This is a genomic window from uncultured Nostoc sp. (assembly GCF_937863485.1).
Taxonomy (GTDB): domain Bacteria; phylum Cyanobacteriota; class Cyanobacteriia; order Cyanobacteriales; family Nostocaceae; genus Nostoc.
Map to the genome: position 1 here is coordinate 32,132 of NZ_CALMFY010000024.1, position 42,933 is coordinate 75,064.

The 42,933-nt window shown below is 41.8% G+C and carries 32 protein-coding genes, 1 tRNA gene and 2 pseudogenes; 22 read left to right on the plus strand and 13 right to left on the minus strand.

Annotation, left to right across the window (positions count from 1 at the left end):
- The first annotated feature begins 443 nt into the window (after window positions 1-443).
- The 3 genes and pseudogenes from Q0541_RS03785 to Q0541_RS03795 all read left to right on the plus strand — a co-directional run bounded on the left by Q0541_RS03785 (window position 444) and on the right by Q0541_RS03795 (window position 3,999).
- Window positions 444-2,009 (plus strand): NACHT domain-containing protein, encoded by a 1,566-nt coding sequence (locus tag Q0541_RS03785; protein ID WP_298905742.1) that lies wholly within the window; start codon window positions 444-446, stop codon window positions 2,007-2,009.
- 358 nt (window positions 2,010-2,367) lie between these two features.
- Window positions 2,368-3,576 (plus strand): annotated as a pseudogene (locus Q0541_RS03790) (WD40 repeat domain-containing protein); the annotation flags it as partial.
- Window positions 3,577-3,579: 3 nt separating this feature from the next.
- Window positions 3,580-3,999 carry a hypothetical protein gene (locus tag Q0541_RS03795; RefSeq protein ID WP_298905748.1) on the plus strand — a complete coding sequence of 140 codons (420 nt, stop codon included), beginning with the start codon at window positions 3,580-3,582 and terminating at the stop codon, window positions 3,997-3,999.
- Window positions 4,000-4,001: 2 nt separating this feature from the next.
- On the opposite strand, the gene Q0541_RS03800 is transcribed toward Q0541_RS03795, so the two are convergent.
- A complete protein-coding gene (locus Q0541_RS03800) occupies window positions 4,002-4,565 on the minus strand; it encodes a Uma2 family endonuclease (RefSeq protein WP_298905751.1) in 564 nt (187 codons plus the stop codon).
- Between the two features lie 45 nt (window positions 4,566-4,610).
- Between Q0541_RS03800 and Q0541_RS03805 the strand changes: the two genes are divergently transcribed.
- The 9 genes from Q0541_RS03805 (at window position 4,611) to Q0541_RS03845 (ending at window position 17,406) form a co-directional block, all read left to right on the plus strand.
- A complete protein-coding gene (locus tag Q0541_RS03805; protein ID WP_298905753.1) occupies window positions 4,611-5,861 on the plus strand; it encodes an ATP-binding protein in 1,251 nt (416 codons plus the stop codon).
- Between the two features lie 396 nt (window positions 5,862-6,257).
- Window positions 6,258-6,674, plus strand: coding sequence for a hypothetical protein (locus Q0541_RS03810; protein WP_298905755.1), 417 nt, complete (start codon window positions 6,258-6,260; stop codon window positions 6,672-6,674).
- A gap of 105 nt (window positions 6,675-6,779) precedes the next feature.
- Window positions 6,780-7,211 (plus strand): type I restriction endonuclease, encoded by a 432-nt coding sequence (locus Q0541_RS03815; RefSeq protein ID WP_298905758.1) that lies wholly within the window; start codon window positions 6,780-6,782, stop codon window positions 7,209-7,211.
- Window positions 7,201-9,501 carry a DEAD/DEAH box helicase family protein gene (locus Q0541_RS03820; protein WP_298905761.1) on the plus strand — a complete coding sequence of 767 codons (2,301 nt, stop codon included), beginning with the start codon at window positions 7,201-7,203 and terminating at the stop codon, window positions 9,499-9,501. The genes Q0541_RS03815 and Q0541_RS03820 overlap by 11 nt, the downstream gene beginning before the upstream one ends.
- An 87-nt stretch (window positions 9,502-9,588) precedes the next feature.
- Window positions 9,589-10,521, plus strand: coding sequence for a hypothetical protein (locus Q0541_RS03825; protein ID WP_298905763.1), 933 nt, complete (start codon window positions 9,589-9,591; stop codon window positions 10,519-10,521).
- The gene (locus Q0541_RS03830) at window positions 10,515-12,281 is read left to right on the plus strand and encodes an N-6 DNA methylase (protein WP_298905766.1); all 1,767 of its coding nucleotides are present in this window, start codon (window positions 10,515-10,517) and stop codon (window positions 12,279-12,281) included. The genes Q0541_RS03825 and Q0541_RS03830 overlap by 7 nt, the downstream gene beginning before the upstream one ends.
- A 24-nt stretch (window positions 12,282-12,305) precedes the next feature.
- Window positions 12,306-13,370 carry a restriction endonuclease subunit S gene (locus Q0541_RS03835; protein ID WP_298905768.1) on the plus strand — a complete coding sequence of 355 codons (1,065 nt, stop codon included), beginning with the start codon at window positions 12,306-12,308 and terminating at the stop codon, window positions 13,368-13,370.
- Window positions 13,371-14,194: 824 nt separating this feature from the next.
- Window positions 14,195-15,757 carry a helix-turn-helix domain-containing protein gene (locus tag Q0541_RS03840; RefSeq protein ID WP_298905771.1) on the plus strand — a complete coding sequence of 521 codons (1,563 nt, stop codon included), beginning with the start codon at window positions 14,195-14,197 and terminating at the stop codon, window positions 15,755-15,757.
- A gap of 284 nt (window positions 15,758-16,041) precedes the next feature.
- Window positions 16,042-17,406: a TniQ family protein gene (locus Q0541_RS03845; protein WP_298905774.1), complete on the plus strand. Its 1,365-nt coding sequence runs from the start codon at window positions 16,042-16,044 to the stop codon at window positions 17,404-17,406.
- A 192-nt stretch (window positions 17,407-17,598) separates the two neighbouring features.
- Here Q0541_RS03845 and Q0541_RS03850 read toward each other — a convergent pair.
- The 3 genes from Q0541_RS03850 to hisF all read right to left on the minus strand — a co-directional run bounded on the left by Q0541_RS03850 (window position 17,599) and on the right by hisF (window position 18,833).
- Window positions 17,599-17,671 (minus strand) — tRNA-Ala (locus tag Q0541_RS03850).
- Window positions 17,672-17,768: 97 nt separating this feature from the next.
- Window positions 17,769-17,960 (minus strand): hypothetical protein, encoded by a 192-nt coding sequence (locus Q0541_RS03855; RefSeq protein WP_298905777.1) that lies wholly within the window; start codon window positions 17,958-17,960, stop codon window positions 17,769-17,771.
- 99 nt (window positions 17,961-18,059) lie between these two features.
- The gene (gene hisF, locus Q0541_RS03860) at window positions 18,060-18,833 is read right to left on the minus strand and encodes an imidazole glycerol phosphate synthase subunit HisF (RefSeq protein ID WP_298905779.1); all 774 of its coding nucleotides are present in this window, start codon (window positions 18,831-18,833) and stop codon (window positions 18,060-18,062) included.
- A 199-nt stretch (window positions 18,834-19,032) separates the two neighbouring features.
- Between hisF and ruvB the strand changes: the two genes are divergently transcribed.
- The 4 genes from ruvB (at window position 19,033) to Q0541_RS03880 (ending at window position 23,281) form a co-directional block, all read left to right on the plus strand.
- Window positions 19,033-20,133, plus strand: coding sequence for a Holliday junction branch migration DNA helicase RuvB (gene ruvB, locus Q0541_RS03865; protein ID WP_298905782.1), 1,101 nt, complete (start codon window positions 19,033-19,035; stop codon window positions 20,131-20,133).
- Between the two features lie 106 nt (window positions 20,134-20,239).
- Window positions 20,240-21,043, plus strand: coding sequence for a tetratricopeptide repeat protein (locus Q0541_RS03870; RefSeq protein WP_298905785.1), 804 nt, complete (start codon window positions 20,240-20,242; stop codon window positions 21,041-21,043).
- A gap of 89 nt (window positions 21,044-21,132) precedes the next feature.
- Entirely contained in the window at window positions 21,133-22,413 is a 1,281-nt protein-coding gene (locus Q0541_RS03875; RefSeq protein ID WP_298905787.1) for a glycosyltransferase, read from the plus strand.
- Window positions 22,414-22,459: 46 nt separating this feature from the next.
- On the plus strand, window positions 22,460-23,281 hold the full coding sequence (locus tag Q0541_RS03880) for an FkbM family methyltransferase (RefSeq protein ID WP_298905789.1): 822 nt from the start codon (window positions 22,460-22,462) through the stop codon (window positions 23,279-23,281).
- 137 nt (window positions 23,282-23,418) lie between these two features.
- Here Q0541_RS03880 and Q0541_RS03885 read toward each other — a convergent pair whose 3' ends face one another.
- Together Q0541_RS03885 and Q0541_RS03890 are read right to left on the minus strand one after the other, a co-directional pair.
- Complete coding sequence (locus tag Q0541_RS03885; protein WP_298905792.1) at window positions 23,419-24,813, minus strand: cytochrome P450; 1,395 nt, start codon at window positions 24,811-24,813, stop codon at window positions 23,419-23,421.
- A gap of 379 nt (window positions 24,814-25,192) precedes the next feature.
- Window positions 25,193-25,996: a TIGR01548 family HAD-type hydrolase gene (locus tag Q0541_RS03890; RefSeq protein WP_298905794.1), complete on the minus strand. Its 804-nt coding sequence runs from the start codon at window positions 25,994-25,996 to the stop codon at window positions 25,193-25,195.
- A gap of 428 nt (window positions 25,997-26,424) precedes the next feature.
- On the opposite strand from Q0541_RS03890, the gene Q0541_RS03895 reads away from it, so the two are divergent.
- Window positions 26,425-26,724 (plus strand): 30S ribosomal protein PSRP-3, encoded by a 300-nt coding sequence (locus Q0541_RS03895; protein ID WP_273765874.1) that lies wholly within the window; start codon window positions 26,425-26,427, stop codon window positions 26,722-26,724.
- Window positions 26,725-26,734: 10 nt separating this feature from the next.
- On the opposite strand, the gene Q0541_RS03900 is transcribed toward Q0541_RS03895, so the two are convergent.
- The 4 genes from Q0541_RS03900 to atpD form a co-directional block, all read right to left on the minus strand.
- The gene (locus Q0541_RS03900) at window positions 26,735-28,471 is read right to left on the minus strand and encodes a serine/threonine-protein kinase (RefSeq protein WP_298905829.1); all 1,737 of its coding nucleotides are present in this window, start codon (window positions 28,469-28,471) and stop codon (window positions 26,735-26,737) included.
- A 348-nt stretch (window positions 28,472-28,819) separates the two neighbouring features.
- Window positions 28,820-30,925, minus strand: a complete 2,106-nt coding sequence (locus Q0541_RS03905) for an SPFH domain-containing protein (protein ID WP_298905804.1) — start codon at window positions 30,923-30,925, stop codon at window positions 28,820-28,822.
- 153 nt (window positions 30,926-31,078) lie between these two features.
- A complete protein-coding gene (atpC, locus tag Q0541_RS03910; RefSeq protein ID WP_298905807.1) occupies window positions 31,079-31,492 on the minus strand; it encodes an ATP synthase F1 subunit epsilon in 414 nt (137 codons plus the stop codon).
- A gap of 107 nt (window positions 31,493-31,599) precedes the next feature.
- Window positions 31,600-33,048, minus strand: coding sequence for a F0F1 ATP synthase subunit beta (gene atpD, locus Q0541_RS03915; protein ID WP_298905808.1), 1,449 nt, complete (start codon window positions 33,046-33,048; stop codon window positions 31,600-31,602).
- Window positions 33,049-33,226: 178 nt separating this feature from the next.
- On the opposite strand from atpD, the gene Q0541_RS03920 reads away from it, so the two are divergent.
- Entirely contained in the window at window positions 33,227-33,358 is a 132-nt protein-coding gene (locus Q0541_RS03920; RefSeq protein ID WP_298905811.1) for a hypothetical protein, read from the plus strand.
- 449 nt (window positions 33,359-33,807) lie between these two features.
- On the opposite strand, the gene Q0541_RS03925 is transcribed toward Q0541_RS03920, so the two are convergent.
- The gene (locus tag Q0541_RS03925; RefSeq protein WP_298905814.1) at window positions 33,808-34,488 is read right to left on the minus strand and encodes a PEP-CTERM sorting domain-containing protein; all 681 of its coding nucleotides are present in this window, start codon (window positions 34,486-34,488) and stop codon (window positions 33,808-33,810) included.
- Between the two features lie 495 nt (window positions 34,489-34,983).
- Between Q0541_RS03925 and Q0541_RS03930 the strand changes: the two genes are divergently transcribed.
- On the plus strand, window positions 34,984-35,808 hold the full coding sequence (locus Q0541_RS03930) for a SirB1 family protein (protein ID WP_298905815.1): 825 nt from the start codon (window positions 34,984-34,986) through the stop codon (window positions 35,806-35,808).
- 29 nt (window positions 35,809-35,837) lie between these two features.
- On the opposite strand, the gene Q0541_RS03935 is transcribed toward Q0541_RS03930, so the two are convergent.
- Window positions 35,838-36,290, minus strand: a complete 453-nt coding sequence (locus Q0541_RS03935; RefSeq protein WP_298905817.1) for an SRPBCC family protein — start codon at window positions 36,288-36,290, stop codon at window positions 35,838-35,840.
- 200 nt (window positions 36,291-36,490) lie between these two features.
- Here Q0541_RS03935 and Q0541_RS03940 point away from each other — a divergent pair, with 200 nt between their 5' ends.
- From Q0541_RS03940 to Q0541_RS03950, 3 genes and pseudogenes are all read left to right on the plus strand, one after another.
- Complete coding sequence (locus tag Q0541_RS03940; protein WP_298905819.1) at window positions 36,491-38,143, plus strand: mechanosensitive ion channel; 1,653 nt, start codon at window positions 36,491-36,493, stop codon at window positions 38,141-38,143.
- Window positions 38,144-38,840: 697 nt separating this feature from the next.
- Window positions 38,841-39,872 carry an HNH endonuclease gene (locus tag Q0541_RS03945; RefSeq protein ID WP_298905822.1) on the plus strand — a complete coding sequence of 344 codons (1,032 nt, stop codon included), beginning with the start codon at window positions 38,841-38,843 and terminating at the stop codon, window positions 39,870-39,872.
- A 154-nt stretch (window positions 39,873-40,026) separates the two neighbouring features.
- Window positions 40,027-40,854: pseudogene (locus Q0541_RS03950) on the plus strand (DUF4351 domain-containing protein).
- 310 nt (window positions 40,855-41,164) lie between these two features.
- On the opposite strand, the gene Q0541_RS03955 reads toward Q0541_RS03950, so the two are convergent.
- Entirely contained in the window at window positions 41,165-42,646 is a 1,482-nt protein-coding gene (locus Q0541_RS03955; protein WP_298905825.1) for a GTP-binding protein, read from the minus strand.
- Window positions 42,647-42,933 lie beyond the last annotated feature (287 nt).

Here is a 42,933-nt window from a genome sequence, read left to right on the forward strand (position 1 = left end):
CTTGTTGATATGGTTGCAAAGTTAATATTGTTGCAGTTGAGCTTCTGAGGGTGAATGTTGCACCTTTTATGCTGAAAGTTGCGGTTTAAAAGCTCAACTTTGGGGTTTGGTACTGGAAACGTCTATGCAATGTCTACGACGGGCTACGCCTACGCACCATGTTTCATTTTATTTTAGGTATAAGTGAGCGCTCATACTGCGCTAAATGAGTCTAAGAATCGAACCGCAGAGGCGCAGAGGACGCCGAGGAAGACAGAAGAGGGATCGTTAGCGCAGCTTATCGTACTCCTACTCTTAAGCAAGCTATGCGTAGCGTTCCATTGGCACAGCCTCTCGTAGAGAAGGAAAGGCATCGCTATTATATAACTGTGTATTTGCTTAATTTTGGCATCAGTCGTTAGGATAAGTTACAGGTCTAAAAATTATATCTACTGCTAGCAAAGATGAATATTGACCCTGTAGTTAATGCACTTAAAAGTATTGCTAAACCTGCGGCTTCTCTAGTTATTAATCAAGCTCAACGCAATGAAACTGTAGTCAGACTCTTAAAGGAATTCAAGTTTGACCCAGTACAACCACCTAAAGATGTTGATGGTGTTTATGTTTATTCTTTAATTGAGTATGGTGTAGATCAGCAGGAAGTACTGCTGAATCTTTTTCGAGAAAGAGAAATTAAAAATGCTTTTTGGAGTGCTTATACTTCAAATAATCCCTTGGGTTTTTATAAGGAAGTAGAAAAGTTTTTGCAGGGGAAGGATTCAGAATTTGATATCCGATTGAAGAGAATTGAACTGCGATCGCAGTTAGAAGAGTTTGGGGAAATATTTATTAAGGTTGCCAAAACAACTAAATCCAAAGAATTTGAGCCTTTCCCTGAATGGAATTTAGACGAGTATCCAGCAGAATTCAAGTCATTAATTAGAGAAAAAAATCGCTCGTTTTGCGGTCGTAAGTTTGTTTTTGACGCATTTAAACAATTTTGTGACAAAAATTGCAGTGGTTACTTTACAGTAGTGGGTGATGCAGGGATGGGGAAGAGTACCATTGCTGCTAAATACGTCTGGGACAATAAATCACCATGCTATTTTAATATTCGCTCCGATGGTCGCAATCGACCGGAGCTATTTCTTGAAAGTATTCGCAAACAATTAATTAAGCGTTACCAGTTGCAGAATGCCCAGAAGGCTAATTTAGCAGATTTACTAGAACAGGTTAGCAAAAAACTGACTGCTGGCGATCGTCTTGTAATTGTAGTTGATGCTTTGGATGAAGTGGAACAAGAAGCAGGGGGGAATCTTTTAGATTTACCACCGTCGCTTCCTGAAAATGTATATTTTGTGTTAACTAGACGACCCTATACTAGAGATAAAAAACGCTTGTCTACACCAGATGTCCCGGTAGAGGAGTTAGATTTAAGGGGAAGTCAGTATGTTAATTTGAGTCGTGAAGATATTAAAGAATATATTCGGTTTTTTTTGAATGGCGATCAAGACTATAAGAATGCACTTAGACAATGGATTAAAGACCGCAATATTTCTGAGAACGATTTTGTAGAGCAGGTAACAAATAAGAGTGAAAATAATTTCATGTACCTGCGCTATGTTTTGTCAGGAATTGCTAAGGGTGATTATAATGACCTGAATTTAAAGCAATTACCTGATGGTCTTCAGGACTATTATCAAGTTCATTGGGTACAGATGGGAATGGATGAGAAACCCCAAGTAGTAAAAGTATTTATCCTGTTTATTTTAGTGGAGATTGGCACACCAATTCCCTATGAGATGATAGCGGAGATTACTGAACAAGATGAATATGATGTGCAATCGCTTTTAAATGAGTGGGTTGAGTATTTGAAGTTGCAAGATATAGAGGGAGAAAAGTGCTACAGCATCTATCACACTAGTTTTTTAGACTTCTTGAAAGCACAAAGGGTTCTAGATTCCAAACGGAAGCTATTTCAAGAGGTTAATCAACGTATTGTGGACTACCTTGAAAGGAAGGTGGCGTGAGATGGAAAAATTAGCTGACAAGTTAGCAGCACAAAGTCCTGCTTTTCAACGTGCTTACTTGGGTAGTTTAGCGCCAAACTCGATGAAGTCGGGAAATTTGCAGAAGTATTACCAAACTCTGGCTGATTTTAATTTCCTAAGCGCAAAGATTAACCATCCTGAGTTTGGAGTGCAAGCGCTAATTGAAGATTATGATTTGGTTGACGATTTAGAGGTATTAGAAAACTCCAAATACAACCTGGAGAAAGTAAAGGCACTAAAATTTATCCAAGGAACACTGCAATTATCAGCGCATATTTTAGCAACGGATGAAAGACAATTAGCGAGTCAATTGTGGGGACGTTTATCAAGCCAGAAAATGCCAGAGGAAATTCAGGCATTATTGGCACAAGCAAAGCAAGTAATAAGTTTCCCCTGGTTGTGTCCATTGACTCCTAGCTTAATTTCACCAGGAGGACGCTTGCTACGTACCCTCACTGGTCATACTTCCGGGGTAAGTGGAGTCACCGTCACTTCTAATGGCTTGCAGGTGATTTCTGCTTCAATTGACTCCACCCTCAAAATCTGGAATCTAATAACAGGAGAAGAATTATTTACCCTTAAGGGTCACAATAACTCAGTAAATGCAGTTGTTGTCACCCCTGATGGTCAGAAGGTGATTTCTGCTTCCACAGATAAGACCCTCAAAGTCTGGAATCTAATAACAGGAGAAGAACTATTGACCCTCAATGGTCATAATGGCTGGGTAAATGCCGTTGTTGTCACCCCTGATGGTCAGCAGATAATTTCTGCTTCTAGAGACAAGACCCTTAAAATCTGGAACCTGAAATCTGGAAAACAACTATTGACCCTTAATAGTCATAAGGACTCGGTAAAAGCAGTTGCCATCACCCCCAATGGCCAGCAGATAATTTCCGCCTCCAATGACAAGACCCTCAAAATCTGGAATTTGGCAACCGGAGAAGAACTATTTTACGTTAATGTTCTTAATGACACTGTAAAACCAGTCACCTTCACACCCTATGGTCAGCAGTTAATTTCCGCTTCCTATGACTTCACTCTTAAAATCTGGAATTTGTCCGCAGAAGAAAAACTATTCACACTCAATAGTCATAAATACTCGGTAAATGCCGTCGCCATCACTGCTAATAGTCAACAGGTGATTTCTGCTTCTAAAGACAATACCCTTAAAGTTTGGAATTTGGCAACAAAAGAAGAAATACTTACTCTCAATGGACATAATGACTCAATAAATGCCGTCGCCATTACCCCTAATGGTAAACAGGTGATTTCTGCTTCCAGAGATAAAACTCTTAAAGTTTGGAATCTGGCAACAGGAGAAGAAATATTTACTTTCAGTGGTCATAATGACTCAGTACGTGCAGTAGCCGTCACCCCCAATGGTAAACAAGTAATTTCTGCTTCCAAAGAAAAGACACTCAAAATTTGGAATCTCGCAAAAGGAGAAGAAATATTTACACTCAATGGTCATAAATAATCAGTAAAAGCAGTCACAATAACTCCCAAAGGACAGCAGGAGATTTCTGCTTCTACAGACAAGACCCTTAAAGTGTGGAATCTGGCAACAGGAGAAGAACTATTAACTCTCAATGGTCATAATTTATCGATACGCACAGTAGCAGTCGCCCCCAATGGTAAACAGGTGATTTCTGCTTCCGATGACAAGACCCTCAAAATTTGGAGTCTCGCGACAGGAGAAGAACTATTGACCCTGAATGGTCATAACTTTTCAGTAAAAGCAGTCACCATTACTCCCAATGGACAGCAGGCGATTTCCACTTCTGATGATAGTACCCTCAAAATCTGGAGTATCGCAACAGGAGAATTCACTGCCACTTTCACAGGGGATAGTTCCATTAATTGCTGTGCAGTTGCACCAGACGGTATGACAATTGTGGCAGGCGAACAATCAGGTAGGGTGCATTTTTTGCGTCTTCAAGGGATGAGAGAAGAATCAGGGGAGAAGTAATTTTATCTGCCAAAGATTTCATTGACGGTAATATTAACATCGGGGAAAGCTTTAATTGATAAAGTTTGACCACTAGCGAACTTTTGCATATGCTGATATCTTGCGGCTGTAGGTTGTTGATAAACTTCCACAATTTGCTCGTTAATATCTACTAACCAAACTTCAATTATGTTTGCTTCTGCATATAAAGGAATTTTCTCTTCCCGGTCATACATCACAGTCGAATCAGATACTTCAATTAGTAAAAAAATATCCTGGGGTTGGGGGTGTGCAGTGGCGTAGAAATCATCACGGGGTTTAAGTAATGCGACATCTGGCTGAGGTTCTGAGTTATTGTTCAACGCGATCGGATTTTGAGCAGCAAGTATAACGCCTTTACCCAACAGCTGCACCAACAGATTAACAAGTCGATTTACACAAGCAGCGTGTTTTGTTCCAATCGGCGACATCTCAATAATCTCTCCCCGAATCAATTCCACCCGGTCATCCTCTGTGAGAATCCCCGACTCAACCATCTTATGATATTGCTCAACTGTGAATTTCCGTCTTAGCAATTGTACAGACATCGCCACCTCCACTGTTGCCTCATCTTTTAATTATTCTCCAAAATTATGAACTCACCACCCAAACCACCCACTGCAATCAATTCCAGAGGACATCCAACGGAGTTTGAGCAAATCATTCAACAAAAAAGCCACAACTTTGTCGGTCGTGAATTTGTTTTCACCGCTATTAACAATTTTCTCCACCGCCATAACCAGGGTTACTTCACTATCATTGGCGCACCCGGTAGCGGGAAAAGTGCCATTCTCGCCAAATATCTGACAAATAATCCTCAAGTTATTTATTACAATGCCGAACTTGAGGGTAAAAATCATGCTGACAAATTTCTCATAAATATCTGCACGCAACTCATTCATCAATACTCGCTTAATTACACCTCCCTCCCTGATAACGCCACAGAGGGAAGTTGGTTTTTCTCTAGTCTTCTCCAGCAAATCAGCGATGAGTTAGAACCTGATCAAAAACTGATAATTGCCATTGATGGGTTGAATTGCATTGACCGTAACAGCCAACCACCTGGTACAAATCTGTTTTATCTCCCCCGCTATCTCCCGGATGGGGTCTATTTCCTCCTCACTCGTAGACCTTTCTTGCGGGAGAAGTCGGGTTTATTAATTGAAACGCCGTCGCAAAGTCTTGATTTAGCAGATTATCCACAACAAAATCGCCAAGATATCCAAGCATATATTCAAAATTACCTAACCCCCCTTCCCTACGAGGGAAGGGGGGAACAAGATTGCTCCCCTCCCTTACAAGGGGAGGGGTTGGGGGAGAGGTCAAATCTTAAATCTTGGCTAAGTAATTACCAGATTAATGAGCAAGAATTCTCCGTAGATGCGGAGCAGCTTGCCGTTAGGCATCGCCTCACCACTTTAAGCGAAAATAATTTCATGTATCTCAGTCAGGTAATAAGTGCGATACCTTCTCTACGAGAGGCTACGCCAACGGTAAGCTTTCCTGCGGAACGCTGCGCGAACGCTAACGCAGAAAATTTCTACCCGGAACCTTTTCAGTACAATCAACTCCCGCCTGGTTTAGAAGCATATTATCAGCAGCATTTACACAAAATGATTCCACCCGAACAAGGGGCTGAGTTTAGCATAGATGTGTTAAATGTCTTAATCCAGCAGCAAAAAGCAATATCAGTGCATGCGATCGCACAAATCATTGATACTGATGAGTATGAAGTTGAGGAAGTGCTAGAAAATTGGCTAGAGTTCTTACAGCAACAACGAATCGCCTCAGAAACCCATTACAGTCTCTATCACTCCAACTTTCGAGACTGGCTAGGTAGATAAGCATTTAAAACCCTCTAAAAAATTTCCCTAACCCTCTCCATGCGACAACAAGCACTAGTTGTCCACGGCGACAAGCAGTAGTTGTCCAAGAAGCACTCTGAAATCCTTATTCTTTCGTCAATGCGCTCACAGCAAAAATTCTCTTGACAAGCATTAGTTGACCCAATGTAGAAATACTAGGCATTAGTTGACCAAAAGTAGTAACTTAATTTCTTCTTGGCTTTTGAAAGCAGCATCCTCAGATATCCTGTCCAAAGACAGAATAGGCTTGTCATCTGAATCAGCGTGACATAACCTAAAAGCAGTTTGCACAAAATTATACTTTCTAGCATTTGGTAGTTTAGAGGTTAGAAATTTAACGCTTCCTTTAAACCTCCAAAATTACGGTTAAGAAAAATGAATACATTACTTTTTCAAGCTCAACTTATAATGCTCCATTTATCTTTATTAGCTGCCGAAAGTGAAGTCAGAGAACTTAAACTCATCGCGCCATCAATAGCAAGTATGGCAGCATTACGCGGAGTTGCATTACATAAAGAGTTCGGCGGTGGTAAACATTTGACCTTAGCTGAGGCGATCGCACACGAAAAACCTCTGACCCTCGAAGATATTAATACAATGGTGGATTTTTTTGAGAAATTCAAACCAGACATGGACGATCCAGGGTGGTACAATCCTGAGAAACCCTCTGTAGGTTGGATTCGTTGGTCTCTCATGGGAGGCCAGTCTGGTAAAAACTGGTCACTAGACACCAAAAAGATGGTTGAAGAAGGTTTGAAAGATAAATCTATCAAAATAAAGACGCCGGAATAAATATACAGCAGGATAAATACTAAAGCTTCTAGTTTTTCTAGGTTGCTTTATTTGGCGATCGCAATTGGGAATACTAATATAAGTAAAGTTTTAAAATATACTTTAATGTCCTCAAGCGAAGCCTTCACCAGAACCGAATTAATAGACCCAGCTTTAGAACTAGCAGGATGGAACCTGAAAGACCCAAACCAGGTAGGGTTTGAAATTCCAGTGGATGGCTATGATGCAGAACCTTGGAACGGCATCACTGACTATTGCTTGTATCAGGCTAATGGTGAAGTAATAGCTGTAGTTGAGGCCAAACGACAAAGCCGCGATCCACGTATTGCTCAAACACAGGTAGAACATTACGTTACAGAAATAGAGAAGCATCAAAATTTTCGCCCTTTTGCATTTATGACGAATGGGCGAGAATTTTATTTTTGGGATGTAGGTAATTCTGCTAAAAGACAAGTTGCTGGCTTCTTCTCGCCAGCAGATTTGGAAAATTTACTCTACATCCGCCAGAATAAAATTTCGTTATTTAGTGCCAATTAATACCCTAATTGCACGTAGAAGCTATCAACAAGAGGCAATTCGGCGAGTATGTGAAACATTTGATGAGGGTCAGCGCCGCGCTTTGTTGATCATGGCGACGGGGACAGGGAAGACGCGCACCACAATGGCAATTATTGACCTGTTTCTCCAGGCGAACCAAAGCCGTAAGGTATTATTTGTTGCCGACCGTGATAATTTGGTAGACCAAGCTTTGACCGATGGTTTTAAGCCACATATCCCTCATGAGCCGTGCGATCGCATTTTCACCCACAATATCGATAAAACCAAAAGGCTTTACACTGCAACGCTACAAACTTTGGCACGATGTTATCAACAATTTACCCCAGCTTTTTTTGACCTGATTATTTTTGATGAAGCCCATCGGTCAATTTTTAACCGTTTTCAGGAGGTAATGGAGTACTTTGATGGGCGGATGATAGGGCTAACAGCGACTCCAGCAAGTTTTATTGACCGTAATACTTTTAACACCTTTCATCGCTTTGATGGTACGCCAACATTTCTCTACGAATATAAAAAAGCAGTTAATGAGAAGTATTTAGTAGACTTTAGCCCATATCAAGCCCAGACCAAATTTCAAAAAGAGGGAATTAAAGGGGCAACTCTCAGTGAAGAAGACCGCAATGCTTTGATAGAACAAGGTCTTGACCCTGATGACTTAGATTATTCAGGTACAGATTTAGAGAAGACTGTCAGTAATAGAGACACTCTGCGAAAGCAGTGGGAAGAAATTCTGGATGTTTGTCATAAAGATGAGTCTGGACAACTACCAGCGAAGACAATTGTCTTTGCACTGACTCAAGATCACGCTTTGCGGCTGTGTGAGGTGTTTGAAGAAATGTATCCCCAGTATTCGGATTTGGTACGGGTAATTACTCACAAAACTGAATACAAGGGAAAGCTGACAGGCAGATTCAAACATCAGGATATGCCTCGAATTGCTATTTCTGTGGATATGTTAGACACCGGAGTAGACATACCAGAGGTAATGAATCTGGTGTTTATGAAACCTGTGCAGTCTCAGATTAAACTCTGGCAGATGATTGGACGGGGAACTCGCAGCCAAGAGGCTTGTAGACATTTAGAATGGTTGCCAAATCACGCCAAGCAAGAGTTTTTGATTATCGACTTTTGGGAAAACGAATTTGAGGCGAAGCCACAAGAAGCAGTGGCACAAACTATTCCCGTACTCCAAAAGATTTTTAACACACGCTTGGATTTACTGGAGTTGTATTTGTTTGAGCAAGTATCACCAGACTGTCAAGCAGTAATTGCCAGCTTGCGCCAACAAATTACAGAAATTCCCACAGATGCTTTTACTGTTAAAAAGCAACTGAATCAAATTGAGGAAGCTTGGACAGATTCATTCTGGAGTTACATTACTCAAAATAAATTGAAATTTCTGCGGCTAAAAGTTGCCCCATTGCTGCGGTTTGTTCCAGGGGTAGATGTAGCAGCAGCAACTTTTACTAGCAAAGTTGAGCGTTTGAAAATGGAAATTCAGACGGAAGGAGCAACACCAAATACTTTACAATCCATTGCTGAAGATGTAAGTTGCTTACCAGATTTTGTGCATCAGGACACCCAAAAGCAAGGTGTGGTGAAGTTATGTCTGTCGTCTCGCTTGAAAAATGCAACGGCGGCTGAATTGAATCAGGTGATTGCCGCTTTAGCTGAACAGATGAAGAATCGACGGCAACGCCCCAGTATCTTTTTAGAATTAGACTTGCCTGATTTTGTCGAAACCCGTGGTTTTATCACTGTCGGTGAGGGTGGTGAGCAAGTATACGTGGAGGAGTACAAAAAAAGAGTTGAGGAAAAAATCACAGTAATCATTGAGAATCATCCAACTATCGCCTCTATTCGCCAAGGTGAAGCAGTAACGGATATGCAACTGATTGAGTTAGAGCGGACTTTGCGGAAAGGTTTGGATGGTGGTAATATTCAACTTTCGGAGTCTAATATTCGTAAAGCTTATGGGTTGAAGAAGGCTAGTTTTTTGGCATTTTTGAGGTATCTGCTGGAATTAGATGCGATTCCTGATTATGAGGAAGTAGTAAAGCGTCAGTTTGATGAATTTATTGGTCTACGCCAGTACAATGCGAATCAAATTAATTTCTTGCGGGCGGTGCAGAGTGTATTTTTACAAAAACGTAGGTTAGAAGTAGCTGATTTGTATGAGGGTACTTTGGCAAGGTTTGGGAGGAATGCTGTAGATAGATTATTTTCTGATGATGAGGTGAACAAGCTACTAACTTTTACAAAAAAATAGCAGCTTAAATGTTATATATAACCTTACTCTATTTATTACTAAATAAAAACATACAATACTTAAGTTTCAAAGTTAAAATGTAAACCAATGACTTCCTTGAACAAAATTATTAAGAATCGTTCCAAAAACCTATCAAAGAGCATCGAGAGTCTGGCAGAATCTAAAATACATCAAATAGCTGCTCTTAATTTATCCAATGAGTTTATCGGTTCTTATATCAATGCTATAAATTTAGACTGGTCAAATATTCCTATAGATTTTGATGATTTTGAAAAGACTGAATTTCATATTGTCGAAATGGCAGGTTTACTTATTGATGATAAATTTATTTTGTCTGTTACTGATCTGATGCAATCTGACAGAGATTTTACAAGACGAGATTTTAATTTTATTAAAATTAAAGCCTTTATGCAGAACCAGTTGTTTATTTCAATTATGGGTGAGGTAGAAGACTTTTTCTCAAAGTTGTTGTTGCTCGTTTTACAGGCTTATCCTGAAAAGCTTGGTGAGCAAAAACTCAAATTAAATGATATAGAGTGTAAATTTAAAAACTTTTTATGGATAAAGGCTAAAGAGAGACATCTTGCCTTTAATACCTCTGAAGAGATGATGCGAGAAATTGATAAGCAAATTGAAAAGTCGATTATGGAAATGATATATAAAGGTTCTGATGAATATATAAAGAAACTCAAAATATATGTCGAATCTAATAAAAATTTAGAAAGTTTTCTTTGGTGGTTTACACCACTGTATACAGAAATGAAGGCGCGGCGAAATGCAGGACTACATAATGGTTGGTATCGCAATGAAAAATATGATGAAATAGTAAAACCAATTAAAAATAAACTCAAAGATATTGAGAAAAATAAAGGAATAAAGTATCCTGTTTCCAAATTAGATTTTTTAGGAGTGGATTCAGATTATTTTCAGCAAACTTATAAAATATCCCGTCAAGTTATAGAAGAGTTTAGCTCTCATAGTATACAAGCTTTTAAAGTAATAAAAAAATCAAAATGCTAACTGATACTAATCTAAAATCAAAAGTAGATCAACTCTGGGATAAGCTATGGACTGGTGGCTTATCCAACCCAATGGATGCTATTGAGCAATTCTCCTTTTTACTCTTCCTGAAACGCTTAGACGAAGCTGAAGATTTAAGAGAACGCCAAGCCAAGCGCCGTAAACAAGAGGATTATCAGCCAGAAATCCCCTTAGAAATGCGTTGGCGACATTGGACACAGATGAAGGCTGATAATGCTTTAAGCCATATCAAAAATAAGGTTTTTCCCTGGTTGAAAGAAATAGGTAATCCTGAAAATCAGGAAGAAACCAATGAAATGGATAATTCGGAAAATCAGGAAGAAGCCAATGAAAATAAAAGTTCCTTCAGTCAGTATATGGAAACTGCGGAATTTAAAATTAATAAATCAAGTCTATTAATTGAAGCCTGCAAAGCCATTGATGAGATTAAAATCTCGGAACAAAATCAGGATGTACAGGGGGATTTGTATGAGTATTTATTATCAAAGCTGAGTATCGCCGGTAGGAATGGACAGTTTAGAACACCCCGCCATATTATCCAGATGATGGTGGAAATGGTGGAACCTAAACCCACTGATAGAATTGGCGATTTAGCAGCGGGTACTTGTGGGTTTCCAGTAAATGCTTATCAATATATTTTGGAAAAACACACCAGTCCAGAAATATTGTATAACGACAAAGGCCAAAAGCAGTTAGTTGGGGATATGCTCTCTCCTGAAGAGGCGGAATTTTTACAAACTCAGGCTTTGACTGCATACGATAATGATTCTGGAATGACGATGTTACGCATCGGTTCCATGAATTTAATGCTGCATGGTATTGACCATCCCCGGTTCTTTTATATGGATACACTTTCTAAATCTTTTGATGATGAAAAAAGCTTGGATTTAGTATTGATGAATCCGCCTTTTAAGGGAGCAGTTGATCCGGGTGATGCTCATTCAACTCTGGCGGGTAAAAGCAAAAAATCAGAATTGCTATTTTTGCACCTAATTCTGCGCGTCTTGGATATGGGTGGCAGATGTGCAGTAATTGTCCCGGATGGGGTGCTGTTTGGTTCCAGTAAGGCACACGTTGAAATTCGCAAGAAGATTATTGAAGAAAATCGCCTGGATGGGGTGGTTTCCATGCCTAGCGGGGTGTTTAAACCTTATGCCGGTGTGTCTACGGCGGTGCTGCTGTTTACTCGTGGGGGAACGACTGACCACATTTGGTTCTACGATATGGAGCATGATGGCTTTTCTCTGGATGATAAGCGCCAACCTGTAGCTGAGAACGATATTTCTGATATCCTGAATTGTTGGCGGCATCGGTTTGATGCTGATTTTATAACTCAAAACGAGGAACGGTTAGCTGAGTTAAAGATGCAAATTGTGCCTTTGAAAGTAAAACGTTTGCAACTGCACAAGGAAATTAATCGCTTGACGTTTGAAAATGCCGTTGCACCCGCCGATGATGAGTCAACGCGCATCGCTTTGGAAGCGGATAACCAACTATTGGCACAACTGCATGAACAGATGACACCCTTGCAAGCAGAAATTAATCAATTAAATCGTCAGTTTTGGGTAGTAAAGGCGCAGGTAAAAAGCAATAAATATGATTTGTCCGCAAGTCGTTATCGTCAGGTTGAGCAGGATGAGGCATTTTATGATTCGCCACAGGTAACACTGGAGAGGTTGTTGCAATTAGAACAAATGATGGCAGTAGAAGCAGAAGAAATTAAGCGTCAATTAATTTAGATAATGGATAAATAACAATTAAGAATGTCTACTCTACCTGCTACTACTTCCAAAAAATGGGCAAAAACAACAATAGGAGAGTCATTAAAACTCAAGAGTGGAGATTTTCTTAGTGCTGCCAATATGGATAAAACTGGTAAATATCCTGTTTACGGAGGAAACGGTATTACAGGTTATCACTCATCTTATCTATTTGAAGATAGAAAAATTGTTATAGGCAGAGTTGGACTTTACTGTGGTTCTGTACATTACACCCTACCATACTCGTGGATTACGGATAATGCACTTTACGTTTTTAAAAAAGATTCTCGCTTTTTAGATGAATATTTAATCTACGCCCTTCGCTCTGCCAATCTTAATCAATATGCAAGTCAATCAGGACAACCGCTCATTTCGGAAGGCAGGCTAGAAAATGTTGAAATTATCATACCTCCGATATTAGAACAAAAGCGAATTGTAACACTTTTAGAAAAAAGCGATCGCCTGCGACGTACCCGCCGCTACGCCCTACAACTCAGCAACACCTTCCTACAATCCGTCTTTTTGCAAATATTTGGCGATCCTATTAATAATCCAATGGGTTGGAATAAAAGCTTTTTAGATGAAATCAGTGAAGTTCAGGGTGGACTTCAACTTAGTAAAAAAAGAGATAATCTACCATTAAAGTTACCATATCTAAGAGTTGCTAATATTTATAGAAATCAACTTGAACTATCGCACATAAAGACTATAGGTTTAACAGAGGAAGAATTTAAACGTATCAAACTGCAAACAAATGATATTTTGATTGTTGAAGGACATGGTAATATTGAGGAAATTGGAAGATGTGCAATCTGGGATAACTCAATAAAAGATTGTGTACATCAAAATCATTTGATTCGTGTTCGTGTAAATACGAAAATTATTAACAATATATATCTCAGTCATTATATAAATAATTCAGGCGGTAAAAAATATTTTAATACATCAAGCAATACAACAAGTGGATTAAATACTATTAGCACTGGTATTGTAAAAAAGTGTATTGTTCCCCTTCCCCCCCCTTCCGCTCCAAGAAAAATTCGCCCAAATCGTCAAGGGAATGGGTAAGCCTTTATACTGGGAATCTTTGGAAAATTTAGGCAGTAAGTATCACAACGGATGTATCAACAAACTGAATTATGAAATTCTTTTCACTAACTATATATAGTAGTTTTATCTTTATTAGCTTCCAATTAAGTTAATTTCAATGCCTTAAATCAAACTGTAAATATTAATAGGTTTTTGATAAAAGACAGGTTAAATTTAATTGATTAAACAGTATATACAGTATTAACTATACAAACAGTATGAATTATATTCACAAACTTTGTTTGTTGTACTACACAGTAAAAGCAGTTTTCATAAGCTTCTTAGATAAAACTTTTTAAAATCAGTTATTTTATAATTCAATGTATTACTAATGTTAATTTTTTTGAACTAGGAGTAATTTATAATTTTTTTTCATGTTAGCTTTTACTTATGAACAAATAGCTCATTTAGAAAAAGTAGTTTATTTTTCAATGATCTGTGCCAAATTTATCTCACAGCTTTTAGCTCTTGATTTAAGGTAAGAGTCTAAATGTAATTGGATGCACTAACAAGTGGGTCTATCACTCCTTTTATCTTTCCTAATAAGGAATACAAAAGTCTAATAAACTTTATCTTTTATTTGGATTAGCTTTTGAGGCAATTAACGGTGAGAACAAGCTTAGAGATAGTGAAAATAGGAGCAGGAACTTGCGTATCATTTTAGGTTTGGAGAAGAGCCAAACTCACAAGCAAGATAAATTGTCAACTAAGGAAAGTATCGAACAGAAAAAAAATTTTAAATCTAATAATACAAAACCATTCCAACGTAATCCTAAACGTGATCGGCTAGGAGACCAATAAGTATGAACAGCAATGAGCTTCAAGCAATTGGGTTATGTGATTTACAAGAACCAACTATTCCTCCACGCAGCCGCCTCTACAATTTAAAGCCAGTTGGTATCGGAACGCCTGAGGTAGAAAGCCTAACAGGCTACATTGTCCGATTAGCTGAAGAGCATTGTGTACCTACGGGAATATTAGTCTTGAGCGAGCTTGTACCATTGCTCAAAGAAGGATACATCTTCAATAGTAAAGATGGAGGGCTAGAGAAAAGTTTTACTAGTCAGACAAAGACTTTGAATGGAATGGGTAGCTGGGCTTTAAAATTAATTAAAACCCTTGAATCATTAACTCTACGTAATGACTTGCGTTTACTAACAATGCTCAATTGGGTGGAAATAATTCCTCCAAGGAACTTGCTCCGCTCTCTCAGGGCTTGGTGTCCAAGCTGTTACGAAAATTGGCGTGTAACTGAACAGACAGTCTATGAACCACTCCTTTGGTCACTAAAGGAAGTTACGATTTGTCTGCATCATCATCAGCGTCTCTGTACAGAGTGTCCATACTGTCACAAAGACAACAGGCTATTGGCTTGGCGCTCAAGACCAGGTTGTTGTTCAAAATGCGGAGAGTGGCTTGGAATTTCTGCAAATGTTGAATCACCAAACAGTATAAAACTGACAGAAGATGAACTAAATTGGCAAATATGGGTTACAAATAATCTTGGAGATTTAATAGCTGCTACACCATATTTATCTCCGCCACCTAAAGAAAAAATTTATGAAATGCTTTCTGGTTATGTCAATGTCCTTGCACATGGCAATATAGCTGCATTTGCAAAAAAGCTAGGGATAAATAGAACTCAAACCCATAGATGGTGTGTGGGAAAAACCTTGCCAGCAATCGACACACTTCTGCAAATTTGTTTCCAACTTGAAATATCGCTGCTCGATTTTCTTACTAAAGAAGAAATTAACGTAGATTCTAGCAAGATAATCACACAAACTCAGAATAAACCAAGTAAGGAAGGTACTTACCAATTAAACACCTCGACAGAAGTACTACACGCATTGGAAACTGCCCTCACTAAAAGCCCACCACCATCCCTAGTAGAAATTGCTGAATGGCTTGGGTATAAAAAAACTAGTGCTTTGTATTATTATTCTTCAGATTTGTGTAAAATTATAGCAACGCGACATAGTGAGTATGAAAAAGCTCAAAGGCTAGAAAAATTACAGCGTTTATTGGAAGAATTGCTTGCAGCTAACGAGTATCCACCACCATCTATGCAGGAGGTTGCCAAGCGTTTTGGTAAAAAATCTGTACATAGCCTAGATAAACATTTTCCAGACCTATGCAGTGCAATTTCAGCACGATACGCTAATTATCGCCAAGAAAGCCGAACAAAACGAGTAGAAAAATTGCGTCAGGAAGTTCGGAAAGTTGCGTTTCAGCTTCATTCGGAAGAAATAGAACCTACTGCTAGCAGAATTTCAGTTTTTTTAAAAAGTCCTGGTTCGATACTCCAAAAAGATGTTGTTGAAGCAGTATGCGAAGTACGGCGCGAACTCGGCTGGGAAAAATGAGGTAATTCTTCGGGGAATACTAGATATAGATACTGACTTTTCACGGTAAGTCCCAAAACCGAGAAACAGTATGACTTTTTCTAAGCCCTAATTCTCAATAGATTTGGGTTAATAAAAATACCTAACAGAAAAATTAGGGCTTAGGAAACCCTCCAAATGACCTTTTCTACATGCTGTGAAAAGTCAAGTATAGGGAAACTACCAACATTATAAAACTTACATGTGTTGAAACACAGTGTGGCTGAGGTGTAATTTATTCAAGGTGAAAAAGTTTAGGAGCAAATGTGCTAACTAAATACGAGTTGTGGAATTTGAAGCTACCTTTGATCCCGCCGCGTAGCCATCTGTACCACATAGAACCTGTCGGCATCGGCACACCTTTAGTAGAAAGTCTGACAGGCTATGTTTCTCGATTGGCTGAGGCACATTGCTTACCTCCGGGAGTGTTGATGGAAAGAGAACTGACCTCAGTTTTTAATAAGACATATGGAAGTAATAATTTACACAAAATATATCCTTTTACAGGAGCGCTAAATGGCACGGGCGTCATGGCTGCTGACTTGCGTCAAGCTCTTCAAATCTTGACTCTACGCAATGATCTTCAGTTTTTGACATTGCTAACTTGGTCTGAACTACTCCCGTCTAGGAATTTGCTTCGTTCTATCAAGGCTTGGTGTCCAACTTGTTACGAAGAACGACGCACAACTAATCAATTAGTTTTCGAGCATTTACTTTGGTCGCTGGATGTAGTTAAAGTTTGCCCGCATCACCAGCAAAAGTTGAGTCAAAAGTGTCCTCATTGCTGTCAGACAAATTACGTTTTGGCTTGGCGATCGCGACCAGGATACTGCTCTAAATGCTTGAAGTGGCTTGGAATGCCATTGGAAACTCAAATAAGCGATCACCAAAATTTACAAGAGCATGATTTACAGTTTGAAATATGGATCGCACGAAGTGTAGGTGAGTTGCTTGCTAAAGCCCCATATTTGACACCTTTGCCATTAAAAGACAGCATTGCTAAAGCATTGTGCAGTTACGTATCTCAAGTTGCTGAGGGAAATGTAGCTGCATTTGCTCGCCAGCTTCAGATACCCAGAAATACGGTATGGGTTTGGTGTAAAGGTGAGAATCAACCTTCAATCAAGGCACTTTTACAAATTTGTTACTGCCTGAAAATCTCTGTACTGGATTTCTTAATACAAGGAGTAAAATCTGCAAATTCTTTTCAAGCAGTGCGACTACTACCACTTCAATCAAAACCCCAGACCAGGGCAAGTGCAAAGTCTTTTGATGCTAACAAAGTACAACAAAATCTAGAAGCAGTGCTTGAAAGTAATGATTCCCCATCACCATCAATGGAAGAGGTTGCTAGGCGTTTGGAATGCGACAGAAGAACTATTTGTAGGCATTTTCCAAGTTTATGTCATGCCATCTCTGCCAAATACCTCAACGATAGAAAGGCGGTTCTTTTGAGAAATGTACAGCAGTCTTGCGATGAAGTTCGACGAATTGCCCTAAGTTTACACAATCAGGGAGCATATCCGTCTGAAGCTCGCGTTTCAGAACAGATGAGTATGCCAGGATACTTAAGATACAGAGAAGTTCGTACAGCATTGCAAGACATACAATGCCAATTAGGCAAATGCTAACTTAAATTTACTTCGAGCCATCGATCAATCATTTCTTCTAAGCTTTTCCTTGCCTTTCCTCTCCCTCTCTTTTGTGCGACAATTGACAAGCATTAGTTGTCCTTTGAGAACAACAAGCATAAAGTGACCTTTTTGGACAACTAGTGCTTGTTGTCGCATCTCCATTAACAGAGAAGATTAGGGTGTTAAGAATGGAGCTAAGCGGATTCGAACCGCTGACCCCCTCAATGCCATTGAGGTGCGCTACCAACTGCGCTATAACCCCTTAAAATTCATTATACATAATCGCTTAATTATTATTACTTTGTCAAGCTTTTTATGAAAACTAAATTTTAAATATCTCCTCTAGCACTCAGCACTTTCTACGACACCCGCAACAAATAGGTCATACAGTGCCCCATTAAAAAGTAGACTACTAACATGGCAGCAGCAGCCAGAGCAACCAATGTACCAGCCAACATCAGAGAAAATTCTTTACTTTCGTAGGCTCTTTCCATTAAGTGCAGTGACCACGCCACCAGGGCGACATCAAAAAGTAAAATAGGAAGCAACATATTTTTTAATATTTGTTAATACTTGTAAAATAATATTAACACCCTTTCACGTAAGTGTGTCTAACCTAAGATAGATGTCATTAAATGCTAAATAGTCACTTAAGAGAATGTTCTTACTGGCACGTTGCGATCGCGCAGATAATTTTTGATTTCTGCTACGCTTAAATGTCCGTAATGTAACAACGATGCCAGTAATGCTGCTTCAGCTTTGCCTTCAGTTAGGGCAGTGTAGATATGTTCACAATTACCTGCACCACCAGAAGCAATGACTGGAATTTCGACAGCATCGGCAATTGCCCGTGTGATCTCGATGTCATACCCAGCTTGGGTTCCATCGGCATCCATGCTTGTGACTAGGAGTTCTCCGGCCCCCCGTTTTTCAACTTCTTGTGCCCACAATAGGGCATCTAAGCCTGTATTTTCCCTGCCACCCCGCACATACACATCCCAACCTTGATTCTCCGGGTTGTTTCTGCGTCTGGCATCAATAGCAACAACTATGCACTGATTACCAAAGCGATCGCTTGCCCGATTAATCAAGTCTGGATCACGCACCGCCGCAGAATTAATACTAACCTTATCTGCACCTGCTCTTAATAAAGCTTTAACATTTTCTAAGGATTGAATGCCACCACCCACAGTCAATGGAATAAAGACCTGTTCAGCAGTCCGGTAGACCACATCTAAAATAGTAGCTCGGTCTTCATGAGTAGCTGTAATATCCAGAAATACTAATTCATCTGCACCAGCTTCATTGTAAACCTTGGCCAGCTCTACCGGATCGCCTGCATCTTGGAGATTGACAAAGTTAACTCCTTTTACAACCCGTCCCGCCTTCACATCTAAGCACGGTAAGATTCTTTTAGATAACATAATAACTTTTGTACTTCTGGGTAATTGACCCGAATTTAAATTTTAAATTGGCGCGGGTATTTCCAAACGAAAATTTTCACACCGCTTGTTTTAAGCACGTATTGCAAAATGGGGCATTGGGCATTGGTTATTCTTTCTCCCCCTGCCTCCCCTGCCTGCCCCACCACTCCCTCATCCCTTAAAAGTAGATAGCTGAATTATGGCGATAATCTCCTCGAAAAAACAGCCTCCAGAACCCAACGGAGAACCAAAGCAGCGTCGGGAGTCGGCGAAAGCACCATCCCCAGACAACATTTTGCAGCCTGAAGCTGCTATTGATGAACAAGATCAGCAAGAAGAAGGTATTCGACCGCACCGATTTGCCGATTACATTGGGCAAAAAGATTTAAAGGATGTGTTAGATATTGCCATCAAAGCAGCCAAGTCTCGTGGTGAGGTGCTAGATCACTTGCTGCTGTATGGGCCGCCAGGATTGGGCAAAACCACAATGGCAATGATTTTAGCATCGGAAATGGGCGTAAATTACAAAATTACTAGTGCCCCAGCCCTAGAACGTCCACGCGATATTGTCGGGCTACTGGTGAACATGAAACCAGGGGATATTTTATTTGTGGATGAAATTCATCGCCTCTCGCGGATGACGGAAGAAATTCTCTATCCGGCGATGGAAGATTATCGCTTAGATATTACTATTGGTAAGGGTTCCAGCGCTCGGATCAGAAGTTTGCCGCTGTCAAAGTTTACCCTAGTAGGGGCTACAACGCGTGTGGGTGCTTTAACTTCACCACTGCGCGATCGCTTCGGTTTAATTCAAAAACTCCGATTTTACGAAGTTGACGAACTGACTAAAATTGTACTGCGAACCGCTCAATTACTCAAAACCCCCGTTACAGAAGATGGTGCCACAGAAATTGCCCGTCGTTCACGCGGAACGCCACGGATTGCCAACAGGTTACTTAAGCGAGTCCGTGATTATGCTGAGGTAAAGTTATCGGGTGAGATTAATGAAAGCGTTGCATCAGAGGCATTGCAACTATTTCAAGTAGATCCTTGCGGTTTAGATTGGACAGACCGTCAGATGCTGAGTGTCATAATTGAACAATTTAACGGTGGGCCAGTGGGGTTGGAAACAATGGCAGCAGCGACGGGTGAAGATACCCAAACAATTGAAGAGGTGTATGAACCTTACCTCATGCAGATTGGGTATTTAACTCGGACTCATCGTGGCAGGATGGCGACAAAGGCAGCATATAAGCATTTGGGATTCACGCCGCCTAATGAACAGTTGTCATTATTGTAATTATGGGAAATTGGGCATTGGCCAAACAGGGCATTGGGGATTAATTATGCTCCTCTGCTCCCCCTGCCCCATTCCCCATGTTTAAGATAGACACAGGTAAATCCAGATGATTAAGTTAATTGGTATTTTTCTCAGTCTGTTACTTGTGTTTGGCTGGGGTACTCCAGTCATGGCACAATCTCAACCGCCCATTACTCAAGAACAATTAAAACAAGGCGATGAGTGGGCAAATCAAGCTTTTACAGCAACGAATCAAGGTGATTTTGCCACGGCTGAAACTTACTGGACAAAGATTATTGAGCAATTTCCCACTAATGCGGGGGCGTGGAGTAACCGAGGAAATTCGCGGGTGAGTCAGAACAAATTACCAGAGGCGCTGGCAGATTATAACAAAGCCATAGAATTAGCGCCAAATGTCACCGATCCATATTTGAATCGGGGTGCGGCGTTGGAAGGATTGGGAAAATGGGACGATGCGATCGCAGATTATAATCATGTCCTAAAACTCGATCCTCAGGATGCAATGGCGTACAATAATCGCGGTAATGCCACAGCAGGTTTAGGAAAATGGTCAGATGCGATCGCAGATTACAAAAAATCTAATGAGATTGCTCCGAATTTTGCCTTTGCCCGTGCTAACTACGCCCTCGCTCTTTATGAAACTGGTCAAATAGACCAAGCAATCCGGGAAATGCGGAATATTGTCCGTAAATATCCCAAGTTTGCCGATATGCGTGCCGCTCTCACAGCTGCCTACTGGGTAAATGGAGAACAAGGGGAAGCCGAAAGTAATTGGGTAGCGGCTTATGGACTGGATAGCCGTTATAAGGACATCAACTGGGTAACAAATATCCGCCGTTGGCCGCCCAGTATGGTATCAGCTTTAGATAAGTTTTTGAAAATCAAGTAGCCAAGTTTAACTCAACAAAAATTCTTTTCTTTACTGCTATGTACCTGTTTTCTGGTATACATCATTGTAAATAAACAGAAGCAAGAACTATGACTCATTTTGGGCTGATCTGTCCAGCAACAACCGGACATCTCAACACTATGCTCCCCTTGGGTAAAGAACTCCAAAAGCGGGGTCATCGGGTCACTTTATTGGGTAGACTTGATGCTAAATCCAAGACACTGGCGGCAGAGTTAGAATTCCGGGCTATTGGTGGATTTGAATATCCTACAGGAGCAATGGCAGAATCCTTAGCTGAGTTAGGGAAGTTAAGTGGACTCGCTGCATTGCAATATACCGTCAATCTGCTCAAGCAAGGGGCAGATGTTATGCTCAGGGATGCACCACCAGCAATTAAAGAAGCGGGTGTGGATGCACTTTTAGTAGATCAGATAATGCCAGAGGGCGGAACTGTTGCAGAATTTTTAGGACTTCCCTTTATTACCATTTGCAGTGCTGTAGTACTTAATCGAGAAGAGGGTGTTCCGCCGTTTATAACAAACTGGGGCTATAACCGAGCTTGGTGGGCACAACTGCGTAACAGAGTGGGTTATAGGTTGTTGGATCGCATCGGCAAACCAATTAGAGAGGTAATAGCTGACTATCGCCGAGAGTGGAACTTACCCCGACACTTCAGTGCCAATGAAAACTATTCCCCACTAGCTCAAATTAGTCAACAGCCTGCCCAATTGGAATTTCCCAGGCAATATTTGCCCCAGTGGTTCCATTTCACAGGCCCTTATCATAGTCCAACTGGTCGGGAAGTTCCTGATTTCCCGTTAGAAAAGTTAACTGGGCAACCCTTAATTTACGCTTCAATGGGGACTGTCCAAAATCGCCTATTGGGAGTTTTCAAATCTATTGCTGAAGCTTGTAATGATTTGGATGCCCAACTAGTGATTTCATTAGGTGGTTCTGCAAGTCCAGAATCTCTGGGAAGTTTACCGGGAAATCCGCTGGTTGTTGGTTATGCACCCCAATTGAAATTGCTGCAAAAAGCAACTCTCACCATTACCCACGCGGGTATGAATACTACTTTAGAGTCCCTAAATAATGGGGTACCAATGGTTGCCATTCCCGTTGCTAATGATCAACCAGGAATAGCAGCGCGTGTAGCTTGGGCTGGGGCTGGTGAAGCTGTACCCCTGAGTCGTGTGAATGTTCCGAAGCTACGAGCCGCTATCCAAAAGGTGTTGACGGAAGATTCTTATAAACAAAATGCTTTGAGACTACAAGAGGCGATTCAAAAAGCAGGGGGTGTGAGTCGAGCCATTGATATTGTCGAACAGGTCGTTGCTACAGGAAAGCCTGTGCTTTCTGATGCTAAATGATTAGCGAATTTTTTCTTTGTTTTATTAAATTGGGGATTTATTATATATGACGGCTTTAACTCCTGAAACTATACTTCCCAATGGGATGAAAATATTTTATTTGCGAGAACAAGAAGTACCGACTCTTTACGAACAAATCCAGGAATACTTCAAAAATGGGATCGAGTTACACGAAGGTGATACTGTCTTTGATGTGGGAGCCAACATTGGTTTATTTACACTCTGGGTATATCAGCTATGTAATCAAAATGTTAATGTCTATGCGTTCGAGCCTATCCCAGCTATTTTTGATGTGTTGCACGCTAATGCCCAACGTGTTGATCCAGAAAAACTCAGAGTATTTCCCTGTGGACTTTCAAAGGAGGCAAAGATGATGACCTTTGCTTACTATCCCAACGCTACACCTTTATCTAACGCATACCCAGAAGGCTTAAAGGAGGATCGAGAGCAATTAAAGAAGACTGTCCTGAAAAATCTCAAAGATGCTCCTCCATTTATTCGTTGGCTCCGTTGGCTTCCTCCATTTCTAAAGTCGTTTATTCTCGACCTGAGATTAGAAGAAGCTTTTCAAATAGAGCCAGTCAATTGCCAGTTGAGAACCATATCAGATATCGTTCGCAATCATAATATTCAGCAGATTGATTTGCTGAAAGTGGATGTGGAGAAAAGCGAGCTAGATGTACTGTTGGGCATAGAAGAACCGGATTGGCAAATAATCAAGCAAGTGGTTATTGAAGTTCATGATTTTGATAGCAGAGTTGAAAAGATTACAACTTTACTAAAAGAACACGGATTAAGCAAAATTACAATTGAGCAGGAACCTATTTTCAAGGGTTCCAAGATTTTTAATCTGTATGCCTTGCGGTAACAGCTTGATAATCATTGGCTCACCCCAATAATCCTGAAACCTGTTGAAACCTAAACATGCAAATGTGATGGGATACGATCCGTAGTTTACCGCCGCAGGCATCGCTCCAACCCTATCTCATCCCATTTTCACACTCTTCACAAGAAACTAGAGCTAGTCTCTCGAACTGCCTGATTTTGCTGGTGTCTCCCAGTCACCACCATCTGCACACCACCTGGTGGGCTAAGTAGAAAACCCTTACGCACTGGCTGCACTGGTTTGCTATCAGCCAGTTCCATCTGCCAGCGAGACAGCACTGTTGCCAAAACCACCTTCATCTCAAACAGCGCAAACGCCATTCCAATACAGCGACGATTCCCGCCACCAAAGGGCAAATACTCAGAAGAGGTAAATTGCCGTTCCAGAAAACGCTCTGGTTTAAATTGCTTCGGCTGGGGATATAAATCTTCTCGATGATGGGTCAGATAAATGCAAGGAATCACCAAATTACCAGCATTTAACTGATAACCCATGATTTCTAGGGGGGATTTTACCAAACGATTTAATGCCAACATTACCACTGGATACAGGCGCAGAGTTTCCGAACAAACAGCACTCAAATAGGGCGATCGCAAAATAGCATTTGGATCAGGGTTTTCGCCCAGGCTATCTAGTTCTTGCAGTAGTTTTTCACGCACCTGTGGCAAATGGTGAATCCAGTAGAAAGCCCATGCTAAGGAAGTCGCCGTAGTTTCGTGACCTGCCGCCAACAGGGTAATTAACTCATCGCGTAACTCTACATCAGTCATCGACTGCCCTTGTTCATCACGAGCTGCCATCATCAAAGATAGGATATCAGTCCGAGATGGGTCAGGTTGCTCTTTGCGATCGCGAATCTCAGCATATATGAGTTCATCAACTTGCTGTCGTAAATCCAGGAATATTCCCCAAGGACTCCAAGAACCTAAATCTCGTTGCAGTGATGGGAAAACAAGCATCATTCCTGTAACGAAAGGTTGCTTTGGATTCAGAATTTTCAGCAGCACTTCCTTGAGTTTTTCATAACGTGGCCCATCTGTTAGACCAAATACAGCTTTCAAAATCACCTCTAAGGAGATTGCTTGCATAGATGGCAGAACTGAAAAGGATTCCCCAACTGTCCATTGACTAATCACTTGCTCTGTGATCTCACGGGTTAACTGACCATAAGCCAGCATTCTTTCTCCATGAAAAGGGGGTGTCAACAACTTTCGTTGGCGCTGGTGAGGCTTACCTTCTAGAGCTAGTAGTGATTGTCGTCCTAATAAAGGCGATTTAATCCCTGCTGGCTCACCAGAGTCTAGCTGTTTTGGATCTATGGTGAAAATCTGCTGAATCGCTTTAGGATTACTAATGAATACTTGAGGAGTAAAAACTGGGCCAATCCGGAGAGTGAAGATATCACCATAGCGTTTAGCACAGGCTTCCATATATTCTAAGGGATTAGTAAGCCACTGATACGTCTGTACCCAAGGATGAGTTTGGGGACCGTTAGGCAGTTTAAGTGCAGACATTTTTATTAATCTCCCAATTATTCAAGCAAGATTGTTATCAGCCAGTCATTCATGCACCTGTAGCTTGATTGATCTTAATACAACATTTTATTAATTCGTAGCAAATTAAATTTGACAATACCTTGCAATGCCAATGCGTCGGCTGCATTGTTAATGCGTCCCGATACAATGCCAATGCCTCGGCTGCATATGTTAATGCATCCGGATACAATGCCGATGTGTCGGCTGCATGTGTTAATGTGTTCCAATACAATGCCAATGCGTTGGCTGCATTGTTAATGCGTTCCAATACAATGCCAATGCGTCGGCCGCAATGTTAATGCGTTCCCCTGGATTAAAAACGCCACGATTTTACGCTAAGTTGTATTTAGAACACAGATCAGGCAGATGAACTTACCAATTTCTGAATCTGCCTTGGTGTCAATTCTTGCACATTACTTAAAACTACCACTGCTCCTGCTGCTAGCAGTGTCTTACCATAAGCATCACCACGGGCTGCTGTTTCCTGTACATGGGGCGGTAAAACCCCTACACCAATCCAAATGCGAGAAGAATCTAAAGCCTGTGCTTTCTCGACAGTATACATATCTGCTACCGTATCTCCCACATACACGATCGCTAATCTTTGCTCAATTCCATTATCTAATTGACGAACTGTGGCAAAAAGTCCAGTGGGGTCAGGTTTACCTGGTGCATCTTCCATCGCAATCAACACAGGAGATTGTAAGCCCAGGCGTTTTTCTAAAATATAGTTAGCGGAAGTACGAGTCGCACCGCTAAAAAATCCCCAAGCAATCCCAGCTTGGGTAAGTTGCTCTAAATAGCTTGGTTGTAATAATAAGGGTTCATTACAGATATACCCCGTTAAATTGTTGGGGTCTGGGCCACGGTAACGGCATTGAAAAAAAGCAACGATCGCATTGTAATCTAGTTGCAGTTGCTCGCGGGTCTGTTCTTGGGTTTCAAAGTAGCGGTAAATTAATTCTTGCGATGCTTCCCAATCGTTATTCCATACACCTTCAGACTTTAGTTGGTCAATATCTAGTGGTGTTGGACGATATGCTTGGGTAGTAAAATATTCTACGGTATCTGCGATCGCTCGACGATAGGAACCGCTAACATCGCGCACAACGCCATCAATATCGAAAACAACAATCGCTTTTGCTGAGGATTTTTCAGTCATGGCAGGGATAAATTTGGGCGAGGAGCATAAAAAAGTTTAACCCCATTATGGATGCTCAGTAGTTTAATTTTTCAACCTCAGCTAAAAAATCGGGGTCGAGGGCTTGCTCTGGCGAGTCATAAGCATCTGTAGTTAGCGCCGACTACACCTTATGCTAGCCATTCTCTAATCACCAAAACAGTGCTGAATAAAAAGTAAAATGATTAAGGCTTAGGCATCAAATCAGTTCCGAGTAGTGAGTGCTAAATGGGAAGATTCATAAGTAATACTTTTTACCGAGTACTCCATTGTGTCCTTACTTCAATCCCCCGTTTCGCTCTCTTGGTAACCCAGCACTCCCGAATGTTTGGTTATTTGATAGAGTATTGCGTTAAAATAAGCGATCGCTATCCTAGTTAAGTAATGCCTGGAAATTCCCGGAGGTGTGATTGACCAAGTTTATTTTGAAAATTTTGTGGTTAGACGAAAACGTTGCTCTAGCAGTCGATCAAATTGTAGGCAAAGGCACAAGTCCTTTGACTAAGTACTTTTTTTGGCCCAGAAATGATGCCTGGGAAGAGTTAAAAAAGGAATTAGAGGCCAAACATTGGATTACTGACCTGGATCGTGTCGAGTTGCTTAATAAAGCGACAGAAGTGATTAACTACTGGCAAGAGGAAGGTAGAAACCGTCCAATGGCAGAAGCTCAGTTGAAATTTCCAGAAGTTGCCTTCACAGGTAGCGCTTGATATTACAATATTAGCGATTGTGCTGTTCTACAAACTGCCACAGTTTGATAGTTTTGTCCCTGCTACCACTTGCAATTAATTGTCTAACTTTGCTCACAGCAACAGCAGATACTGAGTCTACATGACCAGAGAGAGTAACAATCTCTTCTGCTGTGCTTACCCTCCAAAGTTTAACTGTTTTGTCGCAACTTGCACTTAGGAGCGTTTCGCCATCGGCAGTAAAAGCCACAGCCACCACAGACCAAGAATGGCCTACAAGTGTGCAAATTAGCTGACCAGTGTTTACCTCCCACAATTTAATAGTGTTATCATCACTACCCGTCGCCAAAATTTTCCCATCAGGACTAAAAGCGACTGTCAAAACCGCCCATGCATGACCCGAAAGGATGCCTAACAAGCTATAGCATGGGCGGTTTTGAAATTCTTTGTGGGAACTTTCTAATGCAGGTATCTGCCACAGACGAATTGTTCTGTCATAACTAGCGCTGGCTAAAAGCTGTCCTTGAGGACTAAATGCCACTGAATTTACTTGTAATTTATGTCCAGTCATCGTGCAAATTTCAGTGCCAGTATTTACATCCCAGAGTTTGATTGTCTTATCCCAGCTACCACTAGCGAGAATCTCGCCATTTGGACTGAAAGCAACTGATTTCACAGCGTGTGAGTGTCCCAAGAGGGTGCAGATTTCCGCTAATGTCTCAATCTGCCACAATTTGATAGTTTTATCATCGCTAGCAGTTGCCAGAATTTTCCCATCAGGACTGAAGGCAACTGATTTTACAGCTTGAGAATGTCCTGATAAGCTAGCTAGGACTTTTTTGGTATTTAAATCCCACAATTTGACGATTTTATGATCACTAGCACTGGCTAAAGTGTTACTGTCAGGACTGATGGCAAGGGCATTCAGACTACTCAATCTCCCAGAATGCTCAGTTAGGGTATGCAAGCATCGCCAAGGAGGATTTGGTAATTTAAAATTTTGAGTTTTACATTCCATACCCATTGCTTGCATAACTTCATCAGCTGATTGAAAACGACGGTTAACAGCATTTTGCAGCAGCTTGTCGAGAATTTGCGCCAGGCGATCGCTTACCTTAGTAGTAAGATATTGTTGCCAGACCCAACAATCATTTGCAATATCAAATAAATCAAAGGGCGGAATCTGGGTAAGTAAGTAAATACAAGTAATACCTAAGCTATATAAGTCACTAGCAAAAACCGCTTTTCCTCTAGCTTGTTCTGGTGCAGCATATTCTGGACTGCCAATACTGGTTTGTGATATTAGCCGATCAATTTCTGTGACGATTTTCGCAGTGCTAAAATCGACTATGACTAAATCCCCTTTCTTGGTAATTGGGGATCTACGAATGATATTGTGGGGTTTAATATCGCGGTGAATGATGTTGCGATCGCTAATAAACTGAAAAACTGGCAACACATCTTCTAAAAGTTGCCAAATCTGAGTTTCATTAAAAGCCCCTTCCTCCTCAACCACCTGAGCTAAATTAGTGCCTGCAATAAACTCCTGCACTAAATAAAAATACTCGTTCTGCTGAAAATAAGCCAGTAAAGCCGGAATTTGGGGATGCTTTCCTAATTCTTCTAGCTGTTGTGCCTTTTGCTGAAAACTTTTAGATGTTTCGGATTCTGGCGATAATTCTTGAATGACGCAAGGAACTGGAGAAAACTGACCCTCATCTACAGCGAGGAAGGTTTTACAGAATCCCCCTTTACCAATCTGCTTCATTAAACGATAACGTTCTTGTAAAAGCAAAACTTTCCTTTCAGTTAAATCGGCGGTTAGAAACCGCGTCTATAGAGGCAAAACCCACCTCCGTGGGTTTCAAACCCTTAATTTCTTCTTAGTCCGCGGAGGCGGCCTACCCTTCTCTACGAGAGGCTGCGCCAACGGGAACGCCTGCCGTAGGATGCCCGTACCACTTCCCTACGGGACGCTCCGCGAACGTGGAAGCAAGCTACGCGTAGCGTCTCCCTAAGGAAAAGGGCTGTAGGGCGAACGTTTGTATAGCCGCGAATTCTATTCGCCCTGGCTCTAAGTTGACACGTATGGACAGATGTGCTGTCCTACTGGATGTTACTTATCCGCCGGGAAATTCACAATTATAGGTGGAAGACCATTTTCTGCGGTTGGTTGGGCTTTGGTAACTACTGGTTGGGGATGCAAAGGTGTTGGTGTCAATTCACCCTTACCAGTTTGATTCCATAAAATCATCGATAGTAGCCCATCTACTAAACCATTATTGCTGCCATTACTGCCAACTAAGACATCTGGAATCAAGCGGACATTGCGATCGCCTATAATCTGCATTAGTTGCATTGCTGTATAACCTTGTGATCCTAAAGCTTCCACGCCAGCACTGTAGGTTTCAGCTTTGGCGTTACCCGTAGCCCGAATCCCTTCAGCCTCAGCAATTGTCCGGAGTTTTGTCCCCTCAGCTTCACCGTTCGCCTCTTTGATTTGGGCTTGGGCTTTTAAGTCAGCAATATGTACACTCTGCTCTGATTTCACCATTTCTTGCTGGATATCAGCGAGTGCCGTTTCCCGGACAAGTTGCTGCCGTTGGGTTTGCGCCATCTGCTGCACTTCATAAGTCTTGCGTTCTTCTTCGGCAATTTTCCGGTCTGTCTGTGTCTGCATTAATGATGCTGGTGGCAAAATATCACCAATGAGAGTATCGATCGCTTGCACGTCATAAGCCCGCAATGCTGTTTTAATATACTCAGCAGCCTCAGATTGTCGCTCACTCCGAGCAGTGAGAAAGTCTAGTACAGTATAGTCTTGGGCTGAGTTACGGAAATAATTTCCGATGGTCGGTTCCAATACATGGTCTACCAGATTTTGCATTGCACCAACGCGAGAAATTACCTTCGGGGCATCTAAAGCACCCACATGGATAATTTGTGCTACTTCCAAATCAAAGGCAAAGCCATCACGCGATCGCACAGTTAAAGAGGCTAGTTGAGCATCATAGCTGTGGCGTTCGGTGCGGTCTGACCAATTTAATACTATGTTAGTCGTTGGCACCAGTTCCATGTTCATGATCCGAGAATTAATCGGGTGCTTGCCAGGATACAGCGGTTCGACCCACACACCCTTGTGTCCAGGATTCACCAAGTTACCGTGGGTGAAAGCTGCACCGCTGACATCTTGATGTGCCTTACCCACGAAAGAAATCACCACACCTACATACCCAATAGGAATTTCTGTCATCGGCACTTGCTCAACCTGGACAAACCAAGGATTCAAGTTCCAAGAACCAGAAAGCAAAGTCTGCTCTTGTAAGCCTCGCCGCCCACCGCCATCAATAAATTTCTGACCATTTTGGAAGTTGTCGTGTCCGTCAATTATCGGCCCTGCGAGTTCACCAGCAGAAATTGGTACACCATCTAAGGTAGTGACAATGCCAACTTTGTCAGATGCCAGACTGTAAACCCGCAACTGTTCTGGAGTCATGCCATGAGTGCTGGCATTTGCTGCCATGATGACTTTAAAAAGGGCAGTATTAATCCGGTACGTACCTGCGGTGAGAAAACCCATCTGCCGCCCTTTTTCTCCACCTTCGGTGAGGAATTTTCGAGCATCTTGGAAGTTGTCACAACTGACAATTTTACCCAAAATCCGCTCTGGTGGATTGGATGCTCCATCTGCCGCCACAATCAAAGCGATTTCCCCTTGGGGAACGACAACTACTGGCTCTTTCTTTACAGAATACTGCCAAGGCCAATAGCCCCAGTGCCAACCAGGAGCTAAAGTATCTGCCTGCAAGCCAGCTTCCCCGTTGAGGGCAATCAAACTGCCGGCGGGGAGTCCGCGCCCGGAAAGGGTAAATTTCCTCACCACAATGCCGACTTCACGTTCTCCAATAACCACCAGTCCACCAAAGAACAGGGGGACGAATATGACTAAACCGCTGACAAGTAGAATGGGAACCAGTACAACAGGATTAATTCCAGCAGCTTGATATAGAGTCCTGCTAATTGGTAACTGGGCAATATTTGGTTTGGTCTGATTTAGCTGGACTGATACCGAAGTTATTTCTTTTGCAGTAGTTGTTTTTACAGAAGTAGCATTGGCAGAATGAACACTACTAGCCATCGCCAATGTTGCGACGATAGATGCTGCAAAACGAGCTATCTTATTTTGTTTACGAGTATCAAGCAAAGATGAAAAGCTTTTCATAACTTGTGCCCATTTGGGCAACTAATTAGTTAATTTAACACTTCACCAAGGCTTGCCTCGATTTCTTAAACTTGGCGTAATTTTTTTAAAATTTAATAAATATCTTGTAGGTTGAACATTGCCCAACCTACAAAGTTGAAATAGAAAGTTAAATTAGACCAAACCGCCAGCCGCTTGAAACCGAGCGCGGGCCCGTTTGAAGCCTTGAGTTGCCTGGATTTGGGCTTGGCGATCATCTGCTGACACTTGACTTAGACGCGCTTCTGCTTGGTTGTAAGCAGCACGGGCTTCCTCAAGGTTAATTTTGTCGCCACGTTCAGCGCCGTTAACCAGAATTGTCACTTCATTTTCTTCGACTTCCGCAAAGCCACCCAAAAGAGCGATCGCTTGCCAATTTTCATTTTTAGCAGCACGGACTCGCATTACACCAGTATCCAAGGCGGTCAAAAGTGGTGCATGTCCAGTGAGGATACCTAGTTGACCAGTAGTGCTAGGTAAAACAACTTCTTCAGCTGGGGCATCCCATACTGTTTTATCTGGGGAAATTACGCGAACGGTTAATGTCATTTGTCTTTTGTCCTTTGTCTTCTGTCCTCTGTCTTTTGCCACTAGTCATTAGCGATCGCACTAATGACTAATGTACAGACACGATTAATCGCGTCTGTGACTAATGACTAACCTTTGATTTTGTCAGCTTTGGCGATCGCTTCGTTAATATCGCCCACCAAGTAGAAAGCCTGTTCTGGCAGAGCATCCAACTCACCAGACAGAATCTTCTGGAAGCCTTTGATGGTATCTTCCAACTTCACGTACTTACCAGGAGAACCGGTGAATACTTCTGCCACAAAGAACGGCTGGGACAAGAAGCGCTCAACCTTCCGCGCCCGCGCCACAATCAGACGGTCTTCTTCAGACAATTCATCTAGACCGAGAATGGCGATAATGTCTTGGAGTTCTTTATAACGTTGCAGAGTTGACTGCACCGCACGCGCAGTATTGTAGTGTTCGTCACCGACAATGTTGGGCTGGAGCATGGTGGAAGTTGAACCAAGGGGGTCAACTGCGGGATAAATTCCCTTAGATGCCAAACCGCGAGACAGCACTGTTGTACCATCCAAGTGGGCGAAGGTGGTAGCAGGTGCGGGGTCTGTGAGGTCATCCGCAGGTACGTACACTGCCTGAATGGAGGTAATCGAACCCTCTGTAGTTGAGGTAATCCGCTCTTGTAGTTCACCCACGTCGGTTCCCAATGTGGGCTGATATCCTACCGCTGAGGGCATCCGACCCAGTAGTGCCGACACTTCCGAACCTGCTTGCACAAACCGGAAGATATTATCAATAAATAGCAGCACATCCTGCTTGTTCACATCCCGGAAGTACTCTGCTACTGTTAATCCCGAAAGACCAACCCGCATTCTCGCTCCGGGTGGTTCGTTCATTTGACCGTAGACTAGAGCAATTTTTGATTCGTTGAGGTTCTCGTTATTGATAACCCCAGACTCAATCATTTCGTTGTAGAGGTCATTGCCTTCACGGGTGCGCTCACCCACGCCAGCAAATACGGATACTCCACCATGCTGGGTAGCAATGTTGTTGATCAACTCCATCATGATCACGGTCTTACCAACACCAGCACCGCCGAACAGACCAATCTTACCGCCGCGTCGATAGGGAGTCAGAAGGTCAACAACTTTAATCCCAGTCTCGAACACCGAAGGTTTGGTTTCCAGGTCAGTGAATTTGGGAGCAGAGCGGTGGATGGGTAAACTTGCCTCAGCATTTACAGGGCCCCTGTTGTCCACAGGTTCGCCAAGGACGTTGAAAATCCGACCCAAAGTGGCTTTCCCAACTGGTACGTTGATGGGAGCGCCTGTATCGGTGACTTCCAAACCGCGCACTAAGCCTTCGGTGGAACTCATTGCAACAGTCCGCACCTGGTTGTCGCCCAGCAGTTGCTGTACTTCAACGGTGAGGTTGATTTCCTGTCCAGCTTCGTTGGTGCCAACAATTTTCAAAGCGTTGAAGATTTGTGGCAATTTCCCGCCGGGAAATTTAACGTCTACAACTGGACCAATGATTTGAGTAATGTAACCAATGTTTGTTTTTTCTGCGGTTGTGACCATGCTGCGCCTAATGATTGAAGCTAGATTTCAGATAAGGTCGGAGAAGACATAAAATTAAGCAATGTCACCTTTCACTGTAGCACCGCAAGGGGACACAACTCCCTTAGTAATTCCTTAAAAAGAAGGTTGACTTTTTTGGCTGCAACCCTCATCCTGACAAGCTCGCCTAGACGAGTGGATGCTTTTTCTTTATCCAGTTAACACCCTAGCTATTCACCAAGCTGATTTTTCAGATGCGATCGCCCTACAGCCCAAAGGGCATCCTACGGCAGGCGATGGCTCCGCCATCGCTTTGGTTGAAGCCGCTTAAATAGCGGCAATTTCCCCTAAAGATTGTACAACCGTTATGCGTGTCAACACAAAAAAATGCTGTGTCTGGCGATGGCATACGCGAAACTTTCAGTTAAATTGCACGTAACACCTAAATTACGACAGGTGAGGTTTCAGTCTCTCGCTGCGATCGCAGATATAAGCACTAGTGAAAATGACTCAAATTTTAAATATTGTCAGCGTATTTGCTTGTTTAATGCATATTGGGGAAGCTCAAATAAAAAATCTGCTGTTCCTGACGATCGCAGAAAGAGCAGTGGCGTACCATTTCATTCAAATAGCTAATACACATATTCTCAATACTATTTCGGAATCTAAGCAATCAATAATTACTAAGAGACCATTTATAAAGTAAATCAAAAGTTAGGGTGTGTTACGGCTTTAGCCTAACGGGCACAGCAGGTATCAAAAATGAAGGTGAGAAGAAATTTAGGCTTTCACGGCAGCTTTTTGTAGCTGTTTGCGCTTGCAAAGGGAAGTAGCGCTGAAAGCACCGAAGGCTAGGACACCGATTATGGAAGTAGGTTCAGGAACAGAGGTGGTCTTAGTCAATTTCACGTTATCCAGCAATAGTCCAATATTATCTCCACCAAGCCCATCAAAAGCCAATTTGGCGTTTGTAGCTGAGGTGACTGTAATGTTTTGAGTATAGGTTGTAAAGTTCTGGGCCGATGGCAGTGTAAATTTTTTGTTAAACAGGCTACCCAACGATACGTTCACAGAGTTGTCACCGTTATTTCTTTGGTCACCAGCCAACTGGAAAGTTAAATTGAGGATGTCACCTACGTCAAACGTGAATGCTGCTTTAGATTCAAGTTTGCCAGCCATTAATGATGAGCCATCTGTATCTACGTATAGCCCGTTGCCTGGCAAGTAGTTATAAAAATTATTACTACCAATCAGGTCAACTGTTCCATCTGTAACATTCCATTTGGCAAAATTGTTATAATTTAACACCCCGGTGCCGCCATTTTCGGTGTCAAAATTGTCTTCTAGAAGAACTACGGATGCAGCTCTAGCAGAAGCTGATGTTGCAATTCCAATTGCAGTAAAAGCTGCGATCGCTATGCTGATTTTGCTTAAACGTTTTAAAACGGTTGATGTCGTCATCCGAATCACTTTATTTACTTGTTGTGTACCTATTAAATAGCTTAATGGTTAATTTATTTGTTGAAGAGAAAATATGCGTATAAATACGTAAGCTTTAAATTATGAATTTGATTAAATAGTAGTAAAAACTGAGTTAACTTCGGGCTTAAATAGATATTTGTTAGCAAATACATAGACGAAAAATGTTAAAGTTAGGATGTTTTTTTATATCAGCTTTATACTACTCCTGTACCCATAAAGTTTGATTCAAGCGAAAAATCCAAAGCTGCGTAAGTTTGGGAAATACTACAACCAGACTTGGGGCGGCGCTCCTGATGCTACAAAATTGCGGTATGGTGTCCCCAAATGCTGATCAAAATAAAAAATTGCCGTGTCTTGCAGCGAACACGGCAGTTATAAACTTCAATCTTGGTGAATAATTTAGGCGTGAATTTCCTTAAAATAAAGGTAGACCCACTTCCGCTTCATCCTCACACTTCCACCGAGCAACAGCTTATGAATTTCTCGTCAGCACGACAATTTTTTTATCAGGAGATTCAGCAGTCTGACGAGCAGATTGACCTAGCAAAGGCAGCTTTGTATATTGCACAAGAAGAATATCCCAAGCTAGACCCAGAGGAATATCTCAACGCCCTTGATACAATGGCATGGGAACTTCAAGAACGCCTGCCTGATTCACGATATCCTTTACGGATAGTTCAAAGTATTAATCAGTATCTCTACGAGGATTTAAAGTTTTCTGGTAATAAAATTGACTATTACGACCCGCGCAACAGCTTTTTCAATGATGTAATTGACCGCCGATTGGGGATTCCCATTACCTTAGCGCTGGTTTACCTGGAGGTTGCGCGAAGGATTGATTTTCCGATGGTGGGTGTGGGGATGCCAGGACATTTCCTAATCCGCCCAGATATTCCAGATATAGAGATTTTTGTGGATGCTTTCAGTAACGGTGAAATAATATTTGCTCAAGATTGCGAAGAACGACTGTCTCAACTTTATCAGCAACCTGTGACGCTACAACCAGAATTTTTAGCTGTAGTCACTCATCGGCAATTTTTGGCCCGGATACTGACAAATTTAAAATTTATTTACCTGAAACAGCAAGAGTTAGAAAAAACACTGGCAGCAGTTGAACGAATTTTGTTGCTGTTTCCTAATTTAACTTTAGAATTGCGCGATCGCGGTTTGATCTATTATCAACTCGGTTACTATCCCCAAGCCATAGACGACTTACAAAATTATTTAGCAAAAGTTCCTGATGCCGAGGATGCATCTATGATTCGGCGGCTACTTACCGAATTGGGTAAGGATGGGTAGGGGAGTGGGGATTGACTCCTAACTCCAGACTATCGACTAATTTGCACTTCTTCTGCGACTCGTTTGAGGCGGCGCAGCTGGGATTGCATATCTTCTTTTGTCCAAGATGCAGCAAAGGTGTTAAAACCCCAACTAATTAAGGGGTTAGGGATATCGTACTCAAAGCGGTTGAGTAGAAGCGTTCCCTTTTCTGTGGGCTGACATTCCCAGCGATCGCGCCCGTGAAAAAATCCCTGAAATTCCCAGACTACCAAACCCGGTTGTCGTTCCACAACTACGCTATTCAACGTGGGTTTTAGTAGAGGAATTTGAATGATAAAACGACTTTGACTGCCGACATCGGTACTCCAAGCTTTGCCCACAGGTTCGCAACGGAGGACGGGGTTAAGCCAGCGGTGCATGAGAGCTAAATCGCTAATACAGTGCTCCACCACCGTAGCTGTTGCATTAATTTGAATCGATTGTGACAAAACTTGAGACATTCCACATCTTTGATGCTGTTGCTGCAATTAGAGTAACGCAAAATTCGCCATTGCCAGTAGATTAAATCAAATATTTGGTAACAAAGTCAAAAATTACTCTTGATATCAATGCCATAGATGTACGTTTTTACTGGTAAATTGATAGGCAAAACACTGACTCAGTGTTTGCGGCGAACATTTAAGCTTAATTCCCGAAAACCATGAATACAACTTGGCAAGGAATAACCCAGGTGATAGGAGTTGCTTTGTCCACGGGGGTGCAGCAATTTTTGGCACAATCGCCCAACCTGCAACTGGCGCAACCAGCAGTGAATCAAGGAATCGCTGATGTGCAAGGTATTGTTCAACAGTTGATTCTGTTTATACCCCGTCTGCTGGGGGCAGTGGCAATTTTGTTAGTAGGTTGGCTAATTGCAGCGATCGCAGCGGCAGTGACGCGAGGAATCCTCAATCGCACAAACATAGATAACCGCATTGCCGCAGGGATAACGGGTCGTCAAGATGTTCCCCAAGTGGAGAAATTAATCTCCAGCTTGGTCTTTTGGAGCATTATTCTGTTGACGGCAGTAGCTGTTTTACAGACATTGGATCTGGAGATAGCGTCTCGACCCCTGAATAATTTTCTGAATCAACTTATTGGCTTTTTGCCAAAGTTGGTTGGTGCGGGAATCCTTTTGGTAACCGCCTGGTTTTTGGCGACCATTGTGAAGATTATCACTGTGCGCTCATTACAGGCATTTAACCTGGATGAGCGTTTGAATCCAGAACCAGAAGACAGGGCACCCAGCCTGAATCAGGTGTCTCTGAGTCAGACGATTGGCAATGCTCTGTATTGGTTTATATTTTTACTGTTTCTCGCCCCAGTTTTAGATACTCTCGGACTACAGCAGGCTCTACAACCAGTACAAGCTCTAATTACAGAAGTTCTGCTAATTCTGCCAAACATTTTAGCGGCAATATTAATTGCTGTAGTTGGCTGGTTCATCGCTAATGTGGTGCGGCGGATTGTGACAAACTTGCTGGTGACAACTGGCATCGACCGTTTAGGTAGTCGGTTGGGATTATCTGCGACTGCCGGGGTGCAACCTTTATCGAGTATTATCGGCACAATTGTCTATGTTTTGATTTTAATTCCTGTAGCGATCGCAGCGCTGAATGCCTTGCGAATTGATGCGATATCAATACCTGCGATCGCAATGTTGCAACAGGTTCTCAACGCCCTCCCTGCCATCTTTACAGCTGTAGCAATTTTGATTGTTGCCTATTTCGTCGGGCGGTTTATTGCGGATCTGGTTACAAGTATCCTCACCAATTTAGGCTTTAATAACATTTTCACGATTTTGGGTTTGACAACACCTAGCAGACGAATCGTAGTTTCAACAGAACCAACAACCCCCCCGATTCCAAGCCGCACGCCGTCGGAAATTGCAGGCATTGTTGCCTTAGTAGGGATCATGCTGTTTGCCACGGTGGCGGCGGTGAATATCTTGAATATTCCAGCCCTGACTGCATTAGTGTCTGGGATTGTGATCATATTCGGGCGGATTTTGGCAGGATTAGTAATATTTGCCATTGGCTTATTCCTGGCAAATCTGGCTTTTAACATCATTACCAGTTCCGGCGAACGTCAAGCACAGATTTTGGGTCAAGTGGCGCGGATTGCCATCATTGCCTTAGTCTCTGCAATGGCACTGCAACAGATTGGAGTTGCCAGTGATATTGTGAATTTAGCCTTTGGACTTTTATTAGGTGCGATCGCAGTTGCTATTGCCCTAGCCTTTGGTCTTGGGGGGCGTGATATTGCACGAGAGCAAGTTCAAGAATGGCTAAACTCTTTCAAAGGTAGAAACTAAAAGCTGATGAGGGCACAATTTCGTCTGTAAAGAAAGGAAAGTGTAGCCGTAAGCATCAATAGTGGAGAAAATCATCGGCAATTTTGCCTAAAAGGTTGAAAGTTAGAAGCTCAGAAACTCGGAGTTTGAGTATAGAACTTGACATTTCGAGTTCAGAAGCTCAAGTTCCGAGTTCAAAGGTCGAAGTTCCAAGTAAAAAGGTCGAAGTGCCGAGTAAAAAGGTCGAAGTGCCGAGTATCTACAATATTTTTGTAACTTGAAAAAATTAAATTAATAAATTTTCAAAGGGGATTTTTAGTGCCGTTAACTGCGATCGCGTTGAGGAAAGTTCTATCTCACAGTAGAGTAGGTTCATGGAACGGAGCAACTTAAATAGCTTTCTTTTAGCTTACACATAAAGTCAATTTTCACAACATCAAAGTATTGAATTATTGGTATAGCTTTTTGATTAGATGTTGGTTATTAATGTTGAGTTTTGTTCTGAAATCCAACTGACAGAGAGAGCGATCGTACTTAATGAGTCAAACTAGTCGGATAGTTTAGTTTTTTAAAGTAATATACACAACCGATATAAATTGATTACTATCTCTTTAACAATTTTGGAAGTAAATTCGTCATTAATGCTGAGGTGGTTCTCAGTTTTAGAAAGAGAAACTGGAACAAACACTCCACAGCAGAAATGAAAGGTTACTAAAACATGGATTTTATCAACCAAGCACAGAAGTTAGCAGATACGGTTAGAGATAAAGCTCAAGAAGTAGCCAACAATGTCGTAAACGGGATGGATGAGGTAGTTGATGGAATCAAAAACACTACTGCTGAGATGACTACTTCAAGTGTCCATGCAGTTAATGATTTACAAAGCTTGTCAACCATAGCAGCACAGTCAGGTTTTCAAACTGTTCAGAATGTTAGTAAAACATTTGCAGAAACTGCTGTTGGAGTTGCCGCATCTAGTATGGTTATGGCTGATGCTTTGCAAAATTTACCAAAGACAGCTGCCGAATTAGCCCAAGAGATGCCAAAGATTGCAAATAGGCTGAGATATCGTGCTGGTATCCGAGTGGGAGATTTACCTCGGTCTGATGCAGATGTCATGAAGCTTTTTGAGAAAATTCCTGGCACATCAAAACTTGGAGCCAAAGAATATACAATTCGTCAATTTCTAAGAGATAAGCACGGTAGCCACATCAATCCACGTTCCCAAGGTGGATCGAATGCTGCTGATAATATCCTTTGGGAAGTAGGTGTTGACAATCTCCGTCGAGGTGCCAAAGTAATGACTGTTGGCGAGCAGTTTTATATTCGGGTTTATAATGCGGTCGATTCTATTGTCAGCAATTCTGGAACAATCGCTAGACTTGGCATTACTGCAACGGGAACAGCTATTCTCACCCAGGTTGTAGTAACGGCAATTTCCTACTCTTTGGATCTTTATCGGGGCGATATTACTGTTGAAGAGTATAAAAATCTAATTTTTGAAGCAGCAAAGGCAGCAGGTATTGCTACACCAATTGTTTTTTTAGTCTTAGTGGCTGTATTAGCTTTATTTCCAGAATTTACAGTCATTTTGTCAGCACCAGTGGTTGTCGCAGGCTTCAATGCTTTATTTAGTATTAGTATTGCTACACCGATCATTCAATCGCTAGTTCGTCATGTCGAAGCTGGAGGTTTTGGGATAGAAGCTGCTGATGCTTACAAGAGTGCGTTTGATAGTTATGCGCTCTAAAATAAGCTGTTCCACATTATAAATTGCATAATTAGGGTGGGTGTCTCGCCCACCCGTAGCCAAAAGCGGGCTTTTCAGTCTATCTGACAAGATTGGATAATTTATTTGTTATAAATCCCTAAATAATCTATAAAATCAGGTGCAATCTTTATAGATGGCAGAATATGACAACCTTTGTAAAATCCTCGCAGAAAAATATCCCCGTGATTTTACCCGTTGGTTATTAAATCAAGAACCACGAACAATTGAAATCTTAAAAACCGAATTGAGCATCGAACCGATACGTGCTGATTCTGTGACATTTCTGCAAACAGAAAATCGGATTTTACACCTGGAATTTCAAACCACAATCAAATCCCAAAAACCAATTTCTCTGCGGATGCTAGATTACTACGTCCGATTGACACGGACATATCAAGTTCCTGTTACACAGGTAGTGATTTTCTTGCAAGAGACAAGTAACGAAATCGCTTTTACTGAAGAATATGTCAGCGAAGTTACAACCCACCGTTATCGAGTTATCCGAATGTGGGAACAAGATTCAGCACTATTTCTTAGCAATCTAGCGTTATTACCTTTAGCACCGTTAACGCGAACAGATTCAGCCTAAGCGTTATTATCGCAGGTTGCTGAAGAAATTGCTAAAATTCCAGATATCGAGACAAGACAAAATACTGCTGCTTACACGGAGATTTTAGCAGGGTTGAAGTTTGAGAAAGATTTTATTCGTCAATTATTGCGGGAAGATATTATGCAAGAATCAGTGATTTATCAGGATATTTTGCAAAAGGGAGAACAAAAAGAAGCTTTTCGCTTCTTAAATCGTCAGTTAAATCGGCGATTTGGAGAAATCGATTCCTCAATATTCGAGAGAATTCGAGTCTTATCTACTGAAGAATTGGAACAATTAGGAGAAGAATTTTTAGACTTTTCAAATATATCTGATTTAGTTACTTGGCTTGAGCAGAATACAAGTAGCTAAAATAATTTATAATTTGTAATTACGAATTAGTTAAAGCCAGCTTAGTACAGCGCGGTGGAAATAAACAATCCATTCCAAATCAACGAAACGCTTACGCTGTATTCATTTTGACTTTTGACTTTTGAACGCCAGTTGCTTCTCCTGTCGGAGACGCTGCGCGAACAAGTCGGCAGAGCCGCCCAACGCACTGGCTCCTTTTGACTTCCGCCTTGCGGTACTAGTCTCAACCTGAGAAGTAAGTGGGTGGATTGGGGGGTCTTCTAGGGATGAACATGGCTAACCAAACCTTTATTAACTTCACGTCTATGCATCACTTTTTAAGTTTTACCTTGTGGCGCAATTCATCTTTAATGCGGTTGAGAATTGAAGTCTCATCCAGGTTTGCCAAAATCCGATTAATCACTGCTTTCGGCCCATCAGGCCCCCAAGTCGCGCCATTGGCTAAATAAACTTTGGTAACTTGTCCAATCCCGTAAGAAGAAACACCAGCTACTCCCGCTTGCGTGAGTGCCACCGATATATAAGGGCCTAGCGCAGCACCTGCGGTAGCTGTTGCAGAGATACCAAGTAAAGTTTTTAATCCACTCAAGCCCAAATTTGCCAACAGTTCACTCGCACCAATTCCGCCCATACTCAGGGCGATTTTTTGTAGCAATTGTACAGCCCCGGCTTCGGTCATTGAGAAGCCATAGAGTTTAGATAAACCCAAAATCAGAGCAATATCAATGACCACACTACTGAGAATATCTACCACAGTTAAAGGATTGAGTGCGATCGCTAATGCCTTAGTCATAACAGCCTTCCAAATCAACTGATTGGCATTCTGTTCCCGAATCATCAGTTTTCGCTCTATCAACTGCTCATTTACAATGTCGGCATAAAGCATAGTATTAAGAGCAACCAAAGCTTTGCCCTCACGATGCAGAATCTCCAAGATTTTCAGCTTGAGTTCCTCGACTTGGGCATTACCTGTACGCAACTGTATGCCCCTAGTACCATCAGAACGACGAATCGCCGTCTTCACCAATGGCGATGCCGCAGCCATGACAATTTCTAGAGGTGTGAGTAATTCCCGCACCCTTTCATCCCGGATTTTGTGATAAATTGCCATCCGGTCTGCTTCTGGATACTGGTCTACTTTGTTGAACACCAGAATGATCGGTTTACCTGCTTCCCGCAACTGAGAAAGGGCCATGTATTCTAGCTTTGTCATGTCGCCAGATATCACAAACAGAATCAGATCCGCAAGTTTTGCAATCTGTTCAGCTAACATGGCACGGGTTGCACCATCTACTTCATCTAACCCAGGAGTGTCAATTAATTCCACCTGCGATTGACCTACACCAGGCAGGGTGACTCGCAGAGCACGTTCAGTTTCCCCAATCGCTTCCTCACTAATACTCCAATTAACTGTTTGTGCAGTCCGGGTGACACCGTGCAGTGGCCCAGTTTCAAATACTGTTTGCCCAACCAAAGCATTGAGTAGCGAAGACTTACCACGTCCCACCATCCCAAAAGCCGCAATCTGTACCACCATGCGGTCTAACTTCCCCAGCATGGTTTCCAAATCAGCAATTTCCGTCTCCAATCCGGTTTTCTCTTGGGGGGTGAGGTCAAGATTGGCTACCAAGTTTCGCAGCGCCGTTTGTGCTTGTTTATAATTCAGTTCCGTCTGAATATCTTCAAAACTGAAAATGGCACTATTCAATTCTTCCTCCCAGCTGAGAGAATTTGCGTCAGTGTTGGCAGAATCGCTTTGATCAGGTTCAGGCAAGGGCAATGTCGAAGTCATATCAATTTGAGATTTGAATTTTAGGATTTTTAAATTAGCCCTGTCTCTTATCCTAGTTATTTTTAACAGGGGTTTGTGGAGATAAGGGAGCAGGGGGAGCAGTGGGACACAAGAGTGGAAGTCATTCGATTTTGGATTTTGGATTTTGGATTTTGGATTGACCCCATGCATTAATGCAGGCGCTTGGATGATGAAATTTTTTGATTTATCCACGACTCTTGTCGCTTGCTCTGAACCTTTTTTTAGATTCTAGATTTTAATTTAATCCAAAATCTAAAATCTAAAAT

What these genes read in the sequence shown, in the direction of transcription:
- Q0541_RS03835 (WP_298905768.1), top strand. Translation starts at nt 12,306, where the DNA reads ATGTCTACTCTACCTGCTACTACTTCCAAAAAATGGGCAAAAACAACA.
- Q0541_RS03905 (WP_298905804.1), bottom strand. Translation starts at nt 30,925, where the DNA reads ATGAAAAGCTTTTCATCTTTGCTTGATACTCGTAAACAAAATAAGATA.
- Q0541_RS03935 (WP_298905817.1), bottom strand. Translation starts at nt 36,290, where the DNA reads ATGTCTCAAGTTTTGTCACAATCGATTCAAATTAATGCAACAGCTACG.
- Q0541_RS03955 (WP_298905825.1), bottom strand. Translation starts at nt 42,646, where the DNA reads ATGACTTCGACATTGCCCTTGCCTGAACCTGATCAAAGCGATTCTGCC.
- Q0541_RS03870 (WP_298905785.1), top strand. Translation starts at nt 20,240, where the DNA reads ATGATTAAGTTAATTGGTATTTTTCTCAGTCTGTTACTTGTGTTTGGC.
- Q0541_RS03940 (WP_298905819.1), top strand. Translation starts at nt 36,491, where the DNA reads ATGAATACAACTTGGCAAGGAATAACCCAGGTGATAGGAGTTGCTTTG.
- Q0541_RS03805 (WP_298905753.1), top strand. Translation starts at nt 4,611, where the DNA reads ATGAACTCACCACCCAAACCACCCACTGCAATCAATTCCAGAGGACAT.
- atpC (WP_298905807.1), bottom strand. Translation starts at nt 31,492, where the DNA reads ATGACATTAACCGTTCGCGTAATTTCCCCAGATAAAACAGTATGGGAT.
- Q0541_RS03945 (WP_298905822.1), top strand. Translation starts at nt 38,841, where the DNA reads ATGGATTTTATCAACCAAGCACAGAAGTTAGCAGATACGGTTAGAGAT.
- Q0541_RS03885 (WP_298905792.1), bottom strand. Translation starts at nt 24,813, where the DNA reads ATGTCTGCACTTAAACTGCCTAACGGTCCCCAAACTCATCCTTGGGTA.
- Q0541_RS03890 (WP_298905794.1), bottom strand. Translation starts at nt 25,996, where the DNA reads ATGACTGAAAAATCCTCAGCAAAAGCGATTGTTGTTTTCGATATTGAT.
- Q0541_RS03900 (WP_298905829.1), bottom strand. Translation starts at nt 28,471, where the DNA reads ATGAAGCAGATTGGTAAAGGGGGATTCTGTAAAACCTTCCTCGCTGTA.
- Q0541_RS03800 (WP_298905751.1), bottom strand. Translation starts at nt 4,565, where the DNA reads ATGTCTGTACAATTGCTAAGACGGAAATTCACAGTTGAGCAATATCAT.
- Q0541_RS03930 (WP_298905815.1), top strand. Translation starts at nt 34,984, where the DNA reads ATGAATTTCTCGTCAGCACGACAATTTTTTTATCAGGAGATTCAGCAG.
- ruvB (WP_298905782.1), top strand. Translation starts at nt 19,033, where the DNA reads ATGGCGATAATCTCCTCGAAAAAACAGCCTCCAGAACCCAACGGAGAA.
- Q0541_RS03815 (WP_298905758.1), top strand. Translation starts at nt 6,780, where the DNA reads ATGTCCTCAAGCGAAGCCTTCACCAGAACCGAATTAATAGACCCAGCT.
- Q0541_RS03825 (WP_298905763.1), top strand. Translation starts at nt 9,589, where the DNA reads ATGACTTCCTTGAACAAAATTATTAAGAATCGTTCCAAAAACCTATCA.
- Q0541_RS03840 (WP_298905771.1), top strand. Translation starts at nt 14,195, where the DNA reads ATGAACAGCAATGAGCTTCAAGCAATTGGGTTATGTGATTTACAAGAA.
- Q0541_RS03925 (WP_298905814.1), bottom strand. Translation starts at nt 34,488, where the DNA reads ATGACGACATCAACCGTTTTAAAACGTTTAAGCAAAATCAGCATAGCG.
- Q0541_RS03830 (WP_298905766.1), top strand. Translation starts at nt 10,515, where the DNA reads ATGCTAACTGATACTAATCTAAAATCAAAAGTAGATCAACTCTGGGAT.
- Q0541_RS03855 (WP_298905777.1), bottom strand. Translation starts at nt 17,960, where the DNA reads ATGTTGCTTCCTATTTTACTTTTTGATGTCGCCCTGGTGGCGTGGTCA.
- Q0541_RS03920 (WP_298905811.1), top strand. Translation starts at nt 33,227, where the DNA reads ATGCTTTTTCTTTATCCAGTTAACACCCTAGCTATTCACCAAGCTGAT.
- hisF (WP_298905779.1), bottom strand. Translation starts at nt 18,833, where the DNA reads ATGTTATCTAAAAGAATCTTACCGTGCTTAGATGTGAAGGCGGGACGG.
- atpD (WP_298905808.1), bottom strand. Translation starts at nt 33,048, where the DNA reads ATGGTCACAACCGCAGAAAAAACAAACATTGGTTACATTACTCAAATC.
- Q0541_RS03875 (WP_298905787.1), top strand. Translation starts at nt 21,133, where the DNA reads ATGACTCATTTTGGGCTGATCTGTCCAGCAACAACCGGACATCTCAAC.
- Q0541_RS03880 (WP_298905789.1), top strand. Translation starts at nt 22,460, where the DNA reads ATGACGGCTTTAACTCCTGAAACTATACTTCCCAATGGGATGAAAATA.
- Q0541_RS03785 (WP_298905742.1), top strand. Translation starts at nt 444, where the DNA reads ATGAATATTGACCCTGTAGTTAATGCACTTAAAAGTATTGCTAAACCT.
- Q0541_RS03810 (WP_298905755.1), top strand. Translation starts at nt 6,258, where the DNA reads ATGAATACATTACTTTTTCAAGCTCAACTTATAATGCTCCATTTATCT.